Source organism: Ruegeria sp. BE9 (assembly GCF_056538765.1).
Genome location: NZ_JBQFTS010000003.1, coordinates 283,286 through 336,822, shown reverse-complemented (window position 1 = coordinate 336,822; position 53,537 = coordinate 283,286). Strand labels below are relative to the sequence as shown.

64 protein-coding genes (2 of these 64 running past the window's edge) are annotated in these 53,537 nt (G+C 57.0%); 33 read left to right on the top strand and 31 right to left on the bottom strand.

Going from position 1 to position 53,537, the window contains the following annotated elements:
• The 5 genes from ACR0EO_RS12610 to ACR0EO_RS12590 all read right to left on the bottom strand — a co-directional run.
• Window positions 1-25, bottom strand: the 5' end (the start) of a protein-coding gene (locus tag ACR0EO_RS12610; protein ID WP_480690386.1) for a DUF3035 domain-containing protein. The gene continues 494 nt to the left of window position 1, outside the view; 25 of the gene's 519 nt are visible here — the first part of the coding sequence; it begins with the start codon at window positions 23-25; its stop codon lies off the left edge, out of view.
• A 50-nt stretch (window positions 26-75) separates the two neighbouring features.
• Entirely contained in the window at window positions 76-546 is a 471-nt protein-coding gene (lspA, locus tag ACR0EO_RS12605; RefSeq protein WP_480690384.1) for a signal peptidase II, read from the bottom strand.
• Complete coding sequence (purH, locus tag ACR0EO_RS12600) at window positions 546-2,135, bottom strand: bifunctional phosphoribosylaminoimidazolecarboxamide formyltransferase/IMP cyclohydrolase (protein ID WP_480690382.1); 1,590 nt, start codon at window positions 2,133-2,135, stop codon at window positions 546-548. The genes lspA and purH overlap by 1 nt, the downstream gene beginning before the upstream one ends.
• 22 nt (window positions 2,136-2,157) lie before the next feature.
• On the bottom strand, window positions 2,158-3,897 hold the full coding sequence (locus tag ACR0EO_RS12595) for a heparinase II/III family protein (protein WP_480690380.1): 1,740 nt from the start codon (window positions 3,895-3,897) through the stop codon (window positions 2,158-2,160).
• A gap of 88 nt (window positions 3,898-3,985) precedes the next feature.
• Window positions 3,986-5,242: an RsmB/NOP family class I SAM-dependent RNA methyltransferase gene (locus ACR0EO_RS12590; RefSeq protein WP_480690378.1), complete on the bottom strand. Its 1,257-nt coding sequence runs from the start codon at window positions 5,240-5,242 to the stop codon at window positions 3,986-3,988.
• Window positions 5,243-5,331: 89 nt separating this feature from the next.
• Here ACR0EO_RS12590 and ACR0EO_RS12585 point away from each other — a divergent pair, with 89 nt between their 5' ends.
• The gene (locus ACR0EO_RS12585; RefSeq protein WP_170326393.1) at window positions 5,332-5,514 is read left to right on the top strand and encodes a DUF1674 domain-containing protein; all 183 of its coding nucleotides are present in this window, start codon (window positions 5,332-5,334) and stop codon (window positions 5,512-5,514) included.
• Window positions 5,515-5,517: 3 nt separating this feature from the next.
• On the opposite strand, the gene ACR0EO_RS12580 is transcribed toward ACR0EO_RS12585, so the two are convergent.
• The gene (locus tag ACR0EO_RS12580; RefSeq protein ID WP_480690376.1) at window positions 5,518-6,372 is read right to left on the bottom strand and encodes a LysR family transcriptional regulator; all 855 of its coding nucleotides are present in this window, start codon (window positions 6,370-6,372) and stop codon (window positions 5,518-5,520) included.
• Between the two features lie 101 nt (window positions 6,373-6,473).
• On the opposite strand from ACR0EO_RS12580, the gene tmpA reads away from it, so the two are divergent.
• The 4 genes from tmpA (at window position 6,474) to ACR0EO_RS12560 (ending at window position 9,802) form a co-directional block, all read left to right on the top strand.
• Complete coding sequence (gene tmpA, locus ACR0EO_RS12575) at window positions 6,474-7,610, top strand: 2-trimethylaminoethylphosphonate dioxygenase (protein WP_480690374.1); 1,137 nt, start codon at window positions 6,474-6,476, stop codon at window positions 7,608-7,610.
• Window positions 7,607-8,197, top strand: a complete 591-nt coding sequence (tmpB, locus tag ACR0EO_RS12570) for a (R)-1-hydroxy-2-trimethylaminoethylphosphonate oxygenase (RefSeq protein WP_480690372.1) — start codon at window positions 7,607-7,609, stop codon at window positions 8,195-8,197. The genes tmpA and tmpB overlap by 4 nt, the downstream gene beginning before the upstream one ends.
• Window positions 8,194-8,862 (top strand): ureidoglycolate lyase, encoded by a 669-nt coding sequence (locus ACR0EO_RS12565; protein ID WP_480690370.1) that lies wholly within the window; start codon window positions 8,194-8,196, stop codon window positions 8,860-8,862. Before tmpB ends, ACR0EO_RS12565 begins: the two co-directional genes overlap by 4 nt.
• Window positions 8,863-8,944: 82 nt before the next feature.
• Entirely contained in the window at window positions 8,945-9,802 is an 858-nt protein-coding gene (locus tag ACR0EO_RS12560) for a hypothetical protein (RefSeq protein ID WP_480690368.1), read from the top strand.
• Window positions 9,803-9,808: 6 nt separating this feature from the next.
• On the opposite strand, the gene dapB is transcribed toward ACR0EO_RS12560, so the two are convergent.
• Window positions 9,809-10,618 (bottom strand): 4-hydroxy-tetrahydrodipicolinate reductase, encoded by an 810-nt coding sequence (dapB, locus tag ACR0EO_RS12555; RefSeq protein ID WP_480690366.1) that lies wholly within the window; start codon window positions 10,616-10,618, stop codon window positions 9,809-9,811.
• A gap of 92 nt (window positions 10,619-10,710) precedes the next feature.
• Between dapB and rbfA the strand changes: the two genes are divergently transcribed.
• The 6 genes from rbfA to rpsO all read left to right on the top strand — a co-directional run bounded on the left by rbfA (window position 10,711) and on the right by rpsO (window position 14,892).
• Window positions 10,711-11,106: a 30S ribosome-binding factor RbfA gene (rbfA, locus tag ACR0EO_RS12550; RefSeq protein ID WP_170387673.1), complete on the top strand. Its 396-nt coding sequence runs from the start codon at window positions 10,711-10,713 to the stop codon at window positions 11,104-11,106.
• Window positions 11,103-11,846 (top strand): phosphodiester glycosidase family protein, encoded by a 744-nt coding sequence (locus ACR0EO_RS12545; protein WP_480690364.1) that lies wholly within the window; start codon window positions 11,103-11,105, stop codon window positions 11,844-11,846. The genes rbfA and ACR0EO_RS12545 overlap by 4 nt, the downstream gene beginning before the upstream one ends.
• A 54-nt stretch (window positions 11,847-11,900) precedes the next feature.
• Entirely contained in the window at window positions 11,901-12,806 is a 906-nt protein-coding gene (gene truB / locus ACR0EO_RS12540) for a tRNA pseudouridine(55) synthase TruB (protein ID WP_480690362.1), read from the top strand.
• A gap of 21 nt (window positions 12,807-12,827) precedes the next feature.
• Window positions 12,828-13,331 (top strand): DUF1643 domain-containing protein, encoded by a 504-nt coding sequence (locus ACR0EO_RS12535; protein ID WP_480690360.1) that lies wholly within the window; start codon window positions 12,828-12,830, stop codon window positions 13,329-13,331.
• Window positions 13,332-13,426: 95 nt separating this feature from the next.
• The gene (locus tag ACR0EO_RS12530) at window positions 13,427-14,479 is read left to right on the top strand and encodes a calcium-binding protein (RefSeq protein WP_480690358.1); all 1,053 of its coding nucleotides are present in this window, start codon (window positions 13,427-13,429) and stop codon (window positions 14,477-14,479) included.
• A gap of 143 nt (window positions 14,480-14,622) precedes the next feature.
• Complete coding sequence (rpsO, locus tag ACR0EO_RS12525; RefSeq protein ID WP_039528663.1) at window positions 14,623-14,892, top strand: 30S ribosomal protein S15; 270 nt, start codon at window positions 14,623-14,625, stop codon at window positions 14,890-14,892.
• Between the two features lie 97 nt (window positions 14,893-14,989).
• Here the strand turns inward: rpsO and gntH are convergent, their stop codons facing one another.
• A complete protein-coding gene (gene gntH, locus ACR0EO_RS12520; protein WP_480690356.1) occupies window positions 14,990-16,246 on the bottom strand; it encodes a guanitoxin biosynthesis MBL fold metallo-hydrolase GntH in 1,257 nt (418 codons plus the stop codon).
• 229 nt (window positions 16,247-16,475) lie between these two features.
• Window positions 16,476-18,077, bottom strand: coding sequence for a BCCT family transporter (locus ACR0EO_RS12515; protein WP_480690354.1), 1,602 nt, complete (start codon window positions 18,075-18,077; stop codon window positions 16,476-16,478).
• Between the two features lie 549 nt (window positions 18,078-18,626).
• On the opposite strand from ACR0EO_RS12515, the gene pnp reads away from it, so the two are divergent.
• Both pnp and ACR0EO_RS12505 read left to right on the top strand, forming a co-directional pair.
• A complete protein-coding gene (gene pnp / locus ACR0EO_RS12510) occupies window positions 18,627-20,777 on the top strand; it encodes a polyribonucleotide nucleotidyltransferase (RefSeq protein ID WP_480690352.1) in 2,151 nt (716 codons plus the stop codon).
• 125 nt (window positions 20,778-20,902) lie between these two features.
• Window positions 20,903-21,241: a putative quinol monooxygenase gene (locus tag ACR0EO_RS12505; RefSeq protein ID WP_480690350.1), complete on the top strand. Its 339-nt coding sequence runs from the start codon at window positions 20,903-20,905 to the stop codon at window positions 21,239-21,241.
• Here the strand turns inward: ACR0EO_RS12505 and ACR0EO_RS12500 are convergent.
• A complete protein-coding gene (locus ACR0EO_RS12500; protein ID WP_480690348.1) occupies window positions 21,238-21,873 on the bottom strand; it encodes a DUF1326 domain-containing protein in 636 nt (211 codons plus the stop codon). The two genes, ACR0EO_RS12505 and ACR0EO_RS12500, sit on opposite strands and share 4 nt — an antisense overlap.
• Window positions 21,874-22,113: 240 nt before the next feature.
• On the opposite strand from ACR0EO_RS12500, the gene ACR0EO_RS12495 reads away from it, so the two are divergent.
• The 4 genes from ACR0EO_RS12495 (at window position 22,114) to ACR0EO_RS12480 (ending at window position 24,576) form a co-directional block, all read left to right on the top strand.
• Window positions 22,114-22,386: a PepSY domain-containing protein gene (locus ACR0EO_RS12495; RefSeq protein ID WP_480690346.1), complete on the top strand. Its 273-nt coding sequence runs from the start codon at window positions 22,114-22,116 to the stop codon at window positions 22,384-22,386.
• 23 nt (window positions 22,387-22,409) lie between these two features.
• On the top strand, window positions 22,410-22,931 hold the full coding sequence (locus tag ACR0EO_RS12490) for a helix-turn-helix transcriptional regulator (protein WP_480690344.1): 522 nt from the start codon (window positions 22,410-22,412) through the stop codon (window positions 22,929-22,931).
• A 150-nt stretch (window positions 22,932-23,081) separates the two neighbouring features.
• Entirely contained in the window at window positions 23,082-23,771 is a 690-nt protein-coding gene (locus ACR0EO_RS12485) for an outer membrane protein (protein ID WP_480690342.1), read from the top strand.
• Window positions 23,772-23,841: 70 nt separating this feature from the next.
• Window positions 23,842-24,576: a glycosyltransferase family 25 protein gene (locus ACR0EO_RS12480; RefSeq protein WP_480690340.1), complete on the top strand. Its 735-nt coding sequence runs from the start codon at window positions 23,842-23,844 to the stop codon at window positions 24,574-24,576.
• A 67-nt stretch (window positions 24,577-24,643) separates the two neighbouring features.
• Here ACR0EO_RS12480 and ACR0EO_RS12475 read toward each other — a convergent pair whose 3' ends face one another.
• Window positions 24,644-25,294, bottom strand: coding sequence for a peroxiredoxin (locus tag ACR0EO_RS12475; RefSeq protein WP_170355987.1), 651 nt, complete (start codon window positions 25,292-25,294; stop codon window positions 24,644-24,646).
• 186 nt (window positions 25,295-25,480) lie between these two features.
• Here ACR0EO_RS12475 and ACR0EO_RS12470 point away from each other — a divergent pair, with 186 nt between their 5' ends.
• Window positions 25,481-26,920: an aldehyde dehydrogenase family protein gene (locus ACR0EO_RS12470; protein WP_480690337.1), complete on the top strand. Its 1,440-nt coding sequence runs from the start codon at window positions 25,481-25,483 to the stop codon at window positions 26,918-26,920.
• 56 nt (window positions 26,921-26,976) lie between these two features.
• Here the strand turns inward: ACR0EO_RS12470 and ACR0EO_RS12465 are convergent, their stop codons facing one another.
• Together ACR0EO_RS12465 and ACR0EO_RS12460 are read right to left on the bottom strand one after the other, a co-directional pair.
• A complete protein-coding gene (locus ACR0EO_RS12465) occupies window positions 26,977-27,570 on the bottom strand; it encodes a glyoxalase superfamily protein (protein ID WP_480690335.1) in 594 nt (197 codons plus the stop codon).
• A 19-nt stretch (window positions 27,571-27,589) separates the two neighbouring features.
• Window positions 27,590-28,441: a methylated-DNA--[protein]-cysteine S-methyltransferase gene (locus ACR0EO_RS12460; RefSeq protein WP_480690333.1), complete on the bottom strand. Its 852-nt coding sequence runs from the start codon at window positions 28,439-28,441 to the stop codon at window positions 27,590-27,592.
• A 118-nt stretch (window positions 28,442-28,559) separates the two neighbouring features.
• Here ACR0EO_RS12460 and nth point away from each other — a divergent pair, with 118 nt between their 5' ends.
• A complete protein-coding gene (nth, locus tag ACR0EO_RS12455; protein WP_480690331.1) occupies window positions 28,560-29,204 on the top strand; it encodes an endonuclease III in 645 nt (214 codons plus the stop codon).
• Window positions 29,201-30,190 carry an adenosine kinase gene (locus ACR0EO_RS12450; protein ID WP_480690329.1) on the top strand — a complete coding sequence of 330 codons (990 nt, stop codon included), beginning with the start codon at window positions 29,201-29,203 and terminating at the stop codon, window positions 30,188-30,190. The genes nth and ACR0EO_RS12450 overlap by 4 nt, the downstream gene beginning before the upstream one ends.
• Before the next feature lie 30 nt (window positions 30,191-30,220).
• Here the strand turns inward: ACR0EO_RS12450 and ACR0EO_RS12445 are convergent, their stop codons facing one another.
• The 3 genes from ACR0EO_RS12445 to ACR0EO_RS12435 all read right to left on the bottom strand — a co-directional run bounded on the left by ACR0EO_RS12445 (window position 30,221) and on the right by ACR0EO_RS12435 (window position 33,135).
• Window positions 30,221-31,060: a DUF547 domain-containing protein gene (locus ACR0EO_RS12445; RefSeq protein WP_480690327.1), complete on the bottom strand. Its 840-nt coding sequence runs from the start codon at window positions 31,058-31,060 to the stop codon at window positions 30,221-30,223.
• The gene (locus tag ACR0EO_RS12440; RefSeq protein ID WP_480690325.1) at window positions 31,057-32,430 is read right to left on the bottom strand and encodes a radical SAM protein; all 1,374 of its coding nucleotides are present in this window, start codon (window positions 32,428-32,430) and stop codon (window positions 31,057-31,059) included. Before ACR0EO_RS12440 ends, ACR0EO_RS12445 begins: the two co-directional genes overlap by 4 nt.
• A 219-nt stretch (window positions 32,431-32,649) precedes the next feature.
• On the bottom strand, window positions 32,650-33,135 hold the full coding sequence (locus ACR0EO_RS12435; protein ID WP_480690324.1) for an RNA pyrophosphohydrolase: 486 nt from the start codon (window positions 33,133-33,135) through the stop codon (window positions 32,650-32,652).
• Between the two features lie 137 nt (window positions 33,136-33,272).
• On the opposite strand from ACR0EO_RS12435, the gene ACR0EO_RS12430 reads away from it, so the two are divergent.
• From ACR0EO_RS12430 to ACR0EO_RS12420, 3 genes are all read left to right on the top strand, one after another.
• The gene (locus tag ACR0EO_RS12430) at window positions 33,273-35,300 is read left to right on the top strand and encodes an FAD-dependent oxidoreductase (protein ID WP_480690322.1); all 2,028 of its coding nucleotides are present in this window, start codon (window positions 33,273-33,275) and stop codon (window positions 35,298-35,300) included.
• Window positions 35,301-35,398: 98 nt separating this feature from the next.
• A complete protein-coding gene (locus ACR0EO_RS12425; protein WP_480690320.1) occupies window positions 35,399-35,650 on the top strand; it encodes a hypothetical protein in 252 nt (83 codons plus the stop codon).
• On the top strand, window positions 35,647-36,036 hold the full coding sequence (locus ACR0EO_RS12420) for a hypothetical protein (RefSeq protein ID WP_480690318.1): 390 nt from the start codon (window positions 35,647-35,649) through the stop codon (window positions 36,034-36,036). Before ACR0EO_RS12425 ends, ACR0EO_RS12420 begins: the two co-directional genes overlap by 4 nt.
• A 26-nt stretch (window positions 36,037-36,062) precedes the next feature.
• Here the strand turns inward: ACR0EO_RS12420 and ACR0EO_RS12415 are convergent, their stop codons facing one another.
• Window positions 36,063-36,503, bottom strand: coding sequence for a DUF4399 domain-containing protein (locus ACR0EO_RS12415; protein WP_480690317.1), 441 nt, complete (start codon window positions 36,501-36,503; stop codon window positions 36,063-36,065).
• 228 nt (window positions 36,504-36,731) lie between these two features.
• Here ACR0EO_RS12415 and ACR0EO_RS12410 point away from each other — a divergent pair, with 228 nt between their 5' ends.
• Entirely contained in the window at window positions 36,732-37,637 is a 906-nt protein-coding gene (locus ACR0EO_RS12410; RefSeq protein ID WP_480690315.1) for a LysR family transcriptional regulator, read from the top strand.
• A 63-nt stretch (window positions 37,638-37,700) separates the two neighbouring features.
• Here ACR0EO_RS12410 and ACR0EO_RS12405 read toward each other — a convergent pair whose 3' ends face one another.
• Genes ACR0EO_RS12405 through ACR0EO_RS12390 form a run of 4 tightly spaced genes read right to left on the bottom strand, consistent with a single transcriptional unit; the run spans window position 37,701 to window position 40,616 of the window.
• Entirely contained in the window at window positions 37,701-38,603 is a 903-nt protein-coding gene (locus ACR0EO_RS12405; RefSeq protein ID WP_480690313.1) for an OmpA family protein, read from the bottom strand.
• On the bottom strand, window positions 38,600-39,172 hold the full coding sequence (locus ACR0EO_RS12400; RefSeq protein WP_480690311.1) for a peroxidase-related enzyme: 573 nt from the start codon (window positions 39,170-39,172) through the stop codon (window positions 38,600-38,602). Before ACR0EO_RS12400 ends, ACR0EO_RS12405 begins: the two co-directional genes overlap by 4 nt.
• A gap of 14 nt (window positions 39,173-39,186) precedes the next feature.
• Window positions 39,187-39,897: a GNAT family N-acetyltransferase gene (locus ACR0EO_RS12395; RefSeq protein ID WP_480690310.1), complete on the bottom strand. Its 711-nt coding sequence runs from the start codon at window positions 39,895-39,897 to the stop codon at window positions 39,187-39,189.
• Window positions 39,894-40,616, bottom strand: coding sequence for a competence/damage-inducible protein A (locus ACR0EO_RS12390; RefSeq protein ID WP_480690308.1), 723 nt, complete (start codon window positions 40,614-40,616; stop codon window positions 39,894-39,896). The genes ACR0EO_RS12395 and ACR0EO_RS12390 overlap by 4 nt, the downstream gene beginning before the upstream one ends.
• A gap of 50 nt (window positions 40,617-40,666) precedes the next feature.
• Here ACR0EO_RS12390 and sfsA point away from each other — a divergent pair, with 50 nt between their 5' ends.
• Together sfsA and ACR0EO_RS12380 are read left to right on the top strand one after the other, a co-directional pair.
• The gene (gene sfsA / locus ACR0EO_RS12385; protein WP_480690306.1) at window positions 40,667-41,368 is read left to right on the top strand and encodes a DNA/RNA nuclease SfsA; all 702 of its coding nucleotides are present in this window, start codon (window positions 40,667-40,669) and stop codon (window positions 41,366-41,368) included.
• 177 nt (window positions 41,369-41,545) lie between these two features.
• Complete coding sequence (locus ACR0EO_RS12380) at window positions 41,546-41,917, top strand: hypothetical protein (RefSeq protein WP_480690304.1); 372 nt, start codon at window positions 41,546-41,548, stop codon at window positions 41,915-41,917.
• Between the two features lie 30 nt (window positions 41,918-41,947).
• Here the strand turns inward: ACR0EO_RS12380 and ACR0EO_RS12375 are convergent, their stop codons facing one another.
• Window positions 41,948-43,609: a tetratricopeptide repeat-containing sulfotransferase family protein gene (locus ACR0EO_RS12375; protein WP_480690302.1), complete on the bottom strand. Its 1,662-nt coding sequence runs from the start codon at window positions 43,607-43,609 to the stop codon at window positions 41,948-41,950.
• 187 nt (window positions 43,610-43,796) lie between these two features.
• Here ACR0EO_RS12375 and map point away from each other — a divergent pair, with 187 nt between their 5' ends.
• Window positions 43,797-44,609: a type I methionyl aminopeptidase gene (gene map, locus ACR0EO_RS12370; protein WP_480690300.1), complete on the top strand. Its 813-nt coding sequence runs from the start codon at window positions 43,797-43,799 to the stop codon at window positions 44,607-44,609.
• Here map and ACR0EO_RS12365 read toward each other — a convergent pair.
• From ACR0EO_RS12365 to ACR0EO_RS12350, 4 genes are read right to left on the bottom strand one after another with little or no spacing between them, the layout of a single operon-like run.
• Window positions 44,597-44,776, bottom strand: coding sequence for a hypothetical protein (locus ACR0EO_RS12365; RefSeq protein ID WP_480690298.1), 180 nt, complete (start codon window positions 44,774-44,776; stop codon window positions 44,597-44,599). The two genes, map and ACR0EO_RS12365, sit on opposite strands and share 13 nt — an antisense overlap.
• Window positions 44,777-44,800: 24 nt before the next feature.
• Entirely contained in the window at window positions 44,801-45,436 is a 636-nt protein-coding gene (locus ACR0EO_RS12360) for an HAD family hydrolase (RefSeq protein ID WP_480690296.1), read from the bottom strand.
• Window positions 45,429-45,989, bottom strand: coding sequence for a 16S rRNA (guanine(966)-N(2))-methyltransferase RsmD (gene rsmD, locus ACR0EO_RS12355; RefSeq protein ID WP_480690294.1), 561 nt, complete (start codon window positions 45,987-45,989; stop codon window positions 45,429-45,431). The genes ACR0EO_RS12360 and rsmD overlap by 8 nt, the downstream gene beginning before the upstream one ends.
• Window positions 45,986-47,197 (bottom strand): NAD(P)/FAD-dependent oxidoreductase, encoded by a 1,212-nt coding sequence (locus tag ACR0EO_RS12350; RefSeq protein ID WP_480690292.1) that lies wholly within the window; start codon window positions 47,195-47,197, stop codon window positions 45,986-45,988. The genes rsmD and ACR0EO_RS12350 overlap by 4 nt, the downstream gene beginning before the upstream one ends.
• Window positions 47,198-47,295: 98 nt before the next feature.
• Here ACR0EO_RS12350 and ACR0EO_RS12345 point away from each other — a divergent pair, with 98 nt between their 5' ends.
• The 4 genes from ACR0EO_RS12345 to ACR0EO_RS12330 all read left to right on the top strand — a co-directional run bounded on the left by ACR0EO_RS12345 (window position 47,296) and on the right by ACR0EO_RS12330 (window position 48,848).
• On the top strand, window positions 47,296-47,781 hold the full coding sequence (locus ACR0EO_RS12345) for a redoxin family protein (protein ID WP_480690290.1): 486 nt from the start codon (window positions 47,296-47,298) through the stop codon (window positions 47,779-47,781).
• Window positions 47,782-47,883: 102 nt separating this feature from the next.
• Window positions 47,884-48,129 (top strand): glycine zipper 2TM domain-containing protein, encoded by a 246-nt coding sequence (locus ACR0EO_RS12340; RefSeq protein WP_480690288.1) that lies wholly within the window; start codon window positions 47,884-47,886, stop codon window positions 48,127-48,129.
• Window positions 48,130-48,140: 11 nt separating this feature from the next.
• A complete protein-coding gene (locus ACR0EO_RS12335; RefSeq protein WP_480690286.1) occupies window positions 48,141-48,488 on the top strand; it encodes an EF-hand domain-containing protein in 348 nt (115 codons plus the stop codon).
• A 54-nt stretch (window positions 48,489-48,542) separates the two neighbouring features.
• Window positions 48,543-48,848, top strand: a complete 306-nt coding sequence (locus ACR0EO_RS12330; protein ID WP_480690284.1) for a hypothetical protein — start codon at window positions 48,543-48,545, stop codon at window positions 48,846-48,848.
• Here ACR0EO_RS12330 and ACR0EO_RS12325 read toward each other — a convergent pair.
• From ACR0EO_RS12325 to ACR0EO_RS12310, 4 genes are read right to left on the bottom strand one after another with little or no spacing between them, the layout of a single operon-like run.
• Window positions 48,845-49,138 carry a 4a-hydroxytetrahydrobiopterin dehydratase gene (locus ACR0EO_RS12325; RefSeq protein WP_480690282.1) on the bottom strand — a complete coding sequence of 98 codons (294 nt, stop codon included), beginning with the start codon at window positions 49,136-49,138 and terminating at the stop codon, window positions 48,845-48,847. The genes ACR0EO_RS12330 and ACR0EO_RS12325 overlap by 4 nt on opposite strands.
• Window positions 49,135-50,322 (bottom strand): GNAT family N-acetyltransferase, encoded by a 1,188-nt coding sequence (locus tag ACR0EO_RS12320; RefSeq protein ID WP_480690280.1) that lies wholly within the window; start codon window positions 50,320-50,322, stop codon window positions 49,135-49,137. The genes ACR0EO_RS12325 and ACR0EO_RS12320 overlap by 4 nt, the downstream gene beginning before the upstream one ends.
• 45 nt (window positions 50,323-50,367) lie before the next feature.
• On the bottom strand, window positions 50,368-51,135 hold the full coding sequence (locus tag ACR0EO_RS12315) for a glycerophosphodiester phosphodiesterase family protein (protein ID WP_480690278.1): 768 nt from the start codon (window positions 51,133-51,135) through the stop codon (window positions 50,368-50,370).
• A complete protein-coding gene (locus ACR0EO_RS12310) occupies window positions 51,132-51,587 on the bottom strand; it encodes a RidA family protein (RefSeq protein WP_480690276.1) in 456 nt (151 codons plus the stop codon). Before ACR0EO_RS12310 ends, ACR0EO_RS12315 begins: the two co-directional genes overlap by 4 nt.
• Window positions 51,588-51,924: 337 nt before the next feature.
• Here ACR0EO_RS12310 and ACR0EO_RS12305 point away from each other — a divergent pair, with 337 nt between their 5' ends.
• Together ACR0EO_RS12305 and ACR0EO_RS12300 are read left to right on the top strand one after the other, a co-directional pair.
• Window positions 51,925-52,695 (top strand): MlaA family lipoprotein, encoded by a 771-nt coding sequence (locus ACR0EO_RS12305; RefSeq protein WP_480690445.1) that lies wholly within the window; start codon window positions 51,925-51,927, stop codon window positions 52,693-52,695.
• A complete protein-coding gene (locus tag ACR0EO_RS12300; RefSeq protein ID WP_480690274.1) occupies window positions 52,685-53,293 on the top strand; it encodes an MlaC/ttg2D family ABC transporter substrate-binding protein in 609 nt (202 codons plus the stop codon). Before ACR0EO_RS12305 ends, ACR0EO_RS12300 begins: the two co-directional genes overlap by 11 nt.
• Before the next feature lie 57 nt (window positions 53,294-53,350).
• Here ACR0EO_RS12300 and ACR0EO_RS12295 read toward each other — a convergent pair whose 3' ends face one another.
• Window positions 53,351-53,537, bottom strand: partial view of an ABC transporter ATP-binding protein gene (locus ACR0EO_RS12295; RefSeq protein WP_480690272.1) — the 3' end only. Its footprint extends 911 nt past the window's final position; only the last 187 of its 1,098 coding nucleotides appear in the window; its start codon lies beyond the right edge, outside the window — the gene reads right to left on this strand; it ends in the stop codon at window positions 53,351-53,353.

Sequence of the window (53,537 nt, the reverse complement as noted above, 5' to 3'; positions counted from 1 at the left end):
CAAGTATGGAACGCGGCAACCGCATCAGAGTCTCCAGACTGTTTCAGGCGCTTTTATCGCATATCAATGGGCGCGTCACGAGGGCTTTTTGCCCTCGAACAACACAAGCCCGATAGCGCCTGCAAAGATGAACACGTCAGCCAAGTTGAACACAAACGGGTTGTTTATCCCGCAGCAGGACATGTTCAGGAAATCCAGCACATATCCATACAGCACGCGGTCCACCACGTTTGCCAACGCCCCGCCAATCAGCATCCCGCCGCAGAACAGCATCAGTTTTGATGGGGTCGTACGCATCAGCCAGATCAGAACGGCCAGCGATATTGCCAGCGAGACGCCAATCAAAACCCAACGGGCGGCGTCGGAATTACCTTGGAACAGGCCAAAATTGATGCCCCGATTCTCGCCATACTTGAAAACCAGCAGGGGCGGCAAAACGTCGATATTGCCCTCGGCCACGCGCATGACGTGAACGACCAGATACTTACTGATCTGGTCGATCAAAAACGCGGCCAGTGCGGCCCAGAGCAGTAGGCGAAAACGCATCAGTGACGGAAATGGCGCATGCCGGTGAATACCATGGCCAGACCGGCTTCGTCTGCGGCTGCGATCACCTCATCATCACGCATTGAGCCGCCCGGCTGGATGACGCAGGTCGCGCCTGCCTCTGCGGCTTCCATCAGACCGTCGGGGAAGGGAAAGAACGCGTCCGACGCCACAGCCGAGCCAATGGTCAACGGTTGCGGCAAGCCCAGCGCGTCAGCCATGCGTTCGGCCTTCTTGGCCGCGATCAGGGCCGAGTCGACGCGGCTCATCTGGCCGGCGCCTACACCCACGGTCGCACCGTCTTTGACATAGACGATGGCGTTGGACTTGACGTGCTTTGCCACTTTCCAGGCAAACAAAAGATCACGCATCTGTTCCGCGGTCGGGGCTTTTTTGGTGACTACCTTCAGGTCGTCCATGCCGACAAAGCCGTTATCCTTGTCCTGCACCAACAGGCCACCGGCCACCTGACGTACGGTTTTGCCGCCCGCTGTCACATCTGGCAAACCTTCGGTTGTTAGCAGGCGCAGGTTTTTCTTGGCAGCAAAGATCGCCTTGGCCTCTTCCGACGCGCCCGGGGCGATAACGACCTCGGTAAAGATGCCCGTGATTTCCTGTGCGGTTTCGGCGTCCAGCGGCTGGTTCAACGCCACAATGCCACCAAAGGCAGACGTACGGTCACAATCGAACGCGGCTTTATAAGCTTCCAGCAAGGTCGCGCCTTTGGCCACGCCACACGGGTTGGCGTGTTTAATGATCGCGCAGGCTGCGCCGTCGCGCGGGTCGAACTCAGCCACCAATTCAAAGGCCGCGTCCGTGTCATTGATATTGTTGTAGCTCAGTTCCTTGCCCTGATGCTGTACAGCGGTCGCCACGCCGGGACGATTTGTGCCGTCGGTATAGAAGGCCGCCGACTGGTGGCTGTTTTCACCATAGCGCAGGGTCTGTTTCAGCTCTCCAGCGAAAGCGCGGCGCTTGGGGGCCTCGAGCTCTAACGCGTCGGCCAGCCAGTTGGAAACCGCAGTGTCATAGGCGGCGGTACGGGCATAGGCCTTTTGCGCCAGCTTGCGGCGGAATTTCGGGCAGGTCGCGCCGTTGTGCTGGTCCATATCGCCCAGCAGCTTCTCGTAATCCTCAACGTCCACGACGACATTCACAAACGCATGGTTCTTGGCCGCCGCGCGGATCATCGCCGGGCCGCCGATGTCGATATTCTCGACACATTCGTCATAGCCAGCGCCCTTGGCCACTGTCGCCTCGAACGGGTAGAGGTTGACTACCAGCAGGTCGATAGCACCGATCCCGTGTTCCTGCATCGCAGCAACGTGGGTGTCATTGTCACGCAGAGCCAGCAGACCACCATGGACCATCGGATGCAGCGTCTTGACCCGACCATCCATCATTTCAGGGAACCCCGTTACCTCGCTGACGTCTTTCACTTCCAGACCTGCGTCACGCAGGGACTTGGCGGTGCCACCGGTCGAAAGCAGCTCGACCCCGCGGTCAGATAGCGCCTTTCCCAGTTCGATAAGTCCGGTCTTGTCGGATACGGAAAGCAACGCGCGGCGCACGGGGTGAAGGTCGGTCATGGGTCCATAGGTCCTTTTGGCGTCAGTCAAACTCGGGCTCGTCCCGGTGCAAGTCGCGCACGGCATAGGCTGTATCCTGTGCCTTGCTCAACGTCCACTGGATGCGCGTCGCATACTCCATTGCGCGCCCGGATAGAACGATCTGTTTTGTCGCGCGGGGCTTTAATCGGCCTTTTTCAAGATAAACACTTGGTTCAACAGATAATTTTGCAACACCATCATGGCGGAAAACCCAGATCTCACCACTTTTAAGCGCCATCGACACGGCCGCGCCACCCAAATCGATGGCCGCATCCACGTCAGGATGTAGGTGAAACCGGACATCGTAGCTAACGCCCTTTAAGCCCGACGCGTCCAAGGCCTTATCGAATTGGCGCTTGGCTTTGTCGGTTGTGGTCAAAAGTATATCTTCACCCGTCAATTCACGACCATCAAACCGCAGCTCGAACGTGCGGGCATGGGTGAGGCCAAACACATTGGTGTAGCCGTCGTGCCCAACCATAAAACGTGTGCCTTCGAATGCATCTTCAGAATCGACCGGCACATCTTTGGGCGCATCAATCAAAGCTTCGTTCTCGGTGCCTGACGTCGGCTCCGCCAGTCGGGCGCTGGAATACCCATCCAAGCACAGAGTTGAATGAGACGGGGTCGCACGTCCCGCGCGTCGCCACTCTGCCCCAAAGCTCTCACCAGACCCGCAATTCACAATCAAAGGGCGGCGACCAGACGACAGCTCGAACGCAAGCGTCGAGGCGTGCGCGTTGTAAGACGCCGCGCCTTTGGGCGGCACACTGGCATCGACGATCACACTGGTGCGCGCGGCATAAAGCCGGGCATAACCCATTGCCAAACCCTTAGCCAGGTTCGGTTTGATCCCGCTTTGAGCCAAAGCCTGGTCCAGCCGCCCTTCCACGCCACGACCGCCACCATGAAAGCGCGCAAGCCCGCCATCCGAATGGCGCAGGCTGCGCAAAGTTGGCGCCATACGCTTTATCGCGTCGGCCTGTGCGCCAGGCGTTCCCCGCCCCAGTTCGCTGAGTGCCGCAGAGGTCCAGGCGAGTAGGGTAAAAACTTCTAACAGCTCTTCTGGGTTTCTCGTTGGGATACCACCCTGCTTATCGATCTGTCTCTCGCATTCCCGTGCGAGAGCCCGCAACGCGGGATCAGCCATCTGCTCCAGGCCCTCAAGGGCCAGACCAGCCTGAACTAACCCGGCCAGAGCCTCGAACCGCGGCAAACCCGGAGTGGCGGCAGACCAGCGTTTGGACAAAAACCATGTTTGTTGGGACAAAGCACGGAAAAACGCGCGGCTTTGAGCCTCGTCTGCGCCGCGCAACAAAAAGACCGCGTGATTGATCCAACGCATGACACGCCGACCAGTCAGGTCAGGCGCCCAGCCCGGACCGTGCCCTCGGCCATGCGCCTCAATCCAACCCCAGACCCAGCGCTGCGCTTTTTCCCTTGCTCGCATGTCACCGACAGCAGCCAGATCGTCCAACCAGGCAAAGCCGTGACGTTCGTCATCAAAACCAGTACTGGGGGCAGTGACGTCCCACAGGTTGGTATCCTGTGCTTCAACCAGGTAACCCGCGAACAGCAGATTTCCCGCGACCAGCTGCCGACCTCGTGCAAACGACCCGACTGTGCGTGGTTCGGGGTCCCCTACGAAACCAGTGACCGCTTTGCGCCGCTGGCTGAGCCGCGCATAGAGACGGTTCTGAAACCGCGTCCATCGGTTGGTCATGGTATCTGAGTTCGACATGACGCTCGCTACTCTGCCCCTTGCGCTCTGCTGGCGCCTGAAACAACGATAGACCGGTGAGATCGTCAAGTCATCGAAAAGCGTCGCTTCAGGTCGATTTGTTCAAACACGCCACATAGAACCCGTCCATCCCACCGCGATCCGCCCAATAATCGGGCCGCAGGCGAAGGCCGCCCTCTTCGGTGATCCAGGACGCTTCGACGCCGGCAAGGTTCAATGCTTCGCGGTCCACAAACATATCGGGATACTGATCCAGCGCTTCCTCGACCTGCACCTCACCCTCATCTGGCAGAAGGGAACATGTGCAATAAACCAACCGCCCGCCGGGTTTCAAAAGGGTCCAAGCATGGGCCAACATTTGCGCCTGAAGTTCGATCAAACCGCCGAATTCAGATCCATCCTTTGCAAACGGCAAATCCGGATGGCGGCGAATAGTTCCTGTGGCAGAACAAGGGGCGTCCAGCAAGATAGCATCATATTGCCCACTATGTTCCAGAGCATCGCCCGCTACGACATTTGCCGTCAGGCCCGTACGTTTGAGATTTTCGCGTACACGCTCCAGCCGTGATTCCGAAATATCCAGTGCGGTGACCTTCGCTCCGGCTGCTGCCAGCTGCAGCGTCTTGCCACCCGGTGCCGCACACAGATCCAGCACAGTTTCACCAGCTTTCGGTGCCAAAACCTGCACCGGCAAAGCCGCAGCCGCGTCCTGCACCCACCAATCGCCCTTGCTAAACCCCGGCAAGTTCGACACCTGCCCTGCATCCTGCATCCGCAGCGACCCGGTCGGCAAAGTGTCTCCGGGGCCACTTGCCCCTGGCTTTACGGTGATATCCAGCGGAGCACCGTCGAAATGTGCTTGCTCCATGCCTGCGACAGCCTCTGCCCCCCAACCCATTACTAAAGGCTCTCGCAACCATTCGGGCAGGCGCGGCACCCGCATCTTTGGCCACGCTTCGGGCCCTTCGGCAGCCACTTTGCGCAATACCGCGTTCACCAAACCTTTGAGGCGCCCGTGTTTCCGTGAGCGACCCACGATCTCGACCATGGAATTGACTACGCCATGCGCAGCCTCGCCGTGGCACAGCTCGACGGCACCAAGGCGTAGTGCATTGTGGACGGTCAGCGCAGGCGTGCGGTTCAGGTGATTGTCCAGCAGGCGATCTGCCCGTTCGAGTCCGCGCAGCGTCTCAAGCGTTAGCCGTTGCGCACGCGCTCGGTCCTCGGGGTCCAACCGGTCCAGTGCACCTGCGGCCAGACATTCGGACAGCAACCGTCCTTCGCCCAGAATTTGATCCAGCAGATAGATCGCGCTGCGTCGCGCCGCTGTTGCGTTGTCGGACATGGAACCGCCTTTGATGTGACCCTCACCCGCATTGCCAATTGCGGACGGGGGCGTATATCAAGACCGTGCACGGAAAGGAACCCGAAGTCATGAGTGACGATCGCAAAGACCTGCCTCCCGCCGCGCAACGCGCATTGGCCGAGGCGGAAGAACGCCGCAAAAAGGCAGAGGCCGAAGCCAAAGAAATGCCCAAAGAATTGGGCGGACGCGACGGTCCTGACCCCGCTCGGTACGGCGATTGGGAGAAGAAGGGCATCGCGATCGACTTCTGATCATTACCCCCGCAGCGCCTGCAGAAAAGCATCGATCAAGGCCCGCTGTTTTTTGGATCGCACTCGATCTTCGGGCCAGGTCAGCCAATACCCCTCACGCGTTTTTAGCTCAGGCAGGTCCAGCCTGCACAATTGCCCGGTCCTCAAGTGCCCTGATGCCAACGGAACCGAGCCCAGAACCACGCCCATCCCTTGTCGGGCCGCAGCGATTGCGTGGCCCATTGAGTCAAAGCTGACTCGGGCAGGAGGCAATTCGCTCATACCTGCCGCTGCAGCCCATTCGCGCCAACCCGGCCGTTCACCGCGCTGGTCGACCAGATCTGCACCCCAGGCGACACCAGGGGCGGCCATCGGCACCAGAACCTCTTGTGCGACCAAAGCGGCCTCTCGACCCGGCCACGCACCGCGTCCGTAGCGTATTTGCAGCCACGTTTTTTCTTCATCCAACGATGACCGCCGCGCCACGGAATCCGTCAGGACCTGAACTTTGGGTCGCTCTTTCAGAAACTCGGGAAGGTTCGGCAGAACCAGAGCGTAAATATGTGATGACAGGCCCGCCACGCGTAACTCGCGCGGGGATTTGCCGAACAGATCCTCGGTGTTGCGTTCCAACGCCTGCAAACTGTCCTGAACCAGCGGCAGGTAGCTTTCACCTTCAACGGTCAACGACACGCCCCGCGCCTCGCGTACAAACAGCGTTCGGCCCAGCCAAGCCTCAAGGTTCGCAATCCTTTGACTGACCGCAGCCTGCGTCAGGCCGAACTCCTTGGCAGCGGCTGAAAATCCACCCAACCGCCCGGCTGCTTCGAACACGCGTAGCCAATCCAAAGGCGGCAATCCGATCTTTTTCTTAGCCATAAGATTTTCCAAGCCTCAGCAGCAATAAGGATTAATTGTCGTAATGCCACGGGACGCGTATTTCCTCAAGCAAAGCCGCGCTGAACAGGAGACCCCCCCCCATGCTGCGCACCGCCACCCATGACGCCTCGGTTCTGACCATTGAGTTCGACACCGGTAGCAAGGCTCGCTTCCATGCAATCTGGCTGCGTGACAACGCGCAAGACCCCGAGACCCGCGCACCGGGCAACGGTCAGCGCCTGATCACTGTCGGCGATATTCCCGCCGACATTTCAATCAGCGCCGCTGAAATCCTGAATGGTGACCTAAGCGTCACTTTCCAGCCAGAAGACAAAACCGTGATCTACCCCGCCACTTGGTTGGCAGACCACGTCTATGACTGCGACTCGGTACAAGACACCGGCCGCACCGCACCCGGTATCACCACATGGGAGCGCGGCATCGACGCGCCCAGCGCTGATTGGAACGCGGTTCACGCCAGCCCCGCCGCCAAGCGTGACTGGTTGGCCTCGGTCGCCGAGTTCGGGTTTGCCAAACTGACGAACGGCCCGACCGAACCGGAATCCTTGCTGAAAGTCGCCGATCTGTTCGGCTATGTACGCGAAACCAACTATGGCCCCTATTTCGAAGTCCGGACAGAGGTGAACCCCACAAACCTTGCCTTTACAGGGCTAGGTTTGCAGGCACACACCGATAACCCCTATCGTGATCCGGTGCCGACACTGCAAATCCTGTACTGCCTGGAAAACAGTGCCGAAGGGGGCGACTCGATCGTCGTTGACGGCTTCCGCGCAGCCGAGAAACTGCGCGATCAGAACCCAGAGGGCTTTGCTTTACTCGCCGGTTACCCGGCAAGGTTTGAATACAAAGGTTCGGACGGGGTCTGCCTGCGGTCACGCCGCCCCATGATCGAACTGTCGCCGGATGGTGAGCTCGTTGGAATACGCTTCAACAACCGCTCGACCGCGCCACTGGTTGATATCCCGTTTGATCAGATGGAAGCCTATTACGCCGCCTATCGCCAGTTGGGTGAGATTATCGATGATCCAGCAATGGGCGTTTCGTTCAAGCTGGAACCGGGTGAAAGCTTTATCGTCGACAACACCCGCGTTCTGCACGCGCGACTGGGCTACTCTGGCGCAGGATCACGATGGCTACAGGGTTGCTACGCTGACAAGGACGGACTGCTCTCCACGTTGGCAGCAATGGATATGGCACAACCGGAGGCGGCAGAATGAAACCGGATTATTCGACCCTGAACCGCGGTAATATCGTCGATTTCATCGGGGACATATTCACCCGCCGCGGCAGCGAGGAATACCTGGGCGAGCCCGTCACCATGGCCGAGCACATGCTGCAGGGTGCTACCATCGCTGAACAGAACGGGATGCCCGAGGAAATCGTCGTTGGCGCGCTGCTGCATGATATCGGTCACTTCACCTCAGAATTTGGCAGTTATCACCCAGACGACACCGAAGACCGCCACCACGAGGACGCAGGTGCCGCTGTGTTGGAACAGTTTTTCCCGTCAGTTATCACTGATTGCTGCCGTTACCATGTGGCGGCCAAACGCTACCTCTGCGCCACCAAGCCCGAGTATTTCAACCGACTGTCCGACGCCTCGGTCCATACATTAGAGCTTCAGGGCGGCCCGATGAGTGCCGAGGAAGTCGCCGAATTCGAGGCTAACCCGAACCTGAAGGAAATCATTCAGGTCCGCTATCTGGATGAAGCGGGCAAGCGCCCGGACATGGAAACACCAGACTATGCCCATTTCGCACCGATGGTGCAGCGTATGGTTGATAAGCATATGGGGGTCTCATGAACGCGCCAGAGTATATCTTTGAAGCTAGCAGCAAGCCGTCGCTGCCGTGGCACGAGGTTCCGCTGATCCGCGCCACGGACGAGTCAGTCAAAGGCTACGGCTGCCTGGTCGACGACCCAGAAGGGTTCGAGATCGAAATCACCCGCTGGCCGCAACAAGGCTGGCGCCCCATCGACGAAGGCACCGGTGATGAAGGTGGCTGGGTCGAGGGTACGTTCCATGGTGAATGGAAAGGCGATGTACTCTACGGCCAAAACGAAGCGGTGAACGGCCACTACGTTCTGGGCTGGTCCACCGACCCGCAACAGGCGCAGGCAGACAGTCAAACCGCACCACGTGACCAGGTGTTGTTGTGGCATATGAATTATCACCCCGATGGCGGGCAAATGTTCTGGCCGTTGGACAACAAGCCCTTCATCATCCCAGCCGCCCTGCCCGGAGATAACTTGACGCCCGAAAAGGTTGTGGCCTTTTGGTGCGATGGCTCGCGTGGGCTCTACATCCACCCCGGCATCTGGCATGAGGGGATTTTCCCCGTAGAGGACAACCAGCGCTTCCTTGACCGGCAAGGCGCGGTCCATGCGCGGGTCAGCGCGGATATCGGCAAGGAATTTGGCGTTTACCTCGCCTGCCCGTTGCGGGCGGACAAGATCAGGGACCTCTGACACCGCTTTCAGAATCCCTTAACCCTTGCCGCCAACATCTGTGATACGCTCGACCCAAGTCCTATAGGCATGGGAGGCACAAGTGGGCCTGAACAGACGTAAAATTGTCCAACTGGGAACCGCGGCAACGGTCGGAACGCTGCTGCCGCGCGTCACGCTTGCCGCAGCGGACCCGAATGAGGCCTTCGAACAGGACCTCAGCGAAACGCTCACGCGCCTGAGAGCGTTATTTGCCGAGCTTGGTTTCACAGAATCCGACGCGCTTTCAATTGTATCGGGAGTCTCAGACTATAACGGTGGGCTGCGACACGATTTCGATCAGTCCGTGCTGCCGTCCAACGCCTTTGTCATCCAGCCCTTGGCGCGGGTCGCGGATGTGGATGAACAACACCGCCCGGACGTGTTACCCTTGTTTCATGAGGTCGGCTGTCATCCCGCAGATGCCGATGGTCCGGCCACGACCCGTCTAATGATACGCCTTTTGACCGAGGGGTTTGACCTCGACCCATCTCGCATCGCCTTTGTCAGCGTCCCGCAATCCGATGCCTTGCGTCCTGTGCTGGACGAGATCGGCCTGCATTTTACGGAAAAGGTGCTGTTGCGAGACGAGGCCGAAGCTTTGGCTGCCCGAGATGCATCTGGCTTCTTCTTCCCCGATCCGTTTGGCGATGACTACATCGTGACCATGGGCGTCTATTATCGCGTGGGGGAAACGGATGAACCTGCCCCAACGGCCTATCCCCCATCGACCAACTGGACCGAAATCGGTGAGATTGTCATCGGTGGAGAGGCCGCACCGCTGGGAATCTCCATCGGGGCCGAGCGCCTGACCTATGCGGTGACCGGCCAGTTTCCGACCTGGGATCAGCGGCTGGGTGCCTTGTTTGCACAAGCCGCACAGGACGGTGCGGAGCCGCCCGGTTTGACTGCGTTCAGGTGACGGTACTTACAGCCCCAACACATCCACCATGTCATATTGACCGGGGGCCTTACCCTGCCCCCACAGCGCCGCCTTCAGCGCGCCGCGGGCAAAGATAGCGCGGTCGGTGGCCAGATGGCGTAGGACGATGCGTTCGCCTGGGGCTGCAAACAGGACGTCGTGTTCGCCGACGATGTCGCCACCACGAATGGCGTGGAAGCCGATATTGCCGCGTTGACGCGCGCCGGTGATACCGTCACGACCTCGGTCAGAGACATCCGCCAGATTGACCCCGCGCCCTTCGGCAGCGGCCTCACCCAGCATCAGCGCAGTGCCTGAGGGCGCATCGACCTTGTGGTGATGGTGGCCTTCGATCACCTCGATATCGAAATCCTCATCCAGCGCAGCGGCAACCTTTTTGGTCAGTTGCACCAGAAGGTTGACGCCAAGGCTCATATTCCCAGCCCGCACGATCACCGCGTGGCGTGCTGCCGGTTCCAGCGCCACGATCTGTTCATCGGTCATGCCGGTAGTACCGATCACATGCACGCAGCGCGCCTGTGCGGCCAAAGCAGCAAATTCCAGCGTTGCTTCAGGCGCGGTGAAGTCGATCACCGCCTGCGCCTGCGCAAAAGCCTCTAACGGGTCATCGGTTACGGTGACGCCCAGCGCCTGACCGCCCATCGCCGTGCCAACGTCCTGACCGATCCAGTCATGGCCCGAACGCTCAACAACACCAACCAGACGCGCGTGTTCGCTGTCAGTCACGGTTTTGATCAGCATCTGCCCCATGCGGCCCGAAGCCCCTGTGATGACGATCCCCGGAATATGGGTCATTGCGCTGGTCCTTTCGCATTTGTCGGCTCAAAGCCTCCTACCCGGTTCGAGGCCGCTTGGCAAAGCCCTGCTTTGCGCTTAGATCGGGTTGTATGGCAAAGAACAAATTCCACGATGGCCCCGGCCCGTCCCAACGACAGTTGCGCGTCGGCGAACTGATCCGTCGCACCCTGTCCGAGGTTCTGGCGCGCGGAGATGTCCACGACCCCGACCTGAACCGCATGTCGATCACTGTCGGTGAGGTGCGCACCTCGCCCGATCTCAAGATCGCTACCGCCTATGTGCTGCCGTTGGGCGGCAAAGGACAAGATGACGTGATCGAACTGCTTGCCCGCAATAAGGGTGAGCTGCGGCGCGTCATTGGTAAGAAACTGAACCTGAAATTCTCGCCCGATCTGCGGTTCCGCCTGGATGACACGTTTGATCGTCTGGATGACACCCGCCGCATGTTCGAACAGGACGCGGTGCGCCGCGATCTGGACGAGTGATCCGAGCGCTGGCAACTCTGTGCGCGGCTCTTTGGGCTGCGCAAGCCTCGGCGGTCACCTGTGAAAAGGTGACCCATGAGGACAAGCGGTATACTGTTTGTGAAGTGGATGCGGCCAGCGAAGACCTGCGCCTGTTTCTGAATGATGAGAACGGCGACCTCCTGGGGCATTTCTCTTCGGTGAATAACGCACTTGCGCCCAGCGGCAAACGACTGGTGTTTGCGATGAACGCTGGCATGTATCATGACGACCGCTCGCCCGTCGGCCACTATGTCGAGAATGGGCAAGAGCAAATGCGCGTGATCCCCAACCCGGGGCCGGGAAACTTTGGCCTGCTGCCGAACGGAGTGTTCTGCATTCGCGAAGGCCGCGCCGATGTGTTTGAGACGCTGGACTTTGTCGATCAAGCACCTGAGTGCAGCTTTGCATCTCAGTCGGGCCCGATGTTGGTGATCGACGGTGAACTCCATCCCCGCTTCCTACCCGATTCGACGTCGCGCTATATCCGCAACGGCGTTGGCACAAGTGAGGACGGAACGCGCACAGTGTTCGCGATCTCGGAAGACTATGTGACCTTTCACGAATTCGGCAGCCTGTTTCGGGACGTTTTGAAAACGCCAAATGCACTGTTCTTTGATGGCAATATCTCGCGTATGTATGAACGGGCGAGCAACAGGTCCGATGTCGGCTTTTCGTTGGGGCCAATCGTGGGTGTCGTCGAAGACGTCCCCACAAATTGACAGCGACAGAGTGATCCGCTAACTCGCGCGCCTCAGTAAAGGGCAAGGTGCAAGATGGGACGCAAACGCAAGGGTCGCGACATTTCCGGTTGGCTGGTAGTGGACAAGCCTGCGGGTATGACCTCGACCGCTGTGGTCAACAAAGTGCGTTGGGCGATGGACGCCAAGAAGGCGGGCCATGCGGGCACTCTGGACCCCGAGGCAACCGGCGTGCTAGCCGTCGCTTTAGGTGAGGCAACCAAGACCGTTCCCTACATCACCGACGCTTTGAAAGCTTACACCTTCACCGTGCGTTTGGGTCAGGCCACCAACACTGACGATGCCGAGGGCGAGGTGATCGCGCAAAGCGATGTGCGCCCTTCGGATGACGATATCAAACAGGCACTGGCCCCGTTTCTGGGCGACATCATGCAGGTGCCGCCCAAATTCTCGGCCGTTAAGATCGACGGCCAGCGTGCGTACAAACTGGCCCGCGATGGCGAGGATGTGGAACTGTCGGCCCGTCCTTTGTGGGTCGAAGAGTTGATTCTGATCGACCGCCCGGACGAAGACTATGTTGTTTTAGAAATGACTTGCGGCAAAGGTGGCTATGTCCGCTCGATCGCGCGCGATCTGGGTGCGGCGCTCGGCTGCCACGGCCACGTCCGCGAACTTCGCCGAATCTGGTCCGGCCCGTTCGAGGTCGAAGATGGGTTGAGCATCGAACAGATCGACGAGATGGCCAAAACCACCGCACTGGACGACTATCTTCACCCGTTGGAAACCGGCCTCGCCGACCTGCCCGAGCTGAAATGCACCCCCGAAGGCGCGACTCGGCTGCGCAATGGCAACCCGGGCATGGTTCTGGCCTCGGACGTGGAGTACGGCGATGAGGCATGGGCCTCGCTGGATGGCAAGGCTGTGGCGGTGGGCATCTACAAATCGGGCGAATTGCATCCCAGCCGGGTGTTCGTCGTCTGAACTCCGTGTTAGGCGAGTGGCATGATCACCCGTTCCCATACCAAGGGCGATGCGCCCTCGACCGCCATCTACTCCGATTGCGAAAAGTATCGCTATAGCCTGACCCGCATCTGGGACCCGGCTGGACGCAAAGCGCTGTTCGTCATGCTGAACCCCTCGACCGCTACCGAAGTGCAGAACGACCCGACGGTCGAGCGGTGTGAACGTCGCGCGCGGGCGCTGGGGTTTGGCGCTTTTCAGGTGACCAATATCTTTGCCTGGCGCGACACTGACCCGCGTAAGATGCGCGCTGCTGCAGACCCAGTGGGACCCGCGAATGACGCGGCCATTCTGGATGGTGTTCAGTGGGCCGATCAGGTCATCGCCGCTTGGGGCACCCACGGCTCCCACCTAGAGCGTGGGCCCGCTGTAGAAACCCTGCTGCGCGGCACGGGGCAACCGCTGTTTCACCTTGGTCTGACCAAGGCCGGTCACCCGAAACATCCGCTCTATATCGCCTATACACAACAGCCTGAACGCTGGTGACAAAGGGTTAACCAAAAGTCCAAGCTGGCTTTGACCAAGCAATTGAGATCATGGGATATTCCATCCTCGGAGCAATGCGTTCACGGAGGGTTCCCATGTTTCTGATCGGGTTTCTGGGCCTGGCTGCTGTTGGCGGCGCTGCTTATGCCCTAAGCGATGCCTTCGTCCCCGAGGAAGAACTTGAGGATGAAGACGTTATCGATGACACGTCCGACGAAGTTACCGATGGCAACTTTCTCGACATCGGTGAAAACGTTGAGGAGCCCGAAACTCCCGAAGACAAAACAGATGGCAAGGTGACGGCCGAGGACGACGACCCCACGGTTTCAACAGAAACGATCCTTTCTGACTATGACGGTGACCTGATCATTGCGGGCACCGATAGCGAGGATGTGCTGACCGGGCTGGATGGTGACGATCAGATCAACGGATATGCTGCGGACGACATCATTGACGGCGGTGGCGGTGATGATGTGCTGCACGGCGCAGATGGTATGGACACAATCTCTGGCGGGTTTGGGAATGACGTTTTGCATGGCGAAGGCGACAATGACCTGTTGGCCGGCAATGACGGAGAAGACTCACTCTATGGCCACCTTGGCGACGATCATCTGGACGGGGGCGAAGGCGATGACAAGCTGTATGGCGGTCAGGGAGAAGACACTCTGTCAGGCGGCGATGGTAACGACGCCCTGCAAGGTGGGTTTGGTGACGATACTCTGCACGGCGGAGCCGGAGAGGATACCCTCTTTGGGGGCGGCGGAGAGGACACCCTGTCAGGTGAAGACGGCGAAAACGAAAATACACCAGACTTCCTGAACGGAGGCGCCGGGGATGACACGATCTACGCCGATGCCAGGGATATTGTAACCGGTGGTGAAGGGGCGGATGATATCTTTGTCGAAGCAGAAGACGAGGCTGTAACGGTTACGGATTTTCAACCGGGTCAGGACAAGTTGTTCGTTTCTTGGGACGGTCAGGAAGACCCCGATATCCAGATTGAAACCGACGCCGAAAACGAAAACCTGACCTATGTGTTTATCGACGGGCAGAACGTGGCGCAGCTTTTGGGGGCCGAAGGATTGAGCGCAGATGACATACAACTGATCGCTGAGGCTGATCTGGCGCAGCTGACCGGGTTGGGTTAACTTCGCAGAATCCCTTTGCCATTTGCACTAAATGCGCCTATACGCGCCCATCCGCATCGGAATCGGTGCGGGTTTCTCCATGGGCCTGTGCTGGACGACATCCCGGCCTGCGCCATTAACTCTAACCTTTAAAGGAGACCCCGATGTCGATTACTGCCGCTGAAAAAGCACGCGTCATGAAAGAATTCGCAACCAAAGAAGGCGACACCGGTTCGCCTGAAGTACAGGTTGCTATCCTGACCTCGCGCATCACCACCCTTACCGAGCACTTCAAGACCCACAAGAAAGACAACCACGGTCGTCGCGGTCTGCTGAAAATGGTTGCTCAGCGCCGTAAGCTGCTGGACTACCTGAAGGGCAAAGAAGAAGCACGCTATCAGGACCTGATCAAAAAGTTGGGCATCCGCCGCTAACTCATTTGCGTGCGGGTTACGACCCTCTTGATCTGAATATTACGCCCACCAAAACGGTGGGCGTTTTTTTATCCCGATGACCGTGGCGGACCCAGTTTTATTCAACAAACGGCAAGCTTGTGTACGCACCGACCTGGTTATTGCCAGTCCGCTCGTTGAAGGCCTCGATCATTTCGTTTGTCGCTTCGGCAGCGCCAAGATCAATGCTCTCTAAGTCAAACTCGGAAAATGGAAACTCTGCTGCGGAGTCTGGTGGTTGTTTTGCCATCTGAACAGGCGCAGGAAATGACTCCTCGTTTGGGACACCTTGACGGGTTCGAATCCTGTCTTTGGTAACGTTCCATGTCATGAAATCCGCCGCCAGGTCCAACGGCCCATCATAGGTTTCCCGTATGGCCGAATAGACCGCCAACGCGATGTCATGATCGTTCTGAAAATGGTAGCAGACGGCCAAGCGTGGTTCGGTTTCGGACATGATTTTCCCGAAAGCCTGCGCAGCGGTATGACCCTGCGATCCGACGAAAATAGCTTCTGACGGTTCGAACCCGTACTTTTCAATCATGAACTCAGGGGGTGTAAAACACTCGTGGATAGACAGATCCGCACCAGCCGCGTGCTCTCTCCACCACCGCGTCGGCAAAGTGTCGGAAGAGAACGCGAACTTCAGACCATTCCATTCAAGCAGAAAACTCACTGCTTGCTCACCGTGGATTGCCGGAAGTGTCCGCACCTGGACGCCATTCTCGTCGAAGATGACGTTGTTGACGGCCTTCCAATCGAACTCATTAACCTCCAGTTGAAGGCCACGTGGATCGACTGCAGCGCCCCTTGTTGCTTCTTCCCAAGCCCACATCTTTCTCATGTGATCGGCCCAGGCCGCAGTGCCCCATTCGGGCTTGATTCCAGCAGGCCCCCATAAACGCACCGGCGTTAGACGGTTGTTCACTGGACCAGTGAAGTAAAAGGCCGGAAAGTCGCCGGCATGATCAAGGTGAAGATGCCCCAGGAACACTTTATCGAGTTGATCCAACGGTATTCCCAGCGCCATTAGGCGCTCAAAAGATCCCTCTCCCATGTCGAAGATGAATTTCTCTCCGTTTCCCAACTCGACGAGGAAACAGGCGGCAGCTTGTTTCAACCGGGGTTGAGGCATACCCGTACCACACGCGACAACACGCATCTCGTCGGGGCCCAGCGCTTCGGTACCCGGATAATAAACCGTTTGATTTGGAAAAGGTTCGGTCCGAGACCACGCGGCCGGCTCTTCCACCTGAGCATGTGCAACTTGAACCGTAGTCGCAAGCGCACCAATTCCACTCAAAACGGTGCCAATAATTGTCTTTCTCAAACTCATTGAAATTCCCCCCACAGAAAAAGCGATCTCATACTCAGGAAAAACCTGCGACCTTCGTGAAACTGTAACATACAGATGAGTGAATGTATTCAGCGGTATTGGCGGTGAATCACGCGCAGCTGGAAGCGGCTACAAAATCACGTGCCTTCACCCAAGCTCAAAACAAGGTCGAAGAACGGTCGCGGAAGAACGCCCACCGACCAGCGGGCGTTCTTTGTTCATAGGCCGGTTACATCTTGGCCTTTTCGGATTTCAGCGCCAGCCACAGGCAGTAGCACATCATCAGAACGACCAGCGTAAACGGAATACCGGTCGAGACTGCCGCGCCTTGCAGGGCGGACAGGCCACCCCCCAGCAGCAGGGCGATTGCGACCAGACCTTCCAACGTACACCAGAATACGCGCTGGATCACCGGAGCATCCATCTTGCCGCCTGCTGTGATCGTGTCGATCACCAACGAACCCGAGTCCGACGAGGTGACAAAGAACACCACGATCAGGATCAGTGCGATTGGCGCGATAATACCGTACAGCGGCAACTCTTTCAGGAAGCCAAACAACGCGCCTTCAGGGGCGTAGCTGTCGATCACAGTGGCGCGAACACCTTCTGCTCCGCCTGCGTTCAACATGTCGATCGCCGCGCCACCAAATGTCGACATCCACAGGGCGCAGACTGCCGTTGGTGCCAGCAGCGCGCAGATCACGAATTCACGCACCGTGCGGCCTTTCGAGATACGGGCGATGAACATGCCCACAAACGGTGACCATGCGATCCACCATGCCCAGTAGAACGTCGTCCAACCGTGGAAGTAGCTGGTATCCTCTCGTCCGAAGGGATTGGAGAGTGCTGGAAGGTGCAACACATAGTCGGTCATAACGTTGAAATACCGTGCAATGGCAGTGCCAACGCCGGTAACCACGATGACAAATATGAACAGCCCAACGGCCATGATCATGTTGATCTCACTCAACCGTTTGACACCGGCATCCATGCCCATCAGGACCGAGCCCAACGCGATCATTGTTATGCCGATGATAAGCAGGACTGTAACGGTTGGGCTGGGTTCGATGCCGAACACCTCATTCAACCCTGCCGCGACTTGCTGTGCGCCCAGCCCCAATGAGGTCGTCAAACCGAACAGTGTCGCAAACACCGCTAGTGTATCGATGATATGGCCCCACCAGCCCCAAACGCGTTCACCTAAAATTGGGTAGAAGGCAGACCGGAGTGTCAGCGGCAAACCGAGGTTATAGCTAAAGATCGCCAGACTGAGACCCACTGCAGCGTAGACTGCCCATCCCTCGAGACCCCAATGGTGGATCGTGCCAACGATGCCGATGTATTCATTGCCCGGTACCGCAATATCGATACCCAACGGACGGGCGTTACCATCCTCGGCAAAGTTGTAATAGACGGGTTCCATTACGCCAAAGAACAACAGGCCAATACCAATACCGGCCGCGAACATCATCGCAATCCATCCAGCATAGGAATAATCAGGTTTGGCGTCTTTGCCTCCAATCCGGACTTTGCCGACCGGAAGGATGATTAGAACAAGGCAAAACAGGGTTATCGCGTCCACTGACAAGACCAGGAACCAGTCAAACGTGCTGGTTAGCCACGGCCGCAGCCAACCGAAGAAAGCCGCTGCAGCTTCCTGATTGGCCAAGGCTATCAGAACGAAAGCAAAGATAAGGATACTGGATATCAGGAAAACCGGGTTATGAATGTCCAGACCGAATGGCCGGACGTTGTCTTGCCCCAGTTCGTACTCTGTTTCGAAATCATAGATCCGTGGGTCCGGATCCAGCATTTTTTTCGTCTGAGCCATACGATGCCCCTCTGTTCGCTAGGTGCAAACGCCAAGGTATTCGGCTGACTGACGGATATGAGTATGTTACCCCCTTGGCGCGCTACCGTCTTTTCAACCGCGGGTTCAGTGATAACATCCTACACCCAAAGCAATATTTCCCAAAAACATTCACCTAGCCGAATGTTAGCGCATAGAAATGTCGACGAGATCAAGTACTTGCACGCGTCCGAAAACTGCATTCAAGCGTTGCTGCAATCAAGGGCCTGCATGACCGACCTGTTCCAACAGTCACGCGATCCAATTCCGGATGCTAAACGGGTCGGCGCAGTGAAACACTCAAGAACACAGCAAGCGCCAAAAAGAATTACAATGCTTGTCGGGCCGCCCAGCTTCGACTGCCTTATCACTTCCCTTTAGCCGTAATCTCATGTATGCGCGCGGTATCTGAGACGTTGTGCCCTGACCTCGGCACTCGAATGGAAGATAAAGTGAGGTCGGCGGCAATGGGGCCGCCATGCAAAACGGGAGACCCGGAGGGCCGGGAGTGCTCCTATCTAGGATACGCATATGTTTGATGTAACAAAGAAATCAATTCAGTGGGGCGAGGATACGCTCACACTGGAAACTGGCAAAGTTGCGCGCCAGGCCGATGGCACCGTGATTGCCACGCTGGGCGAAACCAGCGTCATGGCCAACGTGACTTTTGCCAAGCAGCAAAAGCCCGGTCAGGATTTTTTCCCACTGACCGTGCACTACCAAGAGAAATACTATGCCGCCGGTAAAGTTCCGGGTGGCTTCTTCAAGCGCGAGGCGCGCCCGACCGAGAAAGAGACGCTGACCGCGCGTCTGATCGACCGTCCGATCCGCCCGCTGTTCGTTGACGGCTTTAAAAACGAAGTTCTGGTGATGTGCACCGTGCTGAGCCACGATCTGGTCAACGACCCTGACATCGTTGCAATGATCGCTGCCTCGGCTGCTCTGACCATTTCCGGCGCGCCGTTCATGGGCCCAATCGCCGGTGCTCGTGTTGGTTTCGTGGATGGCGAATACGTCCTGAACCCGACCGTCGACGATATGCAGGACCTGCGCCTGAACCCAGAACAGCGTCTGGACCTGGTTGTTGCCGGTACCAAAGACGCCGTGATGATGGTGGAATCGGAAGCCTACGAACTGTCCGAAGCCGAAATGCTGGGCGCTGTTACCTTTGCGCACGAGCAGATCCAACCGGTTATCGACCTGATCATCTCGCTGGCGGAAGAAACTGCAAAAGAGCCGTTTGAATTCGTCGCACCCGATTACTCGGAGCTGTACGCCGCTGTTTCCGCAGCCGGTGAAGAGCAGATGCGCGCCGCATTCGCGATCACCGACAAGCAAGAGCGCACCGCTGCTGTTGCCGCTGCACGTGAAGCGATCAAAGAAGCGCTGACCGAGGAACAGCTGGAAGACGCGAACCTGGGTTCCGCGATGAAAAAGCTGGAAGCCGGCATCCTGCGCGGTGACGTCGTCAAAGGCGGCAAGCGCATCGACGGTCGTTCGACCACCGATGTCCGCGCCATCGAAGCCGAAACCTCGTTGCTGCCGCGTACCCACGGTTCGGCCTTGTTCACCCGCGGTGAAACACAGGCGCTGGCTGTGACCACTCTGGGCACCGGCGACGACGAACAGTTCATCGACGCGCTGCATGGCAACTTCAAATCGAACTTCCTGCTGCACTACAACTTCCCTCCGTATTCGGTTGGTGAAGTGGGCCGCGTTGGCTCGCCCGGTCGTCGTGAAATCGGCCACGGCAAGCTGGCATGGCGCGCGTTGCAGGCTGTCCTGCCTGCGCCGACGGATTTCCCATACACCGTTCGCGTGGTGTCTGAGATCACTGAATCCAACGGCTCGTCCTCGATGGCCTCTGTCTGCGGCGGTTCGCTGTCGATGATGGATGCGGGTGTTCCTCTGAAAGCACCGGTTGCCGGTGTGGCCATGGGTCTGATCCTGGAAGATGACGGTGACTACGCTGTTCTGACCGACATCCTGGGTGACGAAGATCACCTGGGCGACATGGACTTCAAAGTGGCGGGTACCGAAAACGGCATCACCTCGCTGCAGATGGACATCAAAGTCGCAGGCATCACGCCGCAGATCATGGAAACCGCTCTGGCACAGGCCAAAGAAGGCCGGATGCACATCCTGGGCGAGATGGGCAAAGCCCTGTCCGAAACCAACGAGTTCTCGGTCCACGCTCCGCGCATCGAGACCATGAACATCCCGACCGACAAGATCCGTGAAGTGATCGGTTCGGGCGGTAAGGTCATCCGCGAGATCGTCGAAGTTTCGGGTGCCAAGGTCGACATCAACGACGACGGCGTCATCAAGATCGCTTCGCCTGATGGTGAATCGATCCAGAAGGCTTATGACATGATCTATTCGATCGTGGCTGAGCCGGAAGAAGGTCAGATCTACACCGGTAAAGTGGTTAAGATCGTAGACTTCGGTGCCTTCGTGAACTTCTTTGGCAAGCGCGACGGTCTGGTCCACGTATCCCAGATCGAAAACCGCCGTCTGAACCATCCGTCGGATGTTCTGAAGGAAGGTCAGGAAGTAAAGGTCAAGCTGCTGGGCTTTGACGATCGCGGCAAGGTTCGCCTGTCGATGAAAGTCGTCGATCAGGAAACCGGCGAAGAGATCGTTCCTGAGAAGAAAGAAAAGAAAGAAGAAAGCGCAGAGTAATCTGCCCTTCCTTCAAGTGACGAAGGCCCCGGTAGAAACTCCGGGGCCTTTTTTGGATAAGATCACCTCTTGCAACGCCTGCCGACCGCACCGACAGTCACCTGACTGTATTGCGAGGCAATTTGATGATCCTGGAAATCCGCCACTACACGCTGAAACCCGGTCGCCGAGAGGAGTTCATTGCATTCTTCGAAGCGCAAAACAGGCTCGCCCTGCGTGAGGCAGGAATGTTGGTTTTCGGGCCGCTCCGAGACTTGGAAAACCCCGACAAGGTTCACTGGATGCGTGCTTTTCCATCCCTAGACGCACGAGACCAGATCAAAGACGCTTTCTACAACGGTCCGGTCTGGCACGAACAGATAGAACCAGTGGCAATGTCGATGATCGCCCACTACGAAGCAGAATTGACTGAAACCACAACCGGTTTTGAGAATTTCGACGGCGCCTCAACCCTCGATCGCTAATGTGTCACCCCTGACGGTCCGTGTTTCATGACATGCCACTGACCGTAACTATCGTTTAGATCCAGTTTGATTGCCGCATCCGCCTTGGTAGAGGCGCTGCCGATTTCCGCCAAGGTAAACTCAATCCCTCCGGGTAGATCTATCCTCACACGATGCTCTCCGCCACCATGCGGTGCCTGAATAGGACGGCCAGTGGAACTTAGAACATCACCAATAGTGACTTTGGCCGTTCGCCCTTCCATGTCCATCTCAAAATCAATGGGCAGGAAAAGAGTTTCATGAACGGTCTCACACATCGCCCGAAAGACGAACCAATGGGTCGCCATCTCTTCGGTCTCTTCCCCGTGAAAAACCTTTTCCAGTGCAGCACGCTGTACGTCCGAAGCGCTTGGATCGATGATAACCTGCATCTCTCCTCCGCCTTCAAAGATCGGCCCCGGCCAGGCGTAAATCAATGCGGCCTTTGCCCCTGCGAGGTCCGTGTCGCCGAAGTGCCCCTTGGAAATCTCTATCACTTCAAAGCCACGGCAATGGCCTTGGGTCGGCAACTCTTCGAACTGGCAAGGGCAGGCATAGCCGCAATTGCAGTTTCCAAATGCCTCGCCCTCAACATACCAATCTGTAAATGCCATCGTCATCTCCTGTTCAAAACAGTCTGAAATCCCGACGTCGTTGGTTGTTTGCCTGTAGATTTTCCCCCGCCCCACCCTAGCACAAATCGGCCAAATCCAGAACCAGAGGGGCCACGTCCGCCAGCAGAACCGCATAAACCTTGGTCTAATACCCTCCAAATCAACCAAAAACCAATCGCAACGCACCCTCCCAAACCCCAGCTCGATTACATCGCCGAAACGCAAAAAAGGAGATGCGATATGGAAACCTTGAAACTGTTGACACTGACCGGATTGATCGCAACCGCCCCTGTTCTCGCGCTGGCCAACGTCGGTTTGGGTGACAAACTGGGAACCAGCGAAGCCGACATTCGCGCCGCCCTCGAAGCGCAAGGATACCAAATCGAAGAGATCGAGTTCGAAGACGGCGAGATCGAGGTTGAACTCATCAAAGATGGCGTGGAAACTGAAGTGGTCCTGTCAAAGACTGATGGCGTGGTTAAAGCCATCGAACTTGAAGAGGACGACGACTGATCGGGTGAATTCACAGGGGCCGCATGAAGCTTTCTCAAACGTCGTTGCTTTGGCTCCTTCTGGTGGTGCAGGCCGTCTGCGCCGCCTTTTTCATGACCGACGCGATGTTGGACTGGACGGGCGGAGAAAGCGCCGGCTTTCGTCACTTGCACAGTTTTGAACTGGTTCTTGCTTTGGCCCTGATCGGTGGTCTTGCCGCGACAATTGCGCTGATCCGATCCCAAATGAGACGCGTGCGAAATATGCAGCGACAGCTGAGCGTGGCACAGGGCGCTTTCGCCCAACTAATCGAAACCCAATTTAGCGATTGGAACCTCAGCGATGCTGAGCGTGACGTTGCCCTACTCTCAATCAAAGGGCTTTCAATTGCAGACATCGCCGCGCTGCGACAAACCAAAGAAGGCACGGTCAAAGCCCAATGCGCGGCAGTGTATCGCAAGGCAGGCGTCGCCGGACGCTTGCAACTGCTCAGCTTTTTCGTCGACGAACTGCTTTCTGAGCCCTTAGTGACGTCCAGCTCTGAAAGGCATGGATCGTCCAGCTAGAACCCGCTGAGCGGTGTTGGCCGAGTGCTGAAATTATTCACTCACACCCCTCCAAAAACCTGTGAAACGAAGTGAAGGCCCCGCGCCTTTCTTTCACGTCTGAATTGCCCACATGTGCGCCATACCAAATTCGGAACAAAGGACATGGTTATGGTTACGCGTCTTATTCTTGCCTCAGCGGCCCTAACGATCAGCGCCTCAGGCCTTGCTGCGCAAAGCTTGTCAGAAGGGCTATATATTCAAGGCTTCGCCGGTTACAGCCAACTGCAAGACAGCGACTTTAGCGGAACGGTAAACGGATCGTCACAGTCGGTAGATACGGATTTCGACGCAGGTTACGGAGTGGGCGTTGCGATCGGTAAAGAGATCCCACAATGGTCTAGCAGCACAATCGGCACTCGGGTCGAACTGGAACTGTCGTATCGTGACACCGACGTGGACGGTGTGAACTTTTCGGGTAATGGACCGGGCGCCGAAGGCAACATCTCGGGCGACGTTACCCAGACCTCATTGTTTGCCAATGTTTTGTTCGACTTCAAACAAGCCGGCGCGTTCACTCCTTATGTTGGTTTGGGCGTAGGGGCTACTTACTCAGATTTGGACTTCGCCTATGGACCCGGCGTGGCGCTGGACGACAGCGACACGAGCTTTGCCGCGCAGGTCATCGCGGGTGTGGCTTATGAGATCGATTCGAACATCGCGCTCACGCTCGACACGCGCTATTCCCGTGCCTTTGATGTTTCGTCCGAACGCTTGGCCCCCAACGGCACGTCGACCGGTACCGTTGAGGATGACATTGACGCGTTCAGCGTTAACGTCGGCCTGCGTTACGGGTTCTGATTGCACAGGGGGAAGTGTTTCTCTCCGGTTTCTCTTCCCCCCCATGTTCCCGTGTTCTATGCACGGGGACATGCGTTCCTTTGTCATCCATATGTCTTCAAGCACAGCCCGGCGGCCGAATGCCGATAAGCTGTGTGCCGACCTGCCCAACGCCGAATTGTTCGAGGCCGTAAACGGCCGCGACCCGGCCCAGATCGCGGATATTCGGTTGTATCCGGGCAACCTGCACCGCCCTCATTACCCCTTTGCCCTGCGCCCCGCCGAAATTGGTGTCTTTGAAAGCCACCGTCGCATCTGGCGTAAATTGGTCGAAGAAGAGATCGATCTGGCCATCATCACCGAAGATGACTTACGGATCGATCCGGATCGCATGTCCGAAGCGCTGGAAATGCTGGCCCCAATCGCCACGCCCGATCACTATATCCGGATCCCAGTAAAACAACGCGAAGTGCCCGTGCAAACACTGGCGGAACAGAACGGGTTGCGCCTGATCCTGCCCAAGGTGATCGGTCTGCAATGTGTTTGTCAGGTTGTAGGACGCCGCGCCGCCAACCGCCTGCTGGCCGCCACCAATCAAATTGACCGGCCCGTGGATACGTTCCTGCAGATGCACTGGCTGACCGGCCAGCCCATTCACGCCCTTCAAGGGACAGGCAACCAGGAGGTTGCAGGCGAAATAGGTGGTTCGACAATCCAGATCAAACCGCCATTGTCCGACAAACTGACACGTGAATTCAAACGTGCGACCTACCGTGCACAGCTACACCTGCACCCACAGCGCCCGTCAAAACAGTCTGAACAATAGGATGTTGGGGGGATTGCGCCTGAATGGCGCGATGGGGGGCTGAAAGCCCCCCTGACCCAGCCCTGCCTTACGACGGTGCTTTGGTCTTACGCAGGTATGGGAAGATCGTTTCGAACTCGCCGAATTTCTCTTTGGCTTCTTCGTTCGATACGGCCGGCGGGATGATCACGTCTTCGCCCGGAACCCAGTTGGCCGGTGTGGCTACACCTTTGGAAGACATTTGCAAACCATCCAACGCGCGCAGAATCTCGGCAAAGTTCCGACCCACAGTCATCGGATAGGTCATCGACAGTTTCAGTTGCTTGTCCGGCCCGATGATAAAAACAGATCGCACAGTGGCACTGTCCGCCGGTGTACGGCCATCAGGCAGATACGCCTCGGCTGGCAACATGTCGAACGCCTTGGACACGGCCAGACCGTCATCCGCAATGATAGGGAAGCCGGGGTTGGCGTTGCCATAGGCTTCGATGTCTTTCTTCCACTTCTTGTGGTCTTCGACACCATCAACGGAAACACCCAGAACCTTGGTGTTTCGAGCCGCCCATTCGTCGTTCAACTGCGCCACGGCCGAAAACTCGGTAGTGCAGACAGGTGTGAAATCCTTTGGGTGCGAGAACAGGATTGCCCAGCTGTCACCAATCCAGTCGTGGAACTGAATTGTGCCCTGATCCGTTTCTGCCGTGAAGTTCGGAACCGTATCATTGATACGCAAACCCATTGTGAATCTCCTTTCCTGTGAAAAATTCCCTGAGTCGGTCGCTGTAAACCTAAACACTTTGCGCAATTGTTAAACCGTTTTCGATGGTTAAAAATTTTGATCAAATTATTGCTTGTCGCGCCTTAACCCCGGTGCCAGAGTGGCCCCGACAAACAGTTTCCGGCTGCGGGCACAGGAGGATGCGCCATGATCGAAAAACGTGATTTCTATATAAACGGTCAGTGGATCGGCCCTTCGGCCGCCAATGACTTTAACGTTATCAACCCTTCGACCGAAGAGCCCTGCGCGATCATCTCGCTGGGTGGCGAGGTCGACACCGACGCGGCCGTCGCTGCGGCCAAGGCCGCCTTGCCCGGCTGGATGGCGACCCCTGTCGAAGAACGCATCGCGCTGGTTGAGAAACTTGTCGAGATTTACCAGACGCGTTCCGAAGATCTGGCGCAGGCCATGTCTCTTGAAATGGGTGCACCGTTGGATCTTTCGCGCACAGCGCAGTCCGGCGCAGGAATGTACCACCTAAAGAACTTCATCCGCGCGGCCAAAGAATTTCAGTTCGAACGCCCGTTGGGTGATCATGCTCCTAATGACCGGATCATCTATGAGGCAGTCGGTGTTGCCGCCCTGATCACGCCGTGGAACTGGCCGATGAACCAGATCACGCTCAAGGTCGGCGCCGCAGCAATTGCGGGTTGTACTATGGTTCTGAAACCGTCCGAGCAGAGTCCGCTGAACGCGATGATTTTTGCCGAGATGATGGATGAGGCCGGCTTCCCGCCCGGTGTGTTCAATTTGGTCAACGGCGACGGGGTCGGCGTGGGGTCGCGACTGTCAGCGCACCCGGACGTGGACATGGTCAGCTTCACCGGCTCGACCCGCGCCGGCACAGCGATTTCCAAAGCGGCTGCTGATACCCTGAAGAAAGTGCATCTAGAACTGGGCGGCAAAGGCGCAAATGTGATCTTTGCGGACGCCGATGAAAAAGCCGTCAAACGTGGTGTGCTGCACATGATGCAGAACACCGGTCAAAGCTGTAACGCCCCAAGCCGAATGCTGGTACAGCGCCCGGTTTATGATCAGGCAGTAGAAACGGCTGCTGAAGTCGCAGACATGGTCAAAGTCGGACCTGCGCTTGAAGAAGGCCGCCATATCGGCCCCGTGGTAAACGAGGTTCAGTGGACCAAGATTCAAGACCTGATCCAGAAAGGGATCGACGAAGGTGCTCGTCTGGTCGCGGGCGGAACCGGTCGCCCTGAGGGTCTCAACAAAGGGTACTATGTGCGACCCACCGTGTTTGCGGACGCTAATAACCAGATGACCATCGCACGCGAAGAGATCTTTGGCCCGGTCCTCACCATGATCCCCTTCGACACTGAGGAAGAGGCCGTTGAAATCGCCAACGACACGCCTTACGGCCTGACCAATTATGTTCAGACTCAGGATGGCGAGCGCGCGAACCGCATGGCGCGGGTGTTGCGCTCGGGCATGGTTGAAATGAACGGACAATCGCGCAGCGCCGGGTCTCCGTTCGGGGGCATGAAGCAATCTGGCAACGGCCGTGAAGGCGGCGTTTTCGGACTTGAGGACTTTCTGGAGGTCAAAGCCGTCGGCGGTTGGGCTGCTGAGTAACTCATGCCCTATGCAATCAGAAAAAGGTGAGGCTCGATCTGAGCCTCACCTCTTTTTCAGGCGGGTCGAACAACAAGCTGTGGCTGACCATCCGAGGTATGCCTTCGGGATCGCCCGTCCCAACCAATGTCTCCTGTCACGCGTTGACGGAACGAGGAAAAACTCTCGAACCGTACAACATCGACCGGAGCATCAAATTGCAGCGTAACCCTGCGGCTAGCCCCGTCGCCCAACATGGATAAGCCGCGAATTTCAGCTGAAAACGGCTGACCCAAATACCGCCCCTCGACCCGATCACCGACACGCAAATGCATGCGGTTTCCGGCTGTCGCGTGCAGTGTATTCCAATCCCGAACGCCATATTGATGAGCCAGCATTTCCAAAGCCTCGCTGTGCGACAGCGAAACGCCTGTAGCGCGCAGCTTTTGGCGCAGACGCTTGGCCTGCTCCTTCAGTTCCGCGACTGGAGGGATGGTCTTAAATATCGTCATCGTTTGCCTCGTTTCCTTGAACGGGCGCGAAATCAGGACGGGGTTCGCATTGCCATCCGCGCGCCGTGAAATTGGCAACAGATGTTCTTTACAGAGGGTTTCACCAAAGCCAAAGGCCGCGAACGGCAGGGGACCCAAACCTGCCGCGATATCTGGCACTGGATTGTCATCCTGTCAATCAGGCATCCGCCTGCGCGGCCTCATACGCCAACATGGCGCGCTTTACGGGCAGGCCCCAATGATAGCCACCCAAACCGCCGGATTTCCGCAGCGCACGATGGCAGGGGATAAGCCAGCTGACCGGATTGCGCCCTACTGCCGTGCCCACGGCCCGCACCGCTTGGGGAGATCCCACCCGTTCCGCGATCTCAGAATAAGTAGTCACCTGGCCCGAGGGGATGTGCATCAGCGCTTCCCAAACCTTGATCTGAAGAGGTGAACCAATCAGGTAAAGCGGCGTCGGTTCCAACCGGTCAGAAACCGAACCAAATGCGCTCAGCACCCATGGGCGCAAGCGCATCGGATCCTCAACGAAGTCCGCCTGCGGCCAGCGTGAGAGCATGTCTTCCATCGCCTCTTCCTCACCGGTTTCAGCTCCGAATGCCATCCCGCAGATGCCTTTGTCGGTGCCCATTACCAGTGCAGGGCCAAAGGGGCTTTCGAACCAGCCCCAATAGATTGTCAAACCAGCGCCTTTGCGCGCGTATTCACCGGGGCTCATGGATTCCCATTTCAGGAAGAGGTCGTGCAGGCGTCCGCTGCCAGACAGGCCAACGTTATGTGCAGTCTCCAGTGTAGTGAACCGTTCGCGCAGCAGTGCCTTGGCATGGCCCAAAGTCAGGTATTGCTGGTAGCGTTTCGGCGACACCCCCGTCCAGCGCGAGAAAAGGCGCTGGAAATGCGCGGGGCTCATGTCCATCTGACGAGCCATTTCCTCAAGGCTTAGCCCCTCGCCGCCCTGATCGATAAGCTCGATCGCCCGGCGCATGACATTGTAGTGGTATCCGCTTTCTGGGGTCTGGACGTTCATGGTTCTCACCTCATTGTCAGGGGTTAACCATAGCGCGCAGGTCACGCCCTCGCGACCCGGAACTTGCGCAATTGCTTTGGGCTTGTGTCGAGGCGTATCGGGCGGCATTAAGGCTCGGATGGCAAAACAACTCGATTATCACACGATCCGCGAGATCTTTACGCGTTTTCAGGCAGCCGACTCGGAACCCAAGGGCGAGCTGGATCACGTGAACGTCTACACTCTGGTTGTGGCGGTGGCGCTGTCGGCGCAGGCGACCGATGCCGGTGTCAACAAGGCCACCAAAGATCTGTTCAAGATCGCTGATACACCGCAAAAAATGCTGGATTTGGGCGAAGAGGGCCTGATCGAACATATCAAGACCATCGGTCTGTTCCGCCAGAAGGCCAAAAACGTTATCAAGCTCAGCCGCATTCTGGTCGACGACTACGATGGAGAGGTCCCCAATTCGCGCGCTGCGCTGCAGTCGCTGCCGGGGGTCGGACGCAAAACGGCCAATGTGGTTTTGAACATGTGGTGGCGCTACCCCGCGCAAGCGGTAGACACCCACATCTTTCGCGTCGGGAACCGATCAGGGATATGCCCGGGAAAAAACGTCGACGCGGTCGAGCGCGCCATCGAGGACAATATTCCAACCGATTTTCAGCTCCATGCCCATCACTGGTTGATCCTGCATGGCCGCTATCACTGCAAAGCGCGCAAACCCATGTGCGGCACCTGTATCATCCGCGATCTCTGCGAATTTGAGGACAAGAACCTATGAAAACCTACCAGCTTGTTGGCATCGGCAACGCCGTTGTGGACGTGATTTCCCAAGCCGATGACAGTTTCCTGGAACTGATGGGTATCGAAAAGGGCATCATGCAGCTGATCGAACAGGAACGTGGTGAAGTTCTCTATGCGTCGATGGAAGGGCGGGTTCAAACGCCCGGCGGTTCAGTCGCCAACACGATTGCAGGGGCTGGCGCGCTGGGGTTGGACGCCGCATTCATTGGGCGTGTGCATGACGATGCTCTGGGCCGCTTCTACGCGGATGCGATGAACGAAGATGGGGTCGATTTCGTGAACCCACCAGTGCCGGGTGGAGAGTTGCCAACATCGCGCTCGATGATCTTTGTATCACCCGATGGTGAGCGGTCGATGAACACATATCTTGGGATTTCCTCCGAGCTTTCGTCGCAGGACGTTTCCAGCGATGTTGCCGGCAACAGCCAGATCATGTTCCTCGAAGGCTATCTGTTCGACAAGGAAAAAGGCAAAGCCGCTTTTCTAGAGGCCGCGCGTGATTGTCACAAAGGTGGCGGCAAGACAGGTATCGCCATTTCTGACCCGTTCTGCGTTGAACGTCACCGCGTTGATTTCCTGCTGTTGATCGAAAACGAGCTGGATTTCGTGATCGGCAACGAGGCCGAGATCAAATCGCTGTTCGAAACCGACGACCTAGAGGAAGCACTGGCGAAAACCTCTGAGATTTGCCCACTGGTCGTGTGCACCCGATCGGGTGACGGCGTCACCGTTCTGCATGGCGACAAACGCATCGATGTCCCTGTCGAAAAGGTTGTGCCGGTTGATGCAACCGGTGCAGGCGATCAGTTCGCCGCTGGGTTCCTGTATGGCATGGCCACAGGGCGCGACTATGAAACCTGCGCAAAAATTGGCAACGTCTGCGCCCGCGAAGTCATCAGCCATATCGGACCACGCCCTGAAGCGAACTTGCAGGAACTGTTGCGCGCCGAAGGTCTGCTCTGATTAATAGCAACGCCGCCTTCTCGGGCGGCGTTACGATCCTGCTGCAGAGTCGTTCAAAGCCCAGTCGTATTTATAAGCTTTGACACGCGACACTCTTTGCAACTTGACCTGTAAATCAGGATCAGCAAGCCGACGAATATAGCTCAGGACCGCTTCTTCGTTGGGTCCAAAGTCTTCTCGAAACCAAATGTAGATTTTCGACAGGATTAGACCTCCGCTCTCGTCAAAACGCACTCCGCGCGGGTCGTTGATATAAGCCTGCTCGGCCGCGGCGAGGTCACTTTCCAGTGTCTTGGCCTGCCATGCGCGGTCCATCAGGTTTGGGCACCCGACTGCCGCACAGTTCAACGCGTAGTGGATGCGAGGTTCTTGAAAAGTTGGACGGATGATGCGGTGTTCAATGTCATTCAACGATAGCGATTGACCTGAAACGTTCACCACTCGTCTGTTCCACGGTCCGATCGACAACGGCCCGTCTTTAATTTTTCGGATCGACGCAACAGGATAGCTTTCCAGAACCAAATCCACCGTGACCGCGTTGTAGAGGTTGATCCAATAGGCCAACTGTTGGTCCCGAGTTAGCCGCATTGGATCGACACGCTGCAAGTCTATAAGGTACGCATCCAACTTTGCCTTATCTATTTGGGTAACCCGCCCATAAGAGACGCGATTCACACCGTTTGTATCCGGCGAGACATAGCGGGACAGAAAGGTAGTCCAAGGTCGGTGATCCACGCGCTGTCCGGGTTGGGCCGCCGCGCGGGTCAACGCAGTATCCGGCAACGGAGAGGCTGCGGGCAACGCCAGTCGTTCGACACTCGCGCAGGCCGTTAGTATGGGCACTAGCAAGCAGAACAATAGCCTCTTCATGATGCGTCCTTTTGATTTTGACGCATAGCGCGCATCTGACCCTTGAGACGTTTCAGCGGAGCCAGCGACGGGTCGCCGAGTTCAGGCAGATCCGGACCACCCGACAAACGGGGAACGGCCGCATTCCACCAACTCGGCCCCAATGGTCCCTCAACCCGGTCCGAGCGGGCTAAGTACGAATCCCGGTTGGCGTTGTGTGCGCACATGGACAACGGGCCGTCAGCCGTAGCGACCATGAACACGCATGAGGCACAGCGATCATCGTCAAGCGCATCAGCGGCCATAAAGTTGTGAATGAACACGGCCTGCCGACGCACGGGTCCGCGCAACAAACCCATCTTCAAGCTGAGAATACGACCAACTAGGTGCAACGCGGATCGTGAAGCCAAAATAGGATGACGCAGAGCCATACGTCGTACGCTTTCGCTGATATTAAGGTGACTATCGTTGGACCGGTCCGCCCGTTCCAGCGCGGCCATAACCCGATGCACCAGTCGCCGGTTCGACAAAAGCGACGCCGCTCGCCCTCCGGCAGTTACAACGCTTGCATACCTGTTGCACTTAGAATGCCCAACTGCAGCCACCCCGAAATCCAGAGCGGTTCCGTACCCCTCTTCCACGGCTTGCGCCAAACTGTCTTGGGTGATCTCTTCGGGCCGTTCACGCAAAACTCCGCGACCGGTATCTGCCTGCATCTGGAACGACACAAACGCGACTTCGGGTTGATCGCGCAGGAACCGTGCTAATGCTGGGATTTGATCGAAGTTTCCTCCGAAAACGGTAGTGTTGAACAGAATACGCAGACCCAGCCCATCCGCACGACGTATGTAGGCCCTGCGGACAGTGTTCAGCTCAGCTTCGTTCTCAAATCCTTTGCGTTCCTGGGTCATGTCGACGTGAAAGGCCACATCGTCCAGACCGGCCGCTGCCAACCGTGTCAGAAACGCTCGACTGGCGCGGATGCCGTTTGTCATCAGACAGGACCGCATTCCAAGCCGGCGTATCTCACGACACAACGCCTCAAGGTCTTCTACCTTGCGCAAGGTCGGGTCGCCGCCTGTTAATTGAACCGAGACCCCGGGACCATAGTGGCTGTGAATCGTTGAAAGACGCGCAAACAGAACCGAAAGCGGTGGGTCATATGTCATCTCGGCCCGGTCCGAGAGATAGCAGAGCGTACAGTCCAGATTGCAGCGCTGGGTCACCTCAAGCGCAACGCAAGCAACAGGGTAGAACCGTCCCGCTGTCTGACCGGCGCCATATTCGCCACAGCGTTGCAACCCACCTCGCAAGGGCGCACAGCGGTCGGTACCAGTGAACTTGCGTCCGGCAGGAAGGATGGCGAGTTGGGCTTGGGCAGTATCTTTCATGCTGACCAAGCTAGAGAGGCCCCGGCCCCCAAACCACGCCCCCTCACAGCAAGTTGTCGCGGGGTGATCAGCCCAGGGAACTGTTCCGGTTTCCTTTCACCGAAAGGCCCATCCGACCCGCAATCGACCAGAAAAGCGGAGCGGTCTATTCACCACAAACTGCGAAAACTCTGAACTCGAACGTTACTTCCTGCGTCGACAGGAACGACGGGCTGCGGTTCAATCCAAATAGTCTGCGAAAGCCGCAACCACTTGCTCGTATACCTCGCGCTTGAAGGGCACGATCTCATCGATCAGTTTGCTGGGCTCCTGCCATTTCCAGCGGGTAAATTCCGGATGATCAGTATCGATGTTGATTTGGTCATCACTGCCTGTAAAGCGCAGTAGGAACCACTTCTGTTCCTGCCCGCGGAAGCGCCCTTTCCAGATCTTTGGCACGATGTCATGCGGTAGATCATAGGGCAGCCAGCCGTCAGTTTCGGCTGCGATCTCGACCAGGTCAGAGGTGACGCCCGTTTCTTCCCACAACTCGCGAAGGGCGGCATCACGGGGATCTTCACCCTTATCCACGCCGCCTTGCGGCATTTGCCACGCATCTGCGTGTCGGTCATTGCGCTGACCGACAAATATTTTACCCTCGGCGTTCATCAGCATCAGCCCAACGCAGGGACGATAGGGCAGTTTGACGATCTCTTCAGGGGTCATACGCGGCCTCATAAGTTGCTCTGGAAACTCTGTAACAAGCGTTGCAGAAACAGCAAAGAGTATGACGTTAGGTTCTTCGTGACAAAGTTGACGCGAACGTCAATCTAACGATGAAGAATCGGGAGGGAGAGTTCGCCATGACTGCGTACCCAAACATGCTGGCCCCGCTGGATCTGGGCTTTACCACGCTTAAAAACCGCGTCTTGATGGGCTCAATGCACACAGGGCTTGAAGAGACCGGCGATTGGAACCGCGTTGCCGAGTTTTATGCTGATCGTGCACGTGGCGGCGTGGCCCTGATGGTGACGGGCGGAATTGGCCCAAACCTCGAAGGCTCGGTCCTGCCCGGCGCCTCTATGATGACCAACGACAAAGAAGTGGCCAACCACTCGATCGTCACCCAGCGGGTACATGAGGCGGGTGGCAAGATCGCCATGCAGATCCTACACGCAGGACGTTATGCCTATGGCCCCAAATGCGTTGCCCCTAGCCCGGTTAAATCTCCTATATCCCCCTTCCCGCCCAACGAGCTGGATGAAGAAGGTATTGAGAAACAGATCCGTGACATCGTCAACGCCGCCGTTCTGGCCCAGAAAGCGGGCTATGACGGCGTCGAGATTATGGGGTCTGAAGGGTATTTCCTGAACCAGTTCCTCGTGACGCATACCAACAAGCGCACCGACCGCTGGGGCGGGTCGTATGAGAACCGGATGCGTCTACCGATTGAGGTTGTGCGCCGCACGCGTGAGGCGGTGGGAACGGACTTTATCATCATTTACCGCCTATCGATGATTGACCTCGTCCCCAATGGCTCGACCCATGAAGAGGTGGTCGAGCTGGCCCAACGCATCGAAAAAGCCGGTGCGACGATCATCAACACCGGGATCGGTTGGCACGAGGCGCGCATTCCAACGATTGCCACGAGCGTTCCGCGCGCAGCTTTTGCCTGGGTTACCAAAAAACTGATGGGCAAGGTCGGCATCCCGGTGATCACCTCGAACCGGATCAACACCCCTGAGGTAGCCGAAGAGGTTCTGTCCACCGGCTGCGCCGACATGGTGTCTCTGGCGCGTCCGATGCTGGCCGATGCAGACTTTGTGAACAAAGCCATTGCTGGTCAATCCGCGCAGATCGCACCCTGTATTGCCTGTAACCAAGCCTGTCTGGACCACACGTTTAGCGGCAAGCTGACCACTTGTCTGGTGAACCCCCGCGCCTGCAATGAAACCGAGCTGGAAATCGGCACGGCCGAGACGCCGAAAACCGTGGCCATCGTCGGCGCAGGCCCGGCTGGCCTTTCCACCGCGATGACAGCTGCCCAGCGCGGTCACAACGTGACTCTGTTCGACCGTGCAGCCGAGATTGGCGGACAGCTGAACATGGCGAAACAAGTACCCGGCAAAGAAGAATTCTGGGGGCTGGTCGACTGGTACCGCACCATGATGTCCGAACTGGGCGTGACGGTCGAACTGAACCGCGAAGTTAGTGCCGACGACCTGGCTGGCTTTGACGAGGTGGTCATCGCCACCGGCGTCATCCCCCGCGATCCGCAGATACCGGGTCAGGACCGCGATAACGTCATCAACTATATCGACGTACTGCGTGAGAAGGCCGAGGTCGGTAGGTCCGTCGCAGTCATCGGCGCAGGGGGCATCGGGTTCGATGTTTCCGAATTCCTGCTTGAGGATGGCCACAGCATTACCACCGACCTGCCCGCATGGATGAAAGAGTGGGGCGTAACCGATCCCGAGCAGCACCGCTCGGGTTTGGCACCCGAAGGCCCACAGCCCGAAACGCCGGCGCGTCAGGTCACTCTGCTGCAGCGCAAGAAGCAGGCGCATGGCAAAGGTCTGGGCAAGACGACCGGCTGGATTCACCGCGCAACGCTAAAGATGAAGGACGTTAACTTCGTTGGCGGCGTGAATTACGAGCGCATCGATGAAGGCGGGCTGCATATCAGTTTTGGCGAAGAGCGCGCTGACCCGACAGTGATTGCGGCGGATACGATTGTATTGTGTTCCGGACAGGTATCCGAGCGCAGCCTTGCGGATGCCCTGATCGATCGCGGGATCACCCCTCATGTCATCGGCGGCGCGGATGTGGCGGCAGAGCTGGACGCGAAACGGGCGATCAACCAGGGCACGCGCCTGGCCGCAACCTTCTAAAGAGCCAAACCAATAGATCGATGGAAAAGTCGCCTCGAAGGAGGCGGCTTTTTTTGTGGTCACTTGACGATCAGAGTACATAAGTACATATATAACAAATGAGCAAAAAAGTAGAACGCACCCAAACAGGAATTCGGATCGAAAAGCGGCTGTTGAAAGTCCTCAAGGGGCTGGCTGAGTCACTGGACATGACACTTGGAGATCTGATTGAGGGCATCGCCCTGCATAGCTTTGAGAATAAGCCTGCGTTTTCCGAAGAAACGCTAGAGAAGATCAAGCAACTCAAGAATGTCTACGATTTGGATTGGACAGCCGAAGACAGTCACCGTTTTAAGGAGGACGGAGAATGAGCGCACAGCAATATGCCAACGTCACCCACGCGTTTGAAGCACACGCCATCGACAACACGAAGTTTGGACATGCCGAACATGTGCAGGTCGCTTACGACCTGTTGCACAAGCACGACTTCATCGACGCGGCGGCTATCTACGCCAAGGGAATCCGGACTTTGGCAGAAAATGCTGGGGCCCCGGACAAGTTCAATCTAACGATAACCTATGCTTTCATGAGTTTGATTGCGGAACGTCTTGCAAACAGCCAAGCGGACAGCTTTGAGAGGTTTACACAGGAAAACCCTGACCTGCTGACCAAGACTGTGCTCAACCAATGGTATCCTGCGGAACGGTTGAATTCAGAATTGGCACGCGGCGTCTTCCTGATGCCAGTTGCCGCGTAGCCGGGTTTGCGACCAAAAAGCTTGGCCTATTCGACTGTAATCGTGATCACTTCGGATACAATCGGCGTCGCATGCGGCACGTGACCAGCATCGCCCAGCACCAATTGCAGCGTATGATCACCCGGAGCAAGATCAAGCGTCACCTCCGTCTGACCACCGCCAAAGTGTAAGTGGTTATCGTCCGCTGGAAGGCCATAGGCTAACTCATCTGCGCCATCTTCACCTTCACCAATCGGCGGGCGGTCGATCAGCAAATGGTGATGCCCGGTGTTTTCCTTTTCGGTCCCCGCGGGGGCAACGCCCATACCGCTAAGGCCGAAGACCACGGTTACCGGCGACTGAACCGTGTCACCATCCGCCAGATTCACGAAATAGACTTTCGCTTCCGGGTTAGAGGGTGTTTCCCCTCCGGCCAGCGCAAAGGTGGCTGACAGGCACAGGGCAGCTAGGGTGAGCAAGGCTTTCATGGTCTCCTCCGTGGTCACAAATTTGCCATTCTCATGTTAACACATTCGGTCACGAACGCCGAAATTCCCTTTGATGCAGGGTCTGTGGCTGTGTCGGAAACCATTGTTTCTGCGTTTCCCATCTGCAAACGATCTGATTTAAATCCCTGATATTATCCCATGTCTGCCGTGTTTCCGCCCAGATTGAGAACCAAAGTCAGGCAAAGACTAGACACCCGGGGAACGAGTATGGATCGACTGACCGAAATGGAAGCCTTTGCCAATGTGGTGGACCAAGGTGGCTTCACCGATGCGGCCAAGAAAATGGGCATCTCCAAGTCGGCCGTGTCAAAGCATGTTTCCAGCCTTGAAGCCCGACTGGGCGCACGGTTGCTGAACCGCACGACGCGCCGCGTTTCTCCGACCGAGATCGGGCTCGCCTACTATGACCGCGCGCGTCGCGTTCTGAATGACGCAGGAGAAGCTGACGCACTGGTGACTTCGATGCAGTCCGCCCCCTCGGGCCTGCTTCGGATCAGTGTAGCGACGGACTTTGGTGTGAATCATTTGTCTCCGGTACTGTCAGAGTTCCTTTCAGCCTATCCGGACATCACCGTCAACATGGTGCTCAACAACCGCTATGTAGAGCTGATTTCCGAAGGTTTCGACGTGGCCGTGCGGATCGGTGAACTGGAAGATAGCACCCTGCGCGCGCGCAAATTGACAGAGACCGTAAAGCGCATGGTGGCAGCGCCCAGCTATATCGAGAAATTCGGGCGCCCGCAGAAAATCGACGACCTGAACGAACACAAGCTGTTGCACTATTCCAGCCAGTCTTCCGGCAATGTTTGGAAGCTGACTGCACCCTCGGGCGAAAAGCGGCAGGTCCGCACGGCCGGTTGGCTCAGCGTGAATGACGGGCAGTCGCTGTTGAATGCAGCCATCTCAGGGCTGGGGATCGCGTATCTGCCAAGCTACCTCTATGCGGATGCACTGAAATCCGGCGCCGTTCTGGACGCCATGCCGTCCCTGCCCGACGAAGTACAAGGCGTTTACGCCGTTTATCCGCCCGGCCGCTTTACGCAGCCAAAGGTTAGGGCCTTTATTGATTTCCTGGTCGAGTCCTTCAACGACAAGGGTCCGATGGATTGGTAGAATCTCCCACGGTGAAACCTCGACGGCCCGCGCTTTGGTGCGGGTCTTTTTTTGCGCGAAAGATCAGTTGATCAGCAGAACTGCTTCGACCCGACGGTTCAAATCGCGCCCTTCCGGCGTTGCGTTCGAAGTCAACGGAGTCAGATAACCGATACCGCGCGCTTCGATCCGGTCGGCAGAAACCCCGTGTTTTTCGATCAGACGCGCACGCACAGCCTGAGCCCGCCCGGTGCTGACCGAAATGTTGGCATCTAACGCACCGGTATCATCAGTATGACCCACAAGCGCCAACCGCACTCCGGGATTGTCGGACAAATAAGCTGCAAGCAGCGCCAATGACGCAAACGGCCCGTCACCAAGGGTCATCTCTCCAGTGCGGAAATGCAGATCATCCAGAATGACGTGCCCGTTTTCCTGCAAGTCAGCCAATAACCCCCCAGCCTGATCAACCGTTTCCTCAATCACCAAGGGCGGCGGTGCTTCGGCCTCAACAGGAGTGACCCGGATCATTTGGACGTATCCGTCCGGAGGGTTTCTGCTGACCAACAGGCTTAATACTTCGTCACCGCGAACGGCGGACAAGAATCGGTAGTCCTGAATGGCGACGTACATATCCGGTGTAGGGACCACTTCGGTTCCAAAACGGAAATCAAACCCGCCGCAGGTCCGCGCTTGGCATTCAAACAAAACGTCATAACCCTGCGCGATGATCTGCGTGCGTAGTGGCGCGAGTAACTGCAGCGTCGTACTGGACCCGGACTGCAACCTCCAGGTGAGCCGCTCAACCCGTCCCTCCACGGATCGGACAGGCACTGTACCATCGGCAAATGGACCTGTCGGAAGGTCATAACTATCCAGCGGGCTAACCCGGTCGCTGATCTGTCGCGCGCCGGACGGCAGCGTAAGCTCCTGTGCTGAAATCGGAGCGGCCAGTACAATCAGGCAAAGGGCTAAGTGGCGGATCATCGGGCCTGCGTGTGGTATTCGTCGTTGGGCGCCATAGCTGTGGCACTGGCAACCCGGTTCGACATGTTGAAGAAACCGGTCACGTTTGCAATGTCCCAGATATCGCGGTCGCTAAAACCTGCGTCCCGCAGACGCTGCCGGTCAGGTTCTTCAATCTCGGTGCTGGCGGAGGTCATTTTGGAAGCAAAATCCAACATGGCGCGCTGTCGGGTATCCAGAGGCGCGACCCGGTAGTTCATCACCAACATCTCTCCCAACTGCGGATCACCTGACAATTGGCGCACTGCTGCCCCATGAGACACCAGGCAATAGAAACACTTGTTGATCGCAGAAACGACCACGGCGATCATCTCTCGATCTAATTTGCTTAACCCGCTGTCTGCCAGCATCAGATCGTTATACATCGCGGTGAACGCGTTCAGCTTGTCGATGTCAAAGGCATATGCCCGAAGCACGTTCGGCACGAAACCTAGCTTTTCCACGCAAATGTCAAAGTACTTTTGCGTTTCGGGCGGCAATGGATCCACCATCGGCAGGTTCAGAGCGGTAGGCAGCGATTGATCAGTCACGTCTGGCTTTCTCCTTAGGCATGCTGACGGTAATGGTATTCGCTGGCGATCTCCATCCCAAGTGCAGCATAAAGCCCGTTGGCTCCGTCATTTGCCTTGGTGCAGATCACACTTAGGGTGTGAGCCCCATTTTCCCGTGCCCAAAAAGCCGCCGCTCGCATCGCCCATTGACCCAAGCCCTGACGACGATGATCAGTCAGGATCTCCAGCGCATGAACCACTGCAATACCTTGATGAATCGAGACGAAACCTGTGCCTGCCGGCTGATCTTTGTGACGGATCAAAAGCCCAGTTTTGGCACCGGAAGCACGGTGCATTACGGCCACCCGCTCGGGTCCGATACCACCTTGCGCCCAAATTTCCTTCATAATGGCCAGAGGTTCCCACGTGGTGAAAACAGTCACGCGCGGAACAGGAATGTCCGTCAGATGATCCACCGGGCAAGTGTAGATATTAACCGGGTCCAACACATCGTATCCGCGGTCCTCAAGTTGACCATCCAGAGCCTCATCCCCGGGCCATAAGCAGAAGATACGCTTTTGCCCCATTGCCTGCATGGCGGCCTCGGCGGCTTCAATATCCGTACCGGTCGTTGGACCCAACGCATTGGCAGCTGACACGCGCGAGCCCCCGCCCTGCCCGCAACGCAATTGAAACGGGCCCAATCGCTCGTACTGGGCGGCGGGCCATGTGCCGTCAACAATGTCAGGCCAGTGCGTGCTCACAGGTCCAGTTCTTTCGCAAGACGCGTTGTGGCGGCATCGACACGTGCGCCATCTGTCCCGCGCACAACGACATTTGCACCAAAGACGCCGTTGACCTGAAACGGGTAGCATCCAATGGAGAGATCGGCGAAGTCCTCGGCCAGCGCAGAAAGGGTGGCGGCAATATCACCCTCTCCCCGATCCACCCTCAGTGTTTGCGACAACAAGGGGCTCCCCCCCGCCAGCCCAGCAAGAACGCTGGCGACCATTGCCTGAAACACTGACGGTACTCCGGCCATCACATGCACGTTTTCAATGGTAAACCCCGGCGCAGTCGAAACCGGATTGTCGATCAGTGTAGCCCCGTCAGGAATACGCGCCATGCGCAGGCGGGCTTCGTTCAGCTCCAACCCAGACTTGTCGTAATGCGCCTGCAACAGCGCTCGGGCATCGTCACGAATATCGATGTGCGCACCAAACGCACGCGCGATGCAGTCGGCAGTTATATCGTCGTGCGTCGGACCAATGCCCCCGCTTGTGAACACATGGTCATGGGCGTCAGACAACACTTTGATCGCCGCTTCGATCGCGGGCGCATCATCGCTGACAATGCGGACTTCTTTCAGGTCGACACCATGCTTGGTCAACTCTTGTGCGAGGAAGTGCATATTCGCGTCACGGGTACGGCCCGAAAGGATCTCGTCCCCGATCACCAGCATTGCAGCGGTTGGATTGGCCATGGCGTGTGCCCCTCTTGATCGACCCGTAAGGCAGGTATAGGCCCTGAGACATGCGATTTGAAACCCCCCTTATCCCCGCCCGCCTGATCCGCCGCTACAAACGCTTTCTGGCCGATTGTACGCTGGAGGACGGGCGCGAAGTGACGGCCCATTGCGCAAATCCGGGGTCAATGATGGGGTTGGCAGAGCCGGGTGAGAAAATCTGGCTGGAGCCCAACGACGATCCCAAGAAAAAGCTGAAATATGGCTGGCGGCTGGTGGATCATGAGAACGGCCATTTCACCGGAGTTGATACGTCTGTTCCGAACAAAGCCCTGCGCGCAGCGCTTGAAAACAGAGAGATCCCCGAACTCGCCGCATATGAAACTGTTCGCCCCGAGGTAAAGTACGGCGAGAACAGCCGCATTGATTTTTTGCTGACCCAACCCGGCCTGCCTGACGCTTATGTCGAGGTCAAAAGTGTCACTCTGTCTCGCGAACCCGGCCTGGCTGAGTTTCCCGACAGCGTTACGGCACGCGGCACCAAACATCTGGGCGAACTGGCGAAAATGACGTTGCGGGGGCACCGTGCAATCATGCTGTATTTGGTTCAACGCACGGATTGCGACCAGTTTACGCTCGCCGCGGATATTGATCCCGCCTATGCCAACGCGTTCGAGGCTGCGCAGGCACAAGGGGTTGAGCGTTTGGTCTATGGAACGCAGATTACACCAGATGGGGTTTGGTTGGGCACAAACAGTTTTCGAACCTAAGCTATGCAGCCTTGGGATGTTTCGCATACTCCACAAGGAACTCGGATTTTTCCAAGAACATTTATCTAACCGCCCCGAAAGTGCCTCATTTTTTCATCATGAAAATCTTGGCCCGCACAACTTAAGTGTGCAATCGGCCAGTCTCGAACAATTTCAACAGGCATAAACGGGAATTTCATGAAGTATCTGGCATCACTTGTCATCACGACTATTGCTCTATCCGCGTGTTCAGTAGACTCGCAGGCGGCGGCAACCCGACGCGCCGCGCTGGTTCAAAGCGTTTTCCCGAATCCGGCTGATCGCCAAGGCCTGGATCTGGTTTTCCCGCTGGAGTCCGGCGGTGTTTACAAAACAATCGAAGTCGGCTTTTTCCCCGACGAAGTATCAGAACCAGAAGTCAGGAGCCGCGTTGCATCCTTTTGCGCAAGACAGAACAGCGCCAGCCTGACCGGCGGCGTCGCAATCAAAAAGGATTTGGGCATCAACAACAGAACACAGGCGGACGGGTCGCAGCGCCCGGTGCGCCAAATATTTTATTCCTGCGTATAAGACAGCTTGGTTAGGGCAGTGCCGACTGCCCTAACTCTGAATTCTTACGTCCGGCCACAGTTCCGTATCCAGGCCTTTTACAAAAGGCTCCAACTGATCGGCCACCGCTTGCCATCCCCCAACTGAGGCCGAACTGACCGGCTTGCGGACTTGCAGGTTACTGGCCGTCTTTACGGCGTCCGAAGATTCTTCTGGCGACAACATGCGATTCTCAAAGGACAGACCGCATATCTGCGCCAATTCACGCACCGTGGGTTCCAGATCAGAGACAAGAGTTTCGTACTGAATGTCGTGGACACGACCGGGCAACAGCTGGTGCCAATGCTGAATATACTGCCGGTACCGATTTGCCTCGGCCGCCATCCATTTAAAATCATGGGTGAAAAACAATCCTCCTGCACCAAAATGCGACCGCCACATGGACAGTGCGATATCGCGAGGGTCCCGTTGGACATTCAGGATCACGGCGTTGGGGAAGGCTTGCGTCATAGCCCCGATAAAGGCGTAGTTCCCCGGTGCCTTATCAACGAATGCCTCGGTGGTATTGGCCAGTTCGGGCCTCAGGTTTGAATAGAAATCCGCAAGGTCCTGCGCATTGTACTCGCTGGGCTTCTGCCCCTCGACCTGCCGGGCCCATTGATGAACACTTCCCAGTTCACCCAAACCCTGCACCTTGGAATGGGAGGCCAGAATACGCTCGACCAACGTTGTCCCCGATCTGGGCAAACCCAAAACGAAAATCGGGCGCGCCGTGTCAGCTTGCGGCTCAGAATTCAATGCAGGCAAAGGGGATGCCAGCCGATTGCGGCACTCTTTTCGGCTGCGTTCGTCCCATCCCTGATATCCTTCGCGCAACAGAGCGTGCGCGTCAGCCAGGTGCGCCATCTCTTGCGCTGTATCGTTGTTCTTTTTTGCCAGACCAGCAGCGGCAAAGTGGATCATGGCCGCGGCTTCTCGGTTCGAAGAAGGTGTCCCAAGGGCTTTGCTCACCTGAGTCTGCAATCCATCGCGATCCGCTTGGGTGAGGTTTGGAAGTGACGCCAAAAGCTCTACCGTATCGGGATGACCCGGCGCCAAAGACAACGCAGAGCGCGCGTGAGTTAGCGCAAGATCAAGGTTTCCTAACCCAACATGTGCCTTTGCCAAGCTCAGTTGCCCATAGTGGAATTTAGGATGTTTTTCGACCAATGCCGTCAGGACGTCCACCGACTGGTCCCACTTACGCATATCATCCAGAATTTCTGCTTTCAGACACTGGGCCTGCAAGTTTCCCGGCTGTTTCTCAATGATTTGTTCGATCGAAGAAAGGGCATCGTCATTTCTCTGAACGCGAACCAGAGCCATTGCACGGATATACTGTAAAGCTGGCGGTATTGGCGTGTTGCCAGCCACTTTCGCAATGAATCGCAGCGCTTCTTCTGCGTCACCGCCCTGAACCATGCTCATTGCATAGTTTTGGGTCAACTCTGCATTTCCTGGCTCCATTCGCCAAGCCCGTTGCAGGTGCGCCTGAGCCAGTTTGAACTTTTGCTGCTGGATTGCACTCAAACCGGCCAACATGGGGAATGCTGAAACCTTGGGCCATTTCTTTGCAGCCTTGGTCGCTCGTTTGAATGCGCGTTCCGCACGACCGTTTCTGAGGAGATCACTGATACTGCTAAGTTCAGCCCTGAGTTGATCAGCGTTTTGCATTTGCCGGCTCCTCTCATGTTTGTTTACCCCGATGGGGTTTGGGCCCAGCTAGCTCATTACTGAGACAGGGTCCACTCACGATAAAGAGTTTGCCCAACCCTTGACATTGCGACTCAACGCCCTCTGGTACTTTCTGCACAAGCAGCTTAAAAAGAGTGCTGCGCGAAACATTTGGAGCCTCGCATCCATGAAGGAACATCGTGGCCGTCTGACGAAGGACGGTATCCGCATCTATGAACAGGGTGACTTTGCCGGCATGCACGCGGCAGGGGCCTTGGCTGCGCGGATTCTGGATGACATTGCAGAACATGTATTTCCGGGCCAGTCCACCGGTGCAATTGACGGGATCATCACCCAGATGGTTGAGGACGCCGGGGCAACCTCGGCGACTATTGGCTACAAGGGCTATCAGCACGCCAGCTGCATAAGTGTGAATCACGTTGTCTGCCACGGCATCCCCGGAGACAAACGATTAAAGGATGGCGACATCCTGAATATCGACGTCACGGTCATCGTTGACGGCTGGTTCGGCGATACTTCGCGCATGTATGTGGCCGGGAAACTGCCCCGCAAGGCCGAGCGACTGATTCAGGTGACCCATGACGCCCTCTTTAAGGGTATCGAGATGGTTAAGCCGGGAAACACCTTTGGCGATATCGGCCATGCGATTCAGGCCTATGTCGAGGCGCACCGGATGAGCGTTGTCCGCGATTTCTGCGGTCACGGGCTTGGCCGAGTGTTCCACGCGCCACCAAACGTGCTGCACTATGGCCGTCCCGGAACCGGCGCCAAGCTGGAAGAGGGCATGTTCTTTACCATCGAACCGATGGTGAACCTTGGCCGCCCCGAAACCAAGACACTGGCCGATGACTGGACCGCCGTGACCCGCGACAAGTCGCTGTCGGCACAGTTCGAGCATTCTGTAGGTGTGACGGCAGATGGGGTTGAAATCTTTACCCTGTCACCGGGCAACAAGTTCCACCCGACCTATTCCTCCTGATCAGCGGCCTGATCGCGCATCAGTTTCAACAGGAGTGTTTCATGCCCCCACGGCGTTACAGCATCGTGGATAAAAACTGGCGCGCGCATAGGTTTCGGCTCGGGGCCAGTAGCGGCTTCGCTTTCTTTCGCGTCGATCCAGAGGTGAGGGGTTAAGGCACGGTCCATACCTTTAATACTAACACGCCCCGCTCAAATCCCCAAAAGCGCCGGAACTTCGGCCATATCAGTGAAAACCTCAGCCCCAAGCTTGGCCAGCTTTTCACCACCGCCATCTGGCGCATAGGCCAGACAGCGCATATCGGCGCGCATCGCTGCGGTCACGCCGCTGGCGCTGTCTTCGACGACTACCGGACGTGAGGCACCGAATTGTTTCGCCGCAGTCTGAAACATCGTCGGATCGGGTTTGGCTGTTCCCAACACATGCGCCGAGAACATGACACCCTCAAAACGATGCCAGAGCCCATTCTGACCCAGAGTGATCTTCATTTTGTCAGGACTGCCATTTGAGGCAACGCAGAACGGGATAGTTTTCGCGTCCAGCGTATCAAGCAGATCAGAAACACCCGGCATTAAATCCACACCGCGACGCAGACGGTCGTATGTTTCTGCATAAACCTCATCGACCCAATCAGTTGGCAGGTCAGCCCCCAGTTCCCGGGCCTTGTCCCGAACACCGGTCATGGTGCCGCCCACAAAGAACCCAACGCTGTCCTCTAGGGTCAAGTTCAGCCCATAGCGTCCGAGGTTGTCGACCAACACCTGGTTGGACAGGGGCTCACTATCGACCAGAACGCCATCGCAATCAAAAATGACCAGATCATGCATCCGAGTTGCCGCTCCACATCAGGGTAATATGTGTATCGCCGTATTTGCGGCTGTCTTGCAGGGTGAACCCCTCGGGCGCTTGCATCGGGGCGCTTTCCTCCCACACGATTAGGGCGTCGTCAGCGATCCAACCTTGGGACAGAGCGGCGATGGCCTTCTGCCCCATAGACTTGCCATAAGGCGGGTCCAAAAAGATCAGATCATAAGGCGCGCTTGGGTTTTCACCCAGCCGCGTGGCATCCCGGCGGATTAAATCGGTACGGTCAGTGCTGCGCGTGATCTCGATATTTTTGCGGATCAGGCCCTGAGCGACTCGTCCGTCATCGACGAATGTCACATGCGCAGCACCGCGAGACAGCGCCTCAAGACCCAACGCTCCGGTGCCAGCAAAAAGGTCAAGCACGCGCAGCCCGTCAAAATCGATCTGGTGACTCAGGACGTTGAACAAGCTTTCGCGCACGCGGTCAGTGGTGGGGCGCAGATGCGCGCCCGCATCCCCTTTGCCAACCGAAGCCAAGGCGCGGCCCCGAAACTCTCCGGCGATTATCCTCACGCTTTGAGCAACGGTTTTAGGTCCGCTTCAGTGTCGGCGACTACAGCAGGGTCGGCAGTCTTGCCTGCATCGATCAGCCGCTTTCCGACCATATAGGCACGCGGGTCATTCATTGCGTCGACCGCAATCAGCTGATCACCCTTGTAGTACCAGAAAGACACGGTCTGACCTTCACCCTTTCGAGTCACGACACGGTCATAACCGGTGTTTAGACCCGCTATTTGAAGCTTAACGTCATACTGATCCGACCAGAACCAGGGCGTAGCCACGTAGTCTTTCGCCGCACCCAGCATGTTCTGGGCCACTATTTCGGCCTGATCAATCGCATTCGGGACGCTTTCCAGCCGGATTCGAGCATCGCCGTGTGGGAAGGAAGCGCAATCCCCCGCCGCCCAGATCGACGGATCGGACGTGCGCCCGTGCGCGTCAGTCTTGATGCCGTTGTCCAACTCAAGCCCCGCCATCTCGGCCAGTTGGGTCGAGGGTACAATGCCAACGCCGACAACAACAAAATCAACCTCAAGTTCAGTGCCGTCTGTCAGAACCGCGCCGACCACCTTGCCATTTTCGCCAACCAAACGGTCCAGTCCAACGCCTTCGCGGATATCGGCCCCATATTCCGTATGCAGGGCACGGAAATAATCGCTCGTCTCGGGTGCTGCGACCCGTTGCAGGATGCGATCGGCCATCTCGACCAGTGTCACCTTGACCCCACGCTTAGCGCAAACCGCAGCGGCTTCGAGCCCGATATACCCGCCGCCCACGATCAGCGCCCGAGCGCCGTCGGTCACGCGGGGCTCCATGTCGTCGATATGGGCCAGATCGCGCACCACGTGGACGCCCTCAAGATAACCGCCAATTGCGGCAGGCAGATAACGCGGGTCCGACCCGGTGGTTAATGCGAGTTCGTCATAGGAGATCACCTCGTCGCCCAAGGTGACGGTCTTGGCATTGGGATCAATTGCGGTGACCCGCTGGCCCAAACGCAAGGTGATGTTGTTCTCGGAATAAAAGCTTTCGGGCCGCAAAAAAAGGCGCTCTAGCTCCATCTCACCCAGCAGATAGGCCTTGGACAGCGGCGGGCGCTGATAAGGCAGATGCGGCTCGGCTCCAATCAAAGTGATGTCACCTTCAAACCCGTCCTTGCGCAGCTTGGCGACAAGCGAAGACCCCGCCTGCCCTGCACCGATCACGACAATATGGCTCATGTTCCTCCCACCCTGTCGAATTCCCGTGGTCTCATCCACTCGACCACCTATATTGCGGCTAAGGCCGACTCTGCAAATCCAAACGACAGGAGCGTAAAATGATTTCAACAGGTGACATGCTGCCCGACGCCACACTAACCCAAATGGGCGCAGACGGCCCCGAAGAGGTGCGGATTTCAGACAAGACCAAAGGGCGCAAAGTTGTGATCTTTGCAGTGCCCGGCGCGTTCACGCCGACCTGCCATTCCGCCCACGTGCCCAGCTTCATGCGCACCAAGGATCAGTTCGATGCCAAGGGTGTGGATGAGATCATTTGCGTCTCGGTGAATGACCCGTTCGTGATGAAAGCATGGGGCGAAGCCACAGGTGCCACCGAGGCAGGCCTGACAATGCTGGGTGATCCCGCATCCGAGTTTACAAAGGCCATTGGCATGGACTTCGATGCTCCGCCTGCGGGACTAATCGCCAGATCCAAACGATATGCCATGCTGGTCGAGGACGGTAAGGTCACCGCCCTGAACCTCGAAGACAACCCAGGTGCTTGCGAGATTTCTGCCGGCGAGGGCCTGCTAGAGGCGATCTGAGACAACATGACCCCAAGTCATTCCGGGGTCATGAATGCCATTTAACTTGATGGAACTCCCTGATCTGCCGATACTTGTGGCATACAATCAGGGAGTTCTTTGATGAAACTAAAGATTTTCACTGTATTGCTTGGTGCAGCCGGCGCGCTCGCCGCCTGCGGTCCGGCCCCGACACCTCAACAACAGGCAGCACGACAGCATGAAATCGCTTGCCTCAGCGGATCCCTGGGCGGCGCGCTGATCGGTGGCGCCATCGGCAACCAGTTCGGTGGCGGGTCAGGTAAATCGATCCTGACAGCGGCAGGAGCAGCCGCCGGTGCTGTCGAGGGCAACAGATTCGCATGCTGAGGAGAACTGGAATGACACGTGGATTTCTAATCGTTGCGGCCGCTCTTATGGCCAGCGCCGCCTCTGCTGAAACAGTTGCCGAGCTTCATGAGAACGAGCTTCGGGCTATCGACGAGAACAATGACGGGTTCCTGTCCAAGGATGAATTCGACGCCTTTTCCGACTATGCCTTTCAGGAAATGGACGACGACAAAAACGGCACGTTGGGATTGGATGAGGCCAAACCGTTTTTGGACATAAAGCAGTTTCAGGATGTTGACCGAAACAACGATGACTTTATCTCTCGGGCAGAATACGACGCGCAGATGAACCAAGACTTTTCTGCCGCAGACAAGGATGGAAACGGTCGGCTGGACTAGAATGCCCGGACAACCATAGCCAGCAGGTCAGACCTGCGCGGACAGGAGCATGCAATGAACAGATGGATTTGCATTGGCCTATTGGGGCTGATTGCAGCCTGCGATGCACCGCAGGCACCGTTGGTGACCGGGCCGGACGGCCAACAGCGCATCCAGATCAGTACGTCCGGACTGACCTGTTACAATAATCGCTGTCTGGACATTAACCCGTCCGCGCGCAGCGTACGGCAGGTCGGCAATAAGACCACAGGTATTCCGGCTGGTATCGATGTCAGCGGCGGCAGCGTCACACCCTCCGAATTCGAACAGATGGGTGTGGCTGCTTCGTTGGCGGGTGGCGTAGGTGAAGGCAACCGCTAACAGAGACTGTCCATTTTGCGGGCAAGTTTAGCATCCTGCGCCGACAAGCCACCCACGTCGTGCGTGGCCAACGTCACCTCGATCGTGCGGTAAACATTGGTCCATTCAGGGTGGTGATTCCATTTTTCTGCGAAAATAGCCACCTGAGTCATCCAACCAAAGGCGTGCACGAAATCCTCGAAGATAAAGGTCTTGGTTATCGCATCCCGGCCTTCGACCATGGTCCAGCCGTTCTTGAACAGCGGGTCCAATAGCGGGCCGCGGGTCTCTGCTGACAAGAGTTCTGTCATTGCTGTTCCTCCGGGTTCGATTTTCTGAACGGACCATAATCCGTCAAAATCTCGATCTCTTCTCCCACTGCGTGGGCCTCGGCGTCCAGATATTTCTTGATCGCATCCGCAAAACCGGGGTCACCAACCCAATGCAAGCTGTGTGTTCGCGTTGGAAGATAGCCGCGCGCCAGTTTGTGTTCGCCCTGCGCGCCTGCCTCCACCCGGGCTAAGCCTTCCGCAATGGCAAAGTCGATTGCCCTATAATAACACAATTCGAAATGTAGGCAGGGGTGGTGTTCGATACAGCCCCAATATCGACCATAAAGGGTTTCGCGCCCGATAAAGTTCAGTGCCCCGGCAATCGGATAACCATCGCGTTCTGCCAGCACCAAAGCCATGTCGTCAGCCATGGTCTCTTGAGCGATATCGAAGAATTGCCGCGTCAAGTACGGCGATCCCCATTTGCGTGCCCCGGTGTCCTGGTAAAACCGCCAAAACGCATCCCAATGTTCAGGCTGCAACTCACTGCCCGTCAACGTAACGATCTCGCCGCCAAACCCACAGGCCTGCGCGCGTTCCTTGCGGATGTTCTTGCGTTTGCGTGATGACAGCGCATTCAGAAACCCGTCGAAATCCGTGTAATCATCATTGAGCCAGTGAAACTGCTGAGAAGTCCGCAACATCAAGCCCATCTGTTCGCCGGCGATGGCCTCATCCTCGGAGCAGAAAGTAGCGTGCAGAGATGACACTCGGTTGTCGGCAGCCAATTGAACCGCGCCCTGCACCAAAGCCGACATACCCACGGCCTCATATCCCGGTCGCACCAGAAAACGCCGCCCAGTGGCAGGTGTGAAGGGCACCGCAATCTGTAGCTTGGGATAGTACCGACCGCCCGCATTTTCGTAGGCGTGGGCCCAGTTGTGGTCAAAGATATACTCGCCCTGACTGTGCGACTTGGCGTACATAGGGGCCGCACCAATCAGCATCCCATCCAGATATGCCGTCAGGTATTGTGGCTGCCATCCGGTACCCCGCCCGACTGAACCGCTTTCTTCCAGCGCCAAAAGGAAACGGTGCGTCGTAAACGGATCCAGAGGACGACTACCATCAGCGGCCTCGGGACAGGCGCAACTGTCCCAGTCTTCCTCAGAAATCTGCGAGAGCGATCCCAGAACCTGAACTTCGATTTGCGCCTGATCCATGTGCCCTCCGCGTCTGATCTTTATCTGTGACGGTAGGGGATCGGTTCAACCCGGATGAGGGGCCAAATACCCTTCAAAGGTCACATTATCGGCAACCTCACGCGCGTGTGCCTCTTGTTCGGGCGACCGTACAGTCCAGCACAGAATTGGCACGCCGCGCGACTTCAGCTCGGCCACTCGGGGCCGGGAAAGGTCGGCCACTTCATGACTGATAAAGCTGGCCCCAACACGATCAAAATCGGGAATATCGCGCAAATGATCGCAAACGGTCTGCGGCAATAGCTCGACCTTGGGTTTGTAAGAACACGTCACGATGCCTCGCGGCAGGTTCGGTGCAAGACGGGCGATCTCTGCCACAGAATTGGGGTTGAATGACATCAACGCTACGGGACCGTCATAACTCTGCAACGCCCGCACCGCATCCGCCTCAAGCGGACCGACACGTGTGCCCATCGCTCCGTCCTGATCCTTGAACTCGATCAGAAGCGGAACTTTTCCAGCCACCATCTCCAGAACCTCATCCAACGTCGGAATCCCGTCATCGGCATGCAAAAGCTGTGTGGCCTGCGCCTGCAATGATGAAATCTGCTGAATTGGGCCAGACTGACCTGTCAGGCGCGCCATGTCATAGTCATGAAACACCATCGCCCGGTGGTCAGAGGTCAATTGCAAGTCAATTTCGATCCCATAGCCGGCATCGATCGCGGCACGAATAGCCGCCCGGCTGTTTTCCGGGCGGTTGTCCGAGAGGTCATGCAACGCCCGATGCGCAATCGGGGTTTGCAGGAATACGGATGGCAGAGAAGGCGTCATTGAACCTCGAAGATGCCTTCGATTTCGACAGCCACACCGAGTGGCAACGCCGCGGCACTAACGGCCGAACGAGAATGGCGACCCGCCTCACCCAGCGCTTCGACCAGAAAATCAGAAGCACCATTGATCACCTGGGGTTGCGCCGTGAAATCAGCGGTCGAGTTCACAAATCCGGTCAGCTTAATCACCCGGACCAGTTTGTCGATGTCACCACCGCAGGCGGCTTTGACCTGTGCCAGTAGGTTGATCGCGCAGACCTTTGCAGCAGCCGCGCCAGCCTCGACCTCCATGTCGTCACCCAGCTTGCCGGTGATCAGGTCTTCGTCTTTGGAAATCTGTCCCGAAACGTACACAATGTTGCCTACGCGCACGAAAGGCACATAGTTAGCCGCCGGTGCCGGCGCATCCGGCAGAGTGACGCCCAGACTTTCCAGTTTAGCTGCGATGCTCATTAGGTAACCTCCCAAACTTGAGTCGGCGCGAAGCTAACCGGGATGTCCGGTTTCGGAAAGTGCGAAAAAGATGGCGCAGCCTGCGCAGAGTATTGGCATAACTCTTCTTATTCCGAACAGTTGAACTTACGTCACTTTACCTCTGCCCATCGGGCGGGTTAAACGCTAGCTGTTTCATATTGGTTGTGAAACGGCTATGTGACATCGGATTGGGCCGCGCGACGCGACCACAGGCAGTATTGATTAAGTGTTCGGGAAAACTAGTTCCGAACGGTTTGGAGTGGCGAAGACCGTGTTGAGCAGAATCAGCTTGAAACCCCTGATCCTTCTGTCCCTGATGACAGTCCTAAGCGCCTGTGCCACGCGACCTCCGGAAGGCACACCACCAAACGAGGTGTTCGATCCATACGAGAACGCCAACCGGGGCATTCACAAGTTCAACCTAGGTGTTGACCGGTTTCTGTTTCGCCCAGCCTCAAAGGGTTACGTCCAGATCGTGCCCGAGCCGATGGTGACAAGCTTTAACCATTTCGCTGAAAACCTGACGATGCCCGGGCAGGCTTTGGACTATTTGTTGCAGGGCAATATCAAACAATCCGGCAATGCTTTGCTACGGTTTGTGGTCAATACTACGGTAGGCGGTTTGGGCCTATCTGACCCCGCCGCCGAGTTGAACCTGCCGCCGGTAGATACCGATTTCGGCGAGACCCTACATGTATGGGGTGTTGGCGAGGGCGCTTATGTCGAACTGCCCTTCTACGGCCCCTCAACACAGCGGGATTCGATTGGCGTTATCGTCAACCTGTTCTCGAACCCGATCAATTTCAGCCCGGTGCGCCCGGTCGACAACATAGGTGTTTACGCCGAAGTTGTGCGCCGGATGGGCGACCGGGGCCGGTTCTCGGATACGGTGGATTCGATTCTTTATGAAAGTGCCGACAGCTATGCGCAGGCACAGACAATTTATATCCAAAATCGCCGCTTCGAACTGGCACGCGATGACGAGGACGCCTATCTGGGTCTGTATGATGACCCATATGCCGAAACCGGGACCGACCCTGTCAGGGACCCCTACCTAGACCCCTACGAGGACCCATATGCAGAATAATCATTTGAATAGACGCGGATTTATCGCCACCGGGTTGGCCGGGATTATGATGACCGCCCTTCCCGCCTTTGCCCAAACTGAGGCAAGCGCCAAAGCACTGGTTGTCAGCGTTGTTGACGACATCAATCGCGTGATTGCCTCGGGCAAGTCCGAAAAGGCGATGATCCGGGATTTCGAAAAGATCTTCGTCCAGTATGCAGACGTGCCGATTATGGCGCGTTATGTGCTGGGGGCCGATGGGCGTTCAGCCAGCCCGTCGCAGATCAAACAGTTCACCAGAGCGTTTCAGGGCTATATCTCGAACAAATATGGGCGTCGTTTCCGCGAATTCATCGGCGGTCAGGTTACAGTCCGCAATGCGCGCAAGATCAAAGCGGGATACGAGGTGCGCACTTCGGTAAAACTGCAGGGCTCGTCACCGTTCGAGGTAACCTTCCTTGTTTCGGACAAATCGGGCCGCGACAAGTTCTTCAACATGTTCATCGAAGGTGTGAATATGCTGCTGACCGAGCGCACCGAGATTGGCGCGATGCTTGATGCTCGTGGCGGTGACCTGAACCGCTTGATCAAGGACATGAAGCAGAACAAGGTTAGCTGAACCAGTCCACGGCTTACAAAAAAGCGCCGCGCAGGTAACTGCACGGCGCTTTTCTTTTTAGTTCAACCGCTCGCCGGTTTCTTTGGCAAAGTAGGATACTTTGCTCATGTCAAAGGCAAGATTGAGCATCTTGCCCGCCTGTGCGCTGGTTTCTGCGTGCAAGCGTGCGGTGACCTGCTTTCCACCTAATTCTGAAACCACATAGGTGTCCGCGCCCGCGGGTTCGACCATATCCACCATGCAT

Bases quoted from the DNA above. Each gene is read 5' to 3' on its own strand.
- lspA (WP_480690384.1), bottom strand. From the start codon at position 546: ATGCGTTTTCGCCTACTGCTCTGGGCCGCACTGGCCGCGTTTTTGATC.
- purH (WP_480690382.1), bottom strand. From the start codon at position 2,135: ATGACCGACCTTCACCCCGTGCGCCGCGCGTTGCTTTCCGTATCCGAC.
- ACR0EO_RS12595 (WP_480690380.1), bottom strand. From the start codon at position 3,897: ATGTCGAACTCAGATACCATGACCAACCGATGGACGCGGTTTCAGAAC.
- ACR0EO_RS12590 (WP_480690378.1), bottom strand. From the start codon at position 5,242: ATGTCCGACAACGCAACAGCGGCGCGACGCAGCGCGATCTATCTGCTG.
- ACR0EO_RS12585 (WP_170326393.1), top strand. From the start codon at position 5,332: ATGAGTGACGATCGCAAAGACCTGCCTCCCGCCGCGCAACGCGCATTG.
- ACR0EO_RS12580 (WP_480690376.1), bottom strand. From the start codon at position 6,372: ATGGCTAAGAAAAAGATCGGATTGCCGCCTTTGGATTGGCTACGCGTG.
- tmpA (WP_480690374.1), top strand. From the start codon at position 6,474: ATGCTGCGCACCGCCACCCATGACGCCTCGGTTCTGACCATTGAGTTC.
- tmpB (WP_480690372.1), top strand. From the start codon at position 7,607: ATGAAACCGGATTATTCGACCCTGAACCGCGGTAATATCGTCGATTTC.
- ACR0EO_RS12565 (WP_480690370.1), top strand. From the start codon at position 8,194: ATGAACGCGCCAGAGTATATCTTTGAAGCTAGCAGCAAGCCGTCGCTG.
- dapB (WP_480690366.1), bottom strand. From the start codon at position 10,618: ATGACCCATATTCCGGGGATCGTCATCACAGGGGCTTCGGGCCGCATG.
- rbfA (WP_170387673.1), top strand. From the start codon at position 10,711: ATGGCAAAGAACAAATTCCACGATGGCCCCGGCCCGTCCCAACGACAG.
- truB (WP_480690362.1), top strand. From the start codon at position 11,901: ATGGGACGCAAACGCAAGGGTCGCGACATTTCCGGTTGGCTGGTAGTG.
- ACR0EO_RS12535 (WP_480690360.1), top strand. From the start codon at position 12,828: ATGATCACCCGTTCCCATACCAAGGGCGATGCGCCCTCGACCGCCATC.
- ACR0EO_RS12530 (WP_480690358.1), top strand. From the start codon at position 13,427: ATGTTTCTGATCGGGTTTCTGGGCCTGGCTGCTGTTGGCGGCGCTGCT.
- rpsO (WP_039528663.1), top strand. From the start codon at position 14,623: ATGTCGATTACTGCCGCTGAAAAAGCACGCGTCATGAAAGAATTCGCA.
- gntH (WP_480690356.1), bottom strand. From the start codon at position 16,246: ATGAGTTTGAGAAAGACAATTATTGGCACCGTTTTGAGTGGAATTGGT.
- ACR0EO_RS12515 (WP_480690354.1), bottom strand. From the start codon at position 18,077: ATGGCTCAGACGAAAAAAATGCTGGATCCGGACCCACGGATCTATGAT.
- pnp (WP_480690352.1), top strand. From the start codon at position 18,627: ATGTTTGATGTAACAAAGAAATCAATTCAGTGGGGCGAGGATACGCTC.
- ACR0EO_RS12505 (WP_480690350.1), top strand. From the start codon at position 20,903: ATGATCCTGGAAATCCGCCACTACACGCTGAAACCCGGTCGCCGAGAG.
- ACR0EO_RS12500 (WP_480690348.1), bottom strand. From the start codon at position 21,873: ATGGCATTTACAGATTGGTATGTTGAGGGCGAGGCATTTGGAAACTGC.
- ACR0EO_RS12495 (WP_480690346.1), top strand. From the start codon at position 22,114: ATGGAAACCTTGAAACTGTTGACACTGACCGGATTGATCGCAACCGCC.
- ACR0EO_RS12490 (WP_480690344.1), top strand. From the start codon at position 22,410: ATGAAGCTTTCTCAAACGTCGTTGCTTTGGCTCCTTCTGGTGGTGCAG.
- ACR0EO_RS12485 (WP_480690342.1), top strand. From the start codon at position 23,082: ATGGTTACGCGTCTTATTCTTGCCTCAGCGGCCCTAACGATCAGCGCC.
- ACR0EO_RS12480 (WP_480690340.1), top strand. From the start codon at position 23,842: ATGCGTTCCTTTGTCATCCATATGTCTTCAAGCACAGCCCGGCGGCCG.
- ACR0EO_RS12475 (WP_170355987.1), bottom strand. From the start codon at position 25,294: ATGGGTTTGCGTATCAATGATACGGTTCCGAACTTCACGGCAGAAACG.
- ACR0EO_RS12470 (WP_480690337.1), top strand. From the start codon at position 25,481: ATGATCGAAAAACGTGATTTCTATATAAACGGTCAGTGGATCGGCCCT.
- ACR0EO_RS12460 (WP_480690333.1), bottom strand. From the start codon at position 28,441: ATGAACGTCCAGACCCCAGAAAGCGGATACCACTACAATGTCATGCGC.
- nth (WP_480690331.1), top strand. From the start codon at position 28,560: ATGGCAAAACAACTCGATTATCACACGATCCGCGAGATCTTTACGCGT.
- ACR0EO_RS12450 (WP_480690329.1), top strand. From the start codon at position 29,201: ATGAAAACCTACCAGCTTGTTGGCATCGGCAACGCCGTTGTGGACGTG.
- ACR0EO_RS12445 (WP_480690327.1), bottom strand. From the start codon at position 31,060: ATGAAGAGGCTATTGTTCTGCTTGCTAGTGCCCATACTAACGGCCTGC.
- ACR0EO_RS12440 (WP_480690325.1), bottom strand. From the start codon at position 32,430: ATGAAAGATACTGCCCAAGCCCAACTCGCCATCCTTCCTGCCGGACGC.
- ACR0EO_RS12435 (WP_480690324.1), bottom strand. From the start codon at position 33,135: ATGACCCCTGAAGAGATCGTCAAACTGCCCTATCGTCCCTGCGTTGGG.
- ACR0EO_RS12430 (WP_480690322.1), top strand. From the start codon at position 33,273: ATGACTGCGTACCCAAACATGCTGGCCCCGCTGGATCTGGGCTTTACC.
- ACR0EO_RS12425 (WP_480690320.1), top strand. From the start codon at position 35,399: ATGAGCAAAAAAGTAGAACGCACCCAAACAGGAATTCGGATCGAAAAG.
- ACR0EO_RS12420 (WP_480690318.1), top strand. From the start codon at position 35,647: ATGAGCGCACAGCAATATGCCAACGTCACCCACGCGTTTGAAGCACAC.
- ACR0EO_RS12415 (WP_480690317.1), bottom strand. From the start codon at position 36,503: ATGAAAGCCTTGCTCACCCTAGCTGCCCTGTGCCTGTCAGCCACCTTT.
- ACR0EO_RS12410 (WP_480690315.1), top strand. From the start codon at position 36,732: ATGGATCGACTGACCGAAATGGAAGCCTTTGCCAATGTGGTGGACCAA.
- ACR0EO_RS12405 (WP_480690313.1), bottom strand. From the start codon at position 38,603: ATGATCCGCCACTTAGCCCTTTGCCTGATTGTACTGGCCGCTCCGATT.
- ACR0EO_RS12390 (WP_480690308.1), bottom strand. From the start codon at position 40,616: ATGGCCAATCCAACCGCTGCAATGCTGGTGATCGGGGACGAGATCCTT.
- sfsA (WP_480690306.1), top strand. From the start codon at position 40,667: ATGCGATTTGAAACCCCCCTTATCCCCGCCCGCCTGATCCGCCGCTAC.
- ACR0EO_RS12380 (WP_480690304.1), top strand. From the start codon at position 41,546: ATGAAGTATCTGGCATCACTTGTCATCACGACTATTGCTCTATCCGCG.
- ACR0EO_RS12375 (WP_480690302.1), bottom strand. From the start codon at position 43,609: ATGCAAAACGCTGATCAACTCAGGGCTGAACTTAGCAGTATCAGTGAT.
- map (WP_480690300.1), top strand. From the start codon at position 43,797: ATGAAGGAACATCGTGGCCGTCTGACGAAGGACGGTATCCGCATCTAT.
- ACR0EO_RS12365 (WP_480690298.1), bottom strand. From the start codon at position 44,776: ATGGACCGTGCCTTAACCCCTCACCTCTGGATCGACGCGAAAGAAAGC.
- ACR0EO_RS12360 (WP_480690296.1), bottom strand. From the start codon at position 45,436: ATGCATGATCTGGTCATTTTTGATTGCGATGGCGTTCTGGTCGATAGT.
- ACR0EO_RS12350 (WP_480690292.1), bottom strand. From the start codon at position 47,197: ATGAGCCATATTGTCGTGATCGGTGCAGGGCAGGCGGGGTCTTCGCTT.
- ACR0EO_RS12345 (WP_480690290.1), top strand. From the start codon at position 47,296: ATGATTTCAACAGGTGACATGCTGCCCGACGCCACACTAACCCAAATG.
- ACR0EO_RS12340 (WP_480690288.1), top strand. From the start codon at position 47,884: ATGAAACTAAAGATTTTCACTGTATTGCTTGGTGCAGCCGGCGCGCTC.
- ACR0EO_RS12335 (WP_480690286.1), top strand. From the start codon at position 48,141: ATGACACGTGGATTTCTAATCGTTGCGGCCGCTCTTATGGCCAGCGCC.
- ACR0EO_RS12330 (WP_480690284.1), top strand. From the start codon at position 48,543: ATGAACAGATGGATTTGCATTGGCCTATTGGGGCTGATTGCAGCCTGC.
- ACR0EO_RS12325 (WP_480690282.1), bottom strand. From the start codon at position 49,138: ATGACAGAACTCTTGTCAGCAGAGACCCGCGGCCCGCTATTGGACCCG.
- ACR0EO_RS12320 (WP_480690280.1), bottom strand. From the start codon at position 50,322: ATGGATCAGGCGCAAATCGAAGTTCAGGTTCTGGGATCGCTCTCGCAG.
- ACR0EO_RS12315 (WP_480690278.1), bottom strand. From the start codon at position 51,135: ATGACGCCTTCTCTGCCATCCGTATTCCTGCAAACCCCGATTGCGCAT.
- ACR0EO_RS12310 (WP_480690276.1), bottom strand. From the start codon at position 51,587: ATGAGCATCGCAGCTAAACTGGAAAGTCTGGGCGTCACTCTGCCGGAT.
- ACR0EO_RS12305 (WP_480690445.1), top strand. From the start codon at position 51,925: ATGACAGTCCTAAGCGCCTGTGCCACGCGACCTCCGGAAGGCACACCA.
- ACR0EO_RS12300 (WP_480690274.1), top strand. From the start codon at position 52,685: ATGCAGAATAATCATTTGAATAGACGCGGATTTATCGCCACCGGGTTG.